At 51.4% G+C, this 57,671-nt stretch carries 36 protein-coding genes and 1 pseudogene (2 of these 37 cut by a window edge); 6 read left to right on the top strand and 31 right to left on the bottom strand.

The window, feature by feature from the left end:
* The 10 genes and pseudogenes from ftsA to JUF13_RS00380 all read right to left on the bottom strand — a co-directional run.
* Positions 1 to 462, bottom strand: the start of a protein-coding gene (gene ftsA / locus JUF13_RS00425; protein WP_203637258.1) for a cell division protein FtsA. It extends 873 nt beyond the left edge of the window; the window shows 462 of its 1,335 coding nt (coding positions 1-462); its start codon is at positions 460 to 462; the stop codon falls past the left edge of the window.
* 142 nt (positions 463 to 604) lie between these two features.
* On the bottom strand, positions 605 to 1,462 hold the full coding sequence (locus tag JUF13_RS00420) for a cell division protein FtsQ/DivIB (protein ID WP_203637257.1): 858 nt from the start codon (positions 1,460 to 1,462) through the stop codon (positions 605 to 607).
* A 740-nt stretch (positions 1,463 to 2,202) separates the two neighbouring features.
* On the bottom strand, positions 2,203 to 3,297 hold the full coding sequence (gene murG / locus JUF13_RS00415; RefSeq protein ID WP_203637256.1) for an undecaprenyldiphospho-muramoylpentapeptide beta-N-acetylglucosaminyltransferase: 1,095 nt from the start codon (positions 3,295 to 3,297) through the stop codon (positions 2,203 to 2,205).
* A pseudogene (gene murD, locus JUF13_RS00410) lies at positions 3,297 to 4,691 on the bottom strand (UDP-N-acetylmuramoyl-L-alanine--D-glutamate ligase); the annotation flags it as partial. The pseudogene murD and the gene murG, both read right to left, overlap by 1 nt.
* A gap of 1,342 nt (positions 4,692 to 6,033) precedes the next feature.
* Positions 6,034 to 7,005: a phospho-N-acetylmuramoyl-pentapeptide-transferase gene (mraY, locus tag JUF13_RS00405; protein WP_373301389.1), complete on the bottom strand. Its 972-nt coding sequence runs from the start codon at positions 7,003 to 7,005 to the stop codon at positions 6,034 to 6,036.
* A 25-nt stretch (positions 7,006 to 7,030) separates the two neighbouring features.
* The gene (locus JUF13_RS00400; RefSeq protein WP_203637254.1) at positions 7,031 to 9,190 is read right to left on the bottom strand and encodes a penicillin-binding transpeptidase domain-containing protein; all 2,160 of its coding nucleotides are present in this window, start codon (positions 9,188 to 9,190) and stop codon (positions 7,031 to 7,033) included.
* On the bottom strand, positions 9,190 to 9,591 hold the full coding sequence (ftsL, locus tag JUF13_RS00395; protein ID WP_125763096.1) for a cell division protein FtsL: 402 nt from the start codon (positions 9,589 to 9,591) through the stop codon (positions 9,190 to 9,192). Before ftsL ends, JUF13_RS00400 begins: the two co-directional genes overlap by 1 nt.
* A gap of 42 nt (positions 9,592 to 9,633) precedes the next feature.
* The gene (gene rsmH / locus JUF13_RS00390) at positions 9,634 to 10,578 is read right to left on the bottom strand and encodes a 16S rRNA (cytosine(1402)-N(4))-methyltransferase RsmH (protein ID WP_203637253.1); all 945 of its coding nucleotides are present in this window, start codon (positions 10,576 to 10,578) and stop codon (positions 9,634 to 9,636) included.
* 22 nt (positions 10,579 to 10,600) lie between these two features.
* Positions 10,601 to 11,032, bottom strand: coding sequence for a division/cell wall cluster transcriptional repressor MraZ (gene mraZ / locus JUF13_RS00385; RefSeq protein WP_125763100.1), 432 nt, complete (start codon positions 11,030 to 11,032; stop codon positions 10,601 to 10,603).
* A gap of 201 nt (positions 11,033 to 11,233) precedes the next feature.
* Positions 11,234 to 11,587, bottom strand: a complete 354-nt coding sequence (locus JUF13_RS00380) for a DUF3397 family protein (RefSeq protein WP_125763102.1) — start codon at positions 11,585 to 11,587, stop codon at positions 11,234 to 11,236.
* Between the two features lie 814 nt (positions 11,588 to 12,401).
* On the opposite strand from JUF13_RS00380, the gene JUF13_RS00375 reads away from it, so the two are divergent.
* Positions 12,402 to 12,524, top strand: a complete 123-nt coding sequence (locus tag JUF13_RS00375) for a DUF4044 domain-containing protein (protein ID WP_125577081.1) — start codon at positions 12,402 to 12,404, stop codon at positions 12,522 to 12,524.
* A 533-nt stretch (positions 12,525 to 13,057) separates the two neighbouring features.
* On the opposite strand, the gene JUF13_RS00370 is transcribed toward JUF13_RS00375, so the two are convergent.
* The gene (locus JUF13_RS00370) at positions 13,058 to 15,403 is read right to left on the bottom strand and encodes a DNA translocase FtsK (RefSeq protein WP_203637252.1); all 2,346 of its coding nucleotides are present in this window, start codon (positions 15,401 to 15,403) and stop codon (positions 13,058 to 13,060) included.
* An 18-nt stretch (positions 15,404 to 15,421) separates the two neighbouring features.
* On the bottom strand, positions 15,422 to 15,934 hold the full coding sequence (locus tag JUF13_RS00365; protein ID WP_125763106.1) for a tRNA (cytidine(34)-2'-O)-methyltransferase: 513 nt from the start codon (positions 15,932 to 15,934) through the stop codon (positions 15,422 to 15,424).
* Positions 15,935 to 16,687: 753 nt separating this feature from the next.
* Between JUF13_RS00365 and JUF13_RS00360 the strand changes: the two genes are divergently transcribed.
* Complete coding sequence (locus JUF13_RS00360; RefSeq protein WP_203637251.1) at positions 16,688 to 17,926, top strand: Ig-like domain-containing protein; 1,239 nt, start codon at positions 16,688 to 16,690, stop codon at positions 17,924 to 17,926.
* 467 nt (positions 17,927 to 18,393) lie between these two features.
* Positions 18,394 to 19,587 (top strand): Ig-like domain-containing protein, encoded by a 1,194-nt coding sequence (locus JUF13_RS00355; protein ID WP_203637250.1) that lies wholly within the window; start codon positions 18,394 to 18,396, stop codon positions 19,585 to 19,587.
* A gap of 319 nt (positions 19,588 to 19,906) precedes the next feature.
* On the opposite strand, the gene JUF13_RS00350 is transcribed toward JUF13_RS00355, so the two are convergent.
* Both JUF13_RS00350 and JUF13_RS00345 read right to left on the bottom strand, forming a co-directional pair.
* Positions 19,907 to 20,761 carry a methyltransferase domain-containing protein gene (locus JUF13_RS00350; protein ID WP_203637249.1) on the bottom strand — a complete coding sequence of 285 codons (855 nt, stop codon included), beginning with the start codon at positions 20,759 to 20,761 and terminating at the stop codon, positions 19,907 to 19,909.
* The gene (locus JUF13_RS00345; RefSeq protein ID WP_203637248.1) at positions 20,748 to 21,932 is read right to left on the bottom strand and encodes an AI-2E family transporter; all 1,185 of its coding nucleotides are present in this window, start codon (positions 21,930 to 21,932) and stop codon (positions 20,748 to 20,750) included. The genes JUF13_RS00350 and JUF13_RS00345 overlap by 14 nt, the downstream gene beginning before the upstream one ends.
* Positions 21,933 to 22,386: 454 nt before the next feature.
* Between JUF13_RS00345 and JUF13_RS00340 the strand changes: the two genes are divergently transcribed.
* The gene (locus JUF13_RS00340) at positions 22,387 to 23,022 is read left to right on the top strand and encodes a copper homeostasis protein CutC (RefSeq protein WP_236002652.1); all 636 of its coding nucleotides are present in this window, start codon (positions 22,387 to 22,389) and stop codon (positions 23,020 to 23,022) included.
* A 70-nt stretch (positions 23,023 to 23,092) separates the two neighbouring features.
* Here JUF13_RS00340 and JUF13_RS00335 read toward each other — a convergent pair whose 3' ends face one another.
* The 16 genes from JUF13_RS00335 to yjbM form a co-directional block, all read right to left on the bottom strand.
* Positions 23,093 to 24,373 (bottom strand): hypothetical protein, encoded by a 1,281-nt coding sequence (locus tag JUF13_RS00335; RefSeq protein ID WP_203637246.1) that lies wholly within the window; start codon positions 24,371 to 24,373, stop codon positions 23,093 to 23,095.
* A 253-nt stretch (positions 24,374 to 24,626) separates the two neighbouring features.
* Positions 24,627 to 25,499 (bottom strand): zinc metalloprotease, encoded by an 873-nt coding sequence (locus tag JUF13_RS00330; RefSeq protein WP_225893585.1) that lies wholly within the window; start codon positions 25,497 to 25,499, stop codon positions 24,627 to 24,629.
* 30 nt (positions 25,500 to 25,529) lie between these two features.
* Positions 25,530 to 28,718, bottom strand: coding sequence for a CapA family protein (locus JUF13_RS00325; protein ID WP_203637245.1), 3,189 nt, complete (start codon positions 28,716 to 28,718; stop codon positions 25,530 to 25,532).
* Between the two features lie 66 nt (positions 28,719 to 28,784).
* Positions 28,785 to 30,626 (bottom strand): hypothetical protein, encoded by a 1,842-nt coding sequence (locus JUF13_RS00320; RefSeq protein WP_203637244.1) that lies wholly within the window; start codon positions 30,624 to 30,626, stop codon positions 28,785 to 28,787.
* 23 nt (positions 30,627 to 30,649) lie between these two features.
* The gene (locus JUF13_RS00315; RefSeq protein WP_203637243.1) at positions 30,650 to 32,449 is read right to left on the bottom strand and encodes a hypothetical protein; all 1,800 of its coding nucleotides are present in this window, start codon (positions 32,447 to 32,449) and stop codon (positions 30,650 to 30,652) included.
* Entirely contained in the window at positions 32,446 to 33,156 is a 711-nt protein-coding gene (locus JUF13_RS00310) for a glycosyltransferase family 2 protein (protein WP_225893590.1), read from the bottom strand. Before JUF13_RS00310 ends, JUF13_RS00315 begins: the two co-directional genes overlap by 4 nt.
* A gap of 11 nt (positions 33,157 to 33,167) precedes the next feature.
* Entirely contained in the window at positions 33,168 to 34,811 is a 1,644-nt protein-coding gene (locus tag JUF13_RS00305) for a hypothetical protein (protein WP_203637241.1), read from the bottom strand.
* The gene (locus JUF13_RS00300) at positions 34,808 to 35,203 is read right to left on the bottom strand and encodes an HAD family hydrolase (RefSeq protein ID WP_125763131.1); all 396 of its coding nucleotides are present in this window, start codon (positions 35,201 to 35,203) and stop codon (positions 34,808 to 34,810) included. Before JUF13_RS00300 ends, JUF13_RS00305 begins: the two co-directional genes overlap by 4 nt.
* A 21-nt stretch (positions 35,204 to 35,224) precedes the next feature.
* Positions 35,225 to 36,757, bottom strand: coding sequence for a glycosyltransferase family 4 protein (locus JUF13_RS00295; protein WP_203637240.1), 1,533 nt, complete (start codon positions 36,755 to 36,757; stop codon positions 35,225 to 35,227).
* 12 nt (positions 36,758 to 36,769) lie between these two features.
* Positions 36,770 to 38,287, bottom strand: coding sequence for an accessory Sec system glycosyltransferase Asp1 (asp1, locus tag JUF13_RS00290; RefSeq protein ID WP_203637239.1), 1,518 nt, complete (start codon positions 38,285 to 38,287; stop codon positions 36,770 to 36,772).
* 24 nt (positions 38,288 to 38,311) lie between these two features.
* Complete coding sequence (locus JUF13_RS00285) at positions 38,312 to 38,515, bottom strand: hypothetical protein (RefSeq protein ID WP_125763137.1); 204 nt, start codon at positions 38,513 to 38,515, stop codon at positions 38,312 to 38,314.
* 14 nt (positions 38,516 to 38,529) lie between these two features.
* A complete protein-coding gene (locus JUF13_RS00280) occupies positions 38,530 to 40,170 on the bottom strand; it encodes an FHA domain-containing protein (protein ID WP_203637238.1) in 1,641 nt (546 codons plus the stop codon).
* 517 nt (positions 40,171 to 40,687) lie between these two features.
* A complete protein-coding gene (locus JUF13_RS00275) occupies positions 40,688 to 52,060 on the bottom strand; it encodes a KxYKxGKxW signal peptide domain-containing protein (protein WP_308439859.1) in 11,373 nt (3,790 codons plus the stop codon).
* Positions 52,061 to 52,916: 856 nt separating this feature from the next.
* The gene (locus JUF13_RS00270; RefSeq protein ID WP_203637237.1) at positions 52,917 to 53,816 is read right to left on the bottom strand and encodes an RluA family pseudouridine synthase; all 900 of its coding nucleotides are present in this window, start codon (positions 53,814 to 53,816) and stop codon (positions 52,917 to 52,919) included.
* Positions 53,813 to 54,616, bottom strand: coding sequence for an NAD kinase (locus JUF13_RS00265; RefSeq protein ID WP_203637236.1), 804 nt, complete (start codon positions 54,614 to 54,616; stop codon positions 53,813 to 53,815). Before JUF13_RS00265 ends, JUF13_RS00270 begins: the two co-directional genes overlap by 4 nt.
* 2 nt (positions 54,617 to 54,618) lie before the next feature.
* The gene (yjbM, locus tag JUF13_RS00260) at positions 54,619 to 55,275 is read right to left on the bottom strand and encodes a GTP diphosphokinase (protein ID WP_125763147.1); all 657 of its coding nucleotides are present in this window, start codon (positions 55,273 to 55,275) and stop codon (positions 54,619 to 54,621) included.
* 358 nt (positions 55,276 to 55,633) lie between these two features.
* Here yjbM and JUF13_RS00255 point away from each other — a divergent pair, with 358 nt between their 5' ends.
* Together JUF13_RS00255 and JUF13_RS00250 are read left to right on the top strand one after the other, a co-directional pair.
* Positions 55,634 to 56,284, top strand: a complete 651-nt coding sequence (locus JUF13_RS00255) for a DsbA family protein (protein WP_125763149.1) — start codon at positions 55,634 to 55,636, stop codon at positions 56,282 to 56,284.
* 249 nt (positions 56,285 to 56,533) lie between these two features.
* A complete protein-coding gene (locus JUF13_RS00250) occupies positions 56,534 to 57,394 on the top strand; it encodes a DegV family protein (protein ID WP_203637235.1) in 861 nt (286 codons plus the stop codon).
* Positions 57,395 to 57,468: 74 nt separating this feature from the next.
* Here the strand turns inward: JUF13_RS00250 and pepF are convergent, their stop codons facing one another.
* Positions 57,469 to 57,671: the final stretch of an oligoendopeptidase F gene (gene pepF, locus JUF13_RS00245; protein ID WP_203637234.1), read on the bottom strand. Its footprint extends 1,615 nt past the window's final position; only the last 203 of its 1,818 coding nucleotides appear in the window; the start codon falls outside the window, past its right edge; it ends in the stop codon at positions 57,469 to 57,471.

Here is a 57,671-nt window from a genome sequence, read left to right as displayed (position 1 = left end):
AAGTTCGAGGCGCACCCCGACCATCCCACGGGGATCCTTGATACCATCAAACCCGTCGACGACAAATTCATCGGCTAAAATGTCGACGACTTCTCGTTCTGGCGGTAGGCTCTGAATCAGCGCAGCGGCGGAGACACTCCGGACGTCACGACCCGTAATTTCACGTGACTGATCGTCAATGGCGATCATGCCACTACATGGTTCAATTTTTAATAAGTTTGCGGGAATCCCCACAATCACATCATGAATCTCGATGCTGGCCTTCTCTTCGGCTTGTCGAACGGCGCGCTGAATGGCTTCAGCTGCTTTGTCAATATCCACGATGACCCCGCGGCTGACCCCATTCGAACGTTCGTTTCCCACACCAATAACGTTCATTTGCCCTTTAACATTCTCAGCAACAATGACTTTTATTGAGGTGGTTCCTATATCGAGACCAACGTACATCCCTGAATTATCCATAGAAAAAGGAACCTCCTAAGTTAATTATCGATCAACACTGCATGAATTCGCTTTTTCTCCTAATTATTTTTCAGTTTACCACATTTACTAGGGGTTGAAAAAGCCTTATTGACGCTTTTTATACAATGCAATCAAAATGAAATTATTTTTTGAACGGGTACGAGTACGCCCCGACTTCCAAATTGACCACACCCTTTTGTTTCAGCTTGGCCGCAATGCCTGGATAATAGGCCATTTTCTTGGCGAAACTAGGGATGCTAGCATACACCTCGTTGCCGTCGTTCATGAATAAATGAACCCGGTCGGGGTTATCCTTGGTCGGTGATGCTTGAATCTCACTGATGCTGCGTTTAATTTCACTATCGAGCTTGGCATACTGCAAAATCATTTGGTGGAGCGCCTTAGCCTTTTTGAAATGGCCGTAGACCGGCGTGCCACTCTTGGGCTGATCAACCGATTGTTGACTAACAATACCATTTTCCAAGACCTCATAGTAACGATTTTGCTTCATGACGTAGCCCGCCGTGGCAAACTCAGTGACGTGAACCGTGACCCGGTTGGGCTGACGGAAGGTAATGTCAACGGCCTTAAGTCGTGAATTACGCGCCACTGCTTTTTGCTGCAGGCGGTGTTCGTGCCCGACAACCTGAAAGATTGAGTCGCCCGGACGCACCCGGGTCGCTTGCTGAACCTGTTTGGCCGAGAGTGCTGACGCCCCGGTGACCCGCACCGTTTGAAAATGGCTCAAGGGCGACAGCAGGTACACCATCGCCAGGATCACCACGGTAAAGCTCGTCAGTAGGATGCTCAGCCGCCGAATCAGTTTTCGGTTACGTTGATGCTTGAGCCGGGGCAACTTGTCCCCGATACGCTTGGCCTTGTGCACCCACTTGGGGGTCTTGGCCTGTTTGCGCTTGGCCTCCGCCTGGGCTTGGTACTCTTCCCATGGCGTCATGGCCCGCTGTTGTTTTGACTCGTTGCGGTTCAGCCGAAACTTCACGACCGTCCACCTCCCGTCCTTACTTGTGGGTTAAGCCTGTCGTTGTCAACGCCTCCGGGATGGTGAAAACTGAGCCGTGACGCTGTGGGCGAACGCCTGGAGCCAAAGACCGGTCTCCAGGCTTACTTTGAACCGCTAAGAACCGCGTTTCAAAGATATCAGTTGTCTAAGCGGTAAACCGCTAAGACAACTCCCACGGCTGAGCTCATTTTCACCATCCCTGCGGCTGACACGAGTTTAACCCGCAGTTGTTTAATCCGTGTAGCGCTGGACTAAACTCTTGTGTCACTGGTCGCTCTTGTCATTTCCTAACAGTCATTAACTTTTAGCCTGAGAACCGGTCTCAAAGGTCGTCCCATGCTCTAAGCTGAGAAAATCACTCAGCTAAGACCATCGACACAGCTGTGTGTCTTGATCCGCCTCTGGTCACTCAGACTTGTCACTCAGTTTTCACGTGTCATCCCTGCGGCTGACACGGGTTTGACCCACGGTTATTTAGTCCATGTAGCGCTGGACTAAACTCTTGTGTCGCTTGATTGTTCTGGTTATTTTCCTAACAGCCATGAAACTGATGACTGTCGTCGTTGATAACCTGAAGAATTGTATCGGGCTAACACACTGTCAACTTAGAAAATATCGTCAGTCTTAGTGACCGCCCTTTGGCTGGTGCCGTTCCCCCATAGCGGCCTGCTTACACCCACCGGCGGGAACGATACTCAACCGACTATCTTCTAATTTGTTTAGCCCTGCTTCAGAGTTTCCACAACGTCTAAGACCCGGTCAGCGGCGTCTGGGACGCCTAATTGCTTAGACGCTGCGGCCATGTCTTGGCGTAGGCCATCGTCGGTCATTAGCTGGTCGGCCTTTTTAATTAAGGTCTCGCCGGTTAAATTCTCTTCGGTGATGATCTCCGCCGCACCCACGGACGCCAGGGATTGCGCGTTCTTGGTTTGGTGGTTCGCCGTGACGTAAGGACTGGGAATCAGGATTGACGGGATGCCGTCAGCCGTGATTTCTGCCAGGCTGGTTGCGCCGGCCCGGCCGACGATTGCGGCGACCTTGGGCAGAACCTCTGGCATGTTACTGATATACGGTTTGACGACCACGTTAGCGGCCACGTCGACGTTCTTTAGCTGTTCCATGACGCCGTCGTAACGCTTTTGCCCGGTCACGAAGACCACTTGGTACTTGCGCTGGTTAAACGTTGGAATCGCAGCGACCGTGGCGGCGTTGATCTTGAGCGCCCCTTGGGAGCCCCCGAAAATCAGCAGCGTGGGCACGTCGTCTTGCAAGTTGTACTCGGACCAGCTAAAGTGGCTGACCACCTCCGCGGCTTCCTGGGCCCGGGGATTCCCGGTCTTCACCATTTTGCTAGCGGGTAACTGGTCGAGGGCGGCGTCAAAGACGTAGGCGATGCGGTCCACGTAGCGGCTCAGGAACCGGTTGGTAATCCCCACGACACTGTTTTGTTCGTGAATCATCGTGGGTACGTGTAACCGCGCGGCGGCGTAAACCACGGCACCGGAGACGTAGCCCCCCGTGCCGACCACCACGTCCGGTTTGAATTGCCGAATCATTTTCTTAGCGGCGTGCACACTCTTTAAGAATAAGTAGATTGTTTTAAAATTTTCTAGGGACAGGGAACGCTTGAAACCTTGGATGCGCGTTGCCTGAAACGGGATGCCCTTGGCCGGCACAATCGTGCTCTCCAAGCCCCGTTCAGAGCCCACGTACATGACCTCTGAATCTGGTTCGCGTTTCTTTAACGCCTTGATAAGCGCCAGTGCCGGGTAAATGTGGCCCCCGGTACCGCCACCCGATACCATTAATCGCATTATTTTTCCTCCTGTTTGCCAGTTAACTGCTCAACGGCCTTGATAAACCGGTCACCTCTGACCTCAAAGTTCGGGTATTGATCCCAACTGGCATTGGCGGGCGACAAGAGGATGATGTCGCCGGGTTCACTTAAATCGTACGCCACGGGAACCGCGGTTTCAACGTTTTCGGTCATTTTAATGGTGGGAATTCCCGCTTGCTTAGCCGTTTCAGCTAACAAATTAGCCGTCTGGCCAAACAAGACGATTGCCTTGACGTGGGCCTTGAAGGCTGGCAGCATCTTTTCAAAGGTGTAACCGCGGTCCAAGCCCCCTGCCAGTAAGACAACGGGGGCGGTGAAGCCCTTTAAGGCCATCTCAGTGGCTTCCATGTCGGTTGCCTTGGAATCGTTGTAGTATTGACGACCCTCGGCCTCTAACACGTATTGGGTCCGGTGACGCACGCCACCAAAGGTCCGCAGTACGGCCACGATGGCACTGGTGCTGACGCCCTTGATTTTGGCCACGGCAATGGCCGCCAGCGCGTTTTCTACGTTGTGGTCGCCAGGAACCTTGATTTCGCTGGCAGGCATGATGGCTTCTTCCTTAAAGTACAGCACGCCATCCTTTTCGTAAGCGCCATCCTCGGACTGATCAGTTCGGGAGAATGGGACGACTTGCGCCTTCGTGTTGCGGCTCAGGTCACGCCACTCTGCGTTGTCAAAGTTTACGACGAAGTAATCCTTGTCCGTTTGGTTCGCGGTGATCTTCATCTTGGCAGCTACATAGTTGGCTCGCGTCTTGTGATAGTCCAAATGGTTGGAGAAGATATTGGTCAGCACGGCGATGTGGGGATGAAATTCAGTCGTTTCGGCTAACATGAAACTGGAAACTTCCAGCACCAACGTATCGTCCGGCGTAACTTCTTGAACGACCTTGCTGGCAGGAATGCCAATGTTCCCGGCATAAACGGCCTTGCCCGTCTTCCGGTCGCGGTCCAACATCTTTTGGATCATCGTGGTCGTCGTGGTCTTCCCGTTACTCCCGGTCACGGCCACCAACTCAGCGTCGGCAACCTCGCCAACCAATTCCATTTCCCCAATCACGGGAATTTTTTCTGCCAATGCCCGTTGCACAACGGGAACGTCGTAGAAGATTCCGGGATTCTTGACAATGTAATCGTAACCCGGATCTAACAGGTCAGCGGTCTGTTCACCCGTAATTACGGTAAACCCAGCCGCTTGGAGATCCTGCGCATCCTGATTCTCAGCCAACGGTTTGACATCACTGACGGTGACCTGTGCACCCAGCCGCTTCAATAGGTGCGCTGCATTGACCCCACTCTTGGCTAGTCCCAGGACCAACACTTTTTTATTTTGATACGTCGTGATTTGTTTCATAATAACCGTTCGCTCTCCATTCTTATGCTTATGTTTTTAATTTTGTTTAATTGTGTTAAACCAGATTTGTTTCGGACCGGATTTGTTTCGGGCCGGATTTGTTTCGGGCCGGATTGCGGTGAATTTGCCGCCTGCGGCTGCCAGGACTACGCCTGCTGTGGGGCCAGTTCCCGCCTGAGAAGCGGGCTCCCACCTCAACTTTGAGCCGTGAAACTACCACGTCTCAAAGGTTGTCCCAGGCTGTAAGCCGGCAAGAAGCGCCGGCTAACACCCTCGACACAGCCGTCTCCGTCCTGTCCGCCTCCGGCTCTTGATTGTGCGTTGACCAAACTAGTCGTTCAGCCCAATCAATGCCAGCAATTCTCTTCTGTGCAGCAGACTGGTTACCCGCTATAAATGGATTAACCAGCAAATGATACGGCGCACCGAACCAATCCTGATGGCAAAACCATCCGGTCTAGGTTCTATGGGCTAAGCCAATCTAACCAACACCCACCACACCAAACAAGCAGACAGACCATTTTTAGATTCTCCGGCCGCCACTATCTCAGCGGAGCTGGACAGGTGCGAAACCCTGTGTCGAGGCTGTTGGTCGGCGTTTTCCGCCGGCCTTACAGACTGGGACGACTTTGAGACATTGTGATTTTCAATGGCTCAAAGCGAGGGCCAAGACCGCCTTTCGGCTTGGCCCGGTCCCCACAGGGTGAGAGCACCTGTCCAGCGCGGTCAACCTAATCTCAGGGTTAAGCCAATCTAACCAACACCCACCGCACCAAACAAGCAGCCAGCCCAGTTTTTAGTTTCTCTGGCCGTCGCCATTTCAGCGGAGCTGGACAGGTGCGAAACCCTGTGTCGAGGCTGTTGGTCGGCGATTTCTGCCGGCCTTACAGACTGGGACGACTTTGAAACATTGTGGTTTTCAATGGCTCAAAGCGAGGGCCAAGACCGCCCTTCGGCTTGGCCCGGTCCCCATACGGTGAGAGCACCTGTCCAGCGCAGTCAACTTAATCCCAGCCCTAAGCCAATCTAACCAACACCCACCACACCAAACAAGCAGGTAGTCCATTTTTAGATTCTCTGGCACCGCTATTTCAGCGGAGCTGGACAGGTGCGAAACCCTGTGTCGAGGCTGTTGGTCGGCGTTTTCTGCCGGCCTTACAGACTGGGACGACTTTGAGACATTGTGGTTTTCAATGACTCAAAGCGAGGGCCAAGACCGCCCTTCGGCTTGGCCCGGTCCCCATAGGGTGAGAGCACCTGTCCAGCGCAGCGGTAACCTAACACTACACCTCAGCCAGAGGACCTAAAAAGGGGCTAACCTGCGGCGTGCGGGTTAGCCCCCACCACAGTCGCAGCTCTACTTTGGTAAGATGACCCACAAGCCAGTAACCGCGGTAATCAACCCAATTCCCCAGAAAGTCAAATCAATCTTCCATTCACTCCACCCCTTCATTTCGAAGTGATGGTGAATCGGACTCATCAGGAAAATTCGCTTACCCGTTAGCTTAAATGAGGCAACTTGCAAAATAACACTCGCCGTCTCAATCACAAAGATCAGGCCAATCCACAGCAGGGACAATTCATGATGCAACAGAATTGACACGGCCGCTAAGGCACCACCTAAGGCCAATGACCCGGTGTCACCCATGAAGATTTTGGCTGGCTTGTGATTAAAGATGAGAAAACCGAGGAGACTGCCGACTACGGCAAAACAGAAAATAGCGATGTTGAGTTGGTGCTGGTTCCAGGCAACGATTCCGTAAGCCGCAAAGGCAATGCTGGCCAACCCACTCACCAGGCCATCGAGGCCATCTGACAGGTTCACCGCATTACTGAAGCCAACTAACCAAATAATCACGAAGACGGCGTACCAGCCACTCATGTGCCAGTTACCCATCCCCGGAACGTGCAGGGCCATTGGGAGTTGTTCGCGGGTGTAGACCCAGAATAAGATCAACGCCCCAACGATTTGTCCCAGCAGTTTTTGCCAGGCCTTTAAGCCTTCATTTTGCCGGTGGAACAGCTTGATGCTGTCATCCCACGCCCCTAAGGCGCCATATAAGACCAGGATGAACAGTAAGATCCACGTGGTCGACAGCACATGGTGTGGGCCAACAATCCAGCTCGTCGCGAGCGTCATCACTGCAATCGCAACAATGAATAACAGGCCACCCATGGTTGGGGTCCCTGATTTCTTTTCGTGCCACGTGGGCCCTTCTTCACGAATCATTTGGCCTTCATGCCGCGCCCGGAAGTACCGGATCAATGACGGCATAAACGCCGCCGTTATTACAAATCCACCCAACAGGGGTAAAATCACATTCATCATTGTTCGACTCAATCCTCATTCTCTTTTATTTGTTTTGTTTCAACGTGACCGTGAGTCCCGCGCCGGAGCCGACACTAGTGCCAGCCTTCACGCTTTGTTTCGTCACGTACCCGTCACCGGACACGGTCAGTTTCAATCCTTCTATCTGTGCTAATTTTACCACATCACCCTTGGACCAGCCGGTTAAACTTGGCAGGGCGACTGCGCCACCGGTCTTCAGGAAGACCCGTTGCCCATTATAGAGCGTGGTCCCCATCTTGACGGATTGACTCAGCACCTTACTCCCCGTTCCCAGGATGGTCACCGTGGCGCCGGCCTTGGTCAGTGCACTTGAGGCGCTGGTGGTCGACTTCCCTGTCACGGCGGGCATCTTGGCACTGGCTGATTTGGTCGTTTGGGCATCCTCTTGGAGGGCTCGGGCCATGACTGGCTTCATGATCGACGCCAGCAGCTGCGTGGCGGTCTTACTACCCAAGTGCGGCTGCTTCATGGTGATGTACATCACGTACTTGGGATTGCTAGCGGGCACCATGGCGGCGACGGAGTACAGGTAGCTGTCGTCACCCGACAAGTACCCGCTCCCGTTGCTGACCTGAGCGGTACCGGTCTTGACAGCGACCCGTTCGCCACTCATTTTATAGTCGCCCCCAATACCATAACTCTTATAGACGACATCTTCCATGTGTTTCCGAACCGCTTTAGCCGTTTTGGCTGAAATGGGGTTACCCACGGTCTTCGGCGAGTACTTGGCGACGGTCTTGTTGGTGTTCGGGTCGGTGACCTTACTGATGACGTAAGGCTTCATCATCTTCCCGTTGTTACTGATGGCCGTCAGCCCCTGTAACATCTGGAAGAAGGTGACCTGAATCCCTTGGCCAAAGGACGTGTCGGCCTGTTCAATCGGCCGCTGGAAGGCAATGCTCCCGGACAACTCACCCGGCAAGCCGGAATGGGTGCTCTTCAGAAACCGGAAACGGTCAATGTATTTCTTCCAGGTCTTGGCGCCCATCTGTTGTTCCAGGTGCGCCATGGCCACGTTACTAGACAGGGCGAATCCTTTGTCGTAGGTAATGGTTCCCCAACCGGACGTATTCCAGTCGGGCACAATTTGATTACCGATGGCATATTTACCGGATTGATAGGTCGCATTCCCGTTGTAATTGCCACTGTCAATGGAGGCCGCCATGGTGAAGACCTTCATCGTCGAACCGGGTTCGTAGGCATCCTGAACCAGGGTATCCCGCCAAATTTGACTGAGTCCCGCCTTGGTAGACGCATTAAAGGTTGGTCGCTGCGTGGCGGCGAGAATCGCGCCCGTCTTGGCGTTCATCAGGACCGCGTTCATCGAGTTGGCCTTGACCTGATCTTGCACGCTGCTCATTTCCGTTTCCAACAGCGTCTGAAGCCGGGTATCGAGCGTCGTGTAGACGTTATCACCGTTCTTGGCCTTCTTGGATTTCTGCTTGGTTCCCGGTAATTGGTAGCCGTACATATCCTTCTTGATTTTTTGCGAGCCATTGGTCCCGGTCAATTGCTTGTTAAACGCCTGCTCGAGCCCCATAGTTCCGGTCAGCGTGGTCTCCCCCGCCTTGTTGGTCTTCGACTCGGCCAGTCCCACTAAATGGGAAGCGAAAATCCCATTGGGATACAGCCGGGCTTCCTGTTGAATAAAATTGACCCCGCTAAGATGGGCCTGTTGAATCTTCTGTTTGGTGGTCAACGAAATGTTTTGCCCCGCCGTCCCAAATTCAACTTGGAACGTGTTGCGATTGCTGGGGTTCAACGCCTTTAGGGCCTTCTTCTCGCTGATGGGTAAGTACTTTGCCAAAACGCGCGCAATCTTGGGCTTGTTCGTGGCGTAAAGCTTCTGCCCGTCCACGCCCTTTTGCCGTTTGTCCAGCACCACGTAGAGTGAGTAGACGCTGGTGTCCTCGGCGATGGCCTGGCCGTTGGCATCATAAATCGTGCCCCGCTTGGCCTTCAGCGTTTCATTGGCGGTGTAGAGTTTTTGCGCCTGAGAACTCAGATTGACGTTCTGAACGTTCTTACCGATCGCGATATACGAAAAGCGGCAAACAACAAAAATAAACAACACGCAGATAGCGTAAAACAGAAACTGCCCAAAATGCTTGCGGTTTCTGCCGGGTTGCTGATTTGTCGTTTGACGCTCGTGGGAATCTTTCATTATTTGTTTACATTCCTTATTCTGGCATTTTCTAAAATCAAGCCTTGCTTCTTAGCAATTTTATCAAGCCGACTACGACTCTGCAACTCATTGATCTGTTGTTGTGCGTTCGTGTTGTGGTTCTGCACGGTCGTGATGCGGTTGTTGATGCTTTGCAGGTTATGTTGCGCGTTGGTCATGGTAATTTTGGATGACACAACACAAACCATCATGACGGCTAAAACCAGGCCGCAGGCGGTTAACAAGCATTTTTCGAATTTAGAAATCGGCAACTTTTGGCTGCTCGGATTGCCTTGAGGGGCAACTCGGGGCTGGGCCTGACGTTGCGGCTGTTCTATGTTTGGGCGTTGTTGGGGTTCCGGCGAAAGGGGAACCGCTTCAGCTAAATTGTTCTGCGCCATAAATAATCATCTTCCTATGTCGAATTAATAGATTTGGTAAGACTACTTAATTTTTTCTAAAATTCTGAGCTTTGCGCTATGTGCGCGGTGGTTCGCCGCTAGTTCTTCTTCAGACGGCAAAATAGGTTTGCGATTGACTAGTTTGAAATCAGGTTGTAGGTTGTCCGGAATCACGGGTAAGCCTTGCGGTAAATCAGGCAACGAGGATTTTTCCCGGAACATGGTCTTGACCAGCCGGTCTTCCAAGGATTGGAAGGTAATGACGCTGATACGGCCGTTCAGATCCATGAGTGAAACAGCTTGTTCCAAGGAGTCTTCCAAGGCCCCTAGTTCGTCGTTAACGGCGATGCGGATGGCCTGGAACACCTTCTTGGCAGGATGGCCCCCGTGACGACGAGCCGCGGCGGGAATCCCTTCCTTGATGATTTCAACCAGCTGACCAGTCGTATCGATTGGGGCGGTTGCCCGGTGCCGTTCAATGGCTCTGGCGATTGGCTTGGCAAATTTTTCTTCGCCATACCGGTGGAAAATCCGCATGAGATCGTTAAATGCCCATTCGTTGACCACAATCCAGGCCGTGAGTTTCTGGCTCTGATCCATCCGCATATCTAACGGTGCGTCGTGTTGGTAACTAAAGCCACGGTCCGCCTCGTCAAATTGGGGAGAAGAGACTCCCAGGTCATACAAGATGCCGTCAACCGCGGTGATTCCCCGCTGATTGAGTTGGGCTTGGATATCCCGGAAATTGCTCTTGATAAAGGTTAATTTTCCCTCATCGATATATTTTTTTAAGTGTTCTTCGTTGTAGGTAATCGCCGTCTGATCTTGGTCAAATGCGTACAGATGACCGGTCGTCAACTGCTCAAGGATGCGCTGGCTATGGCCGCCGCCACCGAGAGTGCAGTCAACGTAGATGCCAGTTGGCTTAATGGCTAACCCAGCCACCGCTTCTTTGAGTAATACCGTTACGTGATGAAAGTCTTCCATAAACACTCTCCTTTCCTAAACGTTACATGCCAAAATCAATGAGATTTTCAGCAATATCGTCGAAGTCTTCTTCTGCCGTGGTGGAAAAGTCCTGCCACCGGTCGGCGCTCCAAATTTCAAAGCGATTCGCTACCCCGACAATCACACACTGTTTGGTTAACGCTGCGTGGTCGCGGAGTGATTTGGGAAGGTTGATGCGGCCCTGCTTATCGAGCTCGCATTCCGTTGCTGCAGAGTAGAAAAACCGGACAAAGGCCCGGGCATCCTTGCGATTAACTGGCAAGGCTTTCAATTTCTCTTGCAGGGCTCCCCACTCTGGCATGGGATAACCGAATAAACAGCCATCCATACCTCGGGTGACAACAAATTGGTCGCCCAATTGTTCCCGAAACTTGGCGGGAATGATCAGCCGGCCTTTGGTGTCGATAGAATGTTCAAACTCCCCCATAAACATAGCCAATCACTCCCATTTGTAACTATCACCAAGTTTACCACACCCCCCCACTTTCTACCACAACGTTTCCGAATTTTTATAAATTTCCCCACAAATCTTAAAAAGGCCACGGCGAACAAGTGTTCACCGTGGCCTAGCGCGTTTTACAACGCTTACTAAAAATGAGTCGATAACCAAAAAAATTAATATTTATGCATTAATTTAGCCAATAACCACTAAAAAACAAGCGGCAAATCCAACGACCCAATACAGGTCCGTCAGCCGCCAGAATGTTCGGAAAAAGGTCGAGTAAAGTAACTCTTTGTTGTGAATTGCTTGTAAAAGTGTCACAACGATACCAATGGCCATCCACCCGATGATCAGCCACGGTAAAATCTGCCCCGCTCCCGCTGGAATCAAAAGGAGTGACGTGCCGATAAAAATCGGCGCCATCAGGTCCCACGTGTTCAATTGTGCTGGCCAGTGTTTCTTCAACAGGCGCTTAACGCCTCGAATCAACAGCCAGCCGATGACTAGGATGCCCAGCGTCCCCGCCGGCGAGGTCCAAAACGTCATGCGACTTCCCCCTTTTTTTGGTTTACTTGTTTTAACTTGTCTTAGCCCGCGCCTCCAGGACGGTGAAAATAGGCCGGAACGCTGTGGGCGGACGGTGGGAGCCAAAGGGCGGTCTCCCACCTTGCTTTAAGCCGCAAAGGTCGCGTCTTAAAGTCACCTAATTTTAGCAGCAGTGACCCTGCTGCTAAAATTCCCACGGCTAAGCCTATTTTCACCGACCTTCCGGCTGACACGTGTTTAACCCATCGCAACCCGTGTCCACGACAGTTTCATTATGTACGTTGCAGTATTTTCTGGTACCCTTCCGACAATGGCTCACGGTCACGTTCCAACTCATTTCACTAGTATCATTCTGAAAGGTGGAACACCCACCATGAAAAATGATTCGCAAGTCTGAGCGGCCAGCGGCGTCTTGAATCTGCCGCCGGGAACGGCAATCACTCGCCGGTTTCATTTCACCATAACGGAAACGTCCCAACACGAAACCGGTCGTGTCGTGCTTGAATACTTCCGTTTAATTATAAGGATTTCTAGCGAACGTTGCAATCACTGGACAGAACGTTAAAGCTTCTTAAACTTTGCTTGCTGGACCCCCGTCCGCCGTTCACGAGCAAGTGGCTTGGGTACGCAACCGCACTCCGCAAAAAAAATGGCCTGTCATCCGCAACAAGTTGTCGTGAAAACGGGCCGTCCTCCCCGTCGTGACGGTCCAGCTTTACGTTTTCGCGACAACTTTTGCGTGGCGGTTGCAATTCTGACGTTGCCACGGTAAACTAATTGAGTAATCTAGACGCAAAGAGGTGGCTACTTCCGCATGGAAAAAAAGAAAAAATCAACATTTCAAAAAATCACGAACGTTTTCGTTTGGATCATGATCATCGCAACCATTGGATCTCTGGTCTTTGGTGCCATTTCTTCATTAGGATTAATGGGCTAGCCCGGGTCGTCGTCACATTCTGTCGAATGTTGGCGGCTTTTTTCTGCGCTTGGTGACCAATTTCAAGTCTAAACATCGACACCCGCAACGAATATTAATTAATTTTTTAATCGTTCTGTGTATCCCTTGACACCGGGACTTTCCTGGCCTAAGTTGGGTCAGAAACTTAACTTATTCCTTTGTTCACAAGCTAAAAAGGAGGCGTCCACACAACCACTCTGGTGTGCGGGTGTCTCCTTTTGATTTTCCATCATTGAACCGATAACAATTAACTACAAAAAGCTCCCTACCCGATCAACCAGGAATCCTGGTAAATCACCGTAGGGAGCAACATTCAATTTACTAGATTGCTTAAAATTTATCATAACTGCGACAACCACCTGACCAACACTGGCCAATTGGGTTAAACCAGCGTCAGCCGATAGGACGGTCAAAAATAGGCTCAGCCGTGGGATTTAGGCCCTGGCCGGTCCTGCCCACCGCGTTCCGGTCTATTTTTGACCGCCCGGCAAGGCGAAACCAAAGGCGAAAACCTATTGGTCGTTGGATTGGTCCGGATTGTCCGGTTGCTTGTAGACCTGGCGGGGCTTGCTCCCCTCCTGTGGCCCAATGTAACCACGCTGTTCCAAGTCATCCATGATGCGGGCGGCTCGGTTGTAACCAATCCGGAAGCGCCGTTGTAACAGTGAGGTGCTAGCCTTTTGTTGGTCGACCACGAAACTCAGCGCCTCATCAAACAGCTCATCATCGCTGTCGCCAGCTTCTTCCTGTTTCATTTCCTCATCGCTGACCATCATGTCTTCATCGTAGTCCGCAGACTGTTGTTGCTTGATGAATTCAACCACGCTAGACACGTCTTCATCCGGGATAAAGGCCCCCTGGACTCGGACCGGCGAGTTGGCGTCGACGGGTTGATACAGCATATCCCCGCGGCCCAACAGCTTTTCGGCCCCGTTCGTGTCCAAAATCGTCCGGGAATCAATCCCACTGGACACGGCAAAGGCAATCCGTGATGGCACGTTGGCCTTGATCAGACCGGTAATGACGTCCACGGATGGCCGTTGCGTGGCCAAAATCATGTGGACCCCGGCGGCCCGTCCCATTTGGGCTAACCGGATGATGGCATCTTCAACTTCGCTGGAGACCGTCATCATCAAGTCGGCCAATTCATCGACGACGACCACGATGTACGGCAGCATTGGCCGGGCTTGGTCGTCCTCGGCGTTGGCCTTCTGCACGAAGGCGTTGTAGCCGGAAATTTTCCGTTGCCCAAACTGTGAGAACAGTTCGTAGCGGCGTTCCATTTCGGCCACGACCTTGTGCAGGGCCCGCGCAGCCTTCTTCGGTTCGGAAACCACGGGTGTTAACAAATGGGGAATCCCATTGTACACGCTGAGTTCCACTTTCTTCGGGTCGATCAGCATCAATTTCAGCTGGTCGGGCCGGGCATTCATCAACATGCTGGTAATAATGCCGTTGATGGCCACGGACTTCCCACTCCCGGTCGCCCCCGCAATCAGCAGGTGCGGCATCTTGGTGAGGTCCATGGTCACGACTTCCCCGGTCACGTTACGACCCAGTGGCACCTCCAACGGCTTGTTGGGGTGCGGTGGCTGGGCCTCGACCACGTCACGAAAGGCCACGGTGGAGACTTCCTTGTTGGGCACTTCAATCCCAATCAAGGACTTCCCAGGGATTGGTGCTTGAATCCGAATCCCCTTAGCGGCCAGGGCTAGGGCCAGGTCGTCGGCCAAATTCACGATTCGCGAAACCTTGACCCCGATGGCCGGGTGCAGTTCGTACTCGGTCACGGACGGCCCCAGGCTGACGTTTTTCACTTCGGCATCGACGCCAAAACTGTCGAGCGTTTGCTTCAAAATCTTGGTATTGGCATCAATAGCATTAACTTCTTCGGTCTGATCAGTCGGTGGCACCTGCTTCAACAAGTCCGCCGTTGGTAACTGATAATTCGGGTCGACCGGCGTGCTGCTAGCCAAAGCATCGGCCACGGCCGTATCCTCTGGCGCGTCGGTTGTCGATTTGTCAGGCTTCTTGCTTGAGGCATCCGCAGCCACCGTGATGTGATAGCTGGGTTCCGGTTGTGGCTTAGGCGTTGGCTTCGGCTTCGGTTCGGGCAAATCCTTCTTGTCCGGATCCATAGGTGTTGTGACGGTAACCGTCGGCTTTTGCTCACTGCGTTTGGCCTGCCGCTCCTTGACGCGTTCGCCCCCATTTTTCAGGGCCGTGCCGCTGGCTTGTAGGCCGTGCCGCAGCGTGGACCAGACCGTCTGGAGCCAGTGTTCGATGCTGGCCAGGGGAATCTGGAAGAAGACGATGACCCCGCCCAACATGATCAGCCAGGCCGCAATCTGCGACCCGACCAACGCAATCAGCCAGGCAATCACACTCAGGAGTAACGTGCCAACTAGGCCACCGCCCAGCTGTGACGTCAGACCACCCGTGACCAGGTCCGCCAGGCCGGCGTGCCAAATCGTAGGTAAAAACTGGCTGTGAATGTCGACGGCAATAAAATGGTTGGCGCTCATCCAGAGCAGCCAGCCGCCATAGATCAATCCCCCACCGATTAAATAGTGACGGGCAATCCGGGGCAACGTGCCGGTGATGGTCAGTGCGACTCCCACCGCGGCCACCAGAATCAGGCCAAATTCGTAGGTATCCCCCACGACCAGCCGCACCAGATTGGCGGCCAGCGTGCCGAGGAGCCCGAGGTTAAAGAGACCCAGTCCCGCTAAAGCAATCAGGACCAGGCCAATAACGTTTGCGGTATAGGGAAACGGTTGTTGCTTTGTTGATTTGCGGCGAGCCGGCTTGCGCTTAGTGGTTGGGCGACGCCGGGTCGTTTTTCGTTTGGTAGCCAACCGACTGCCTCCTTTCGCTTACTTTAATTTGTCGTGCGGATACGTGTGGACCCGTTCCAGGTTAGGAAAAGCCTGTTGACGCAGGACTTCGTAGATCACAATGGCCGCACTGTTGGAGAGGTTCAGGGCCCGAATATGGGTGTCGTCTTGGGGAATCCGGATGCATTTTTCGGCGTGCTTGCGCATGAAGGGTTCAGGCAAGCCCGTCGTTTCCTTACCAAATAAGAAGTAGTGATCATTCTCGTTGACGCTGTAATCGGGTTCCGTGTAGTCTTGGTCCGCAAACTTGGAAACCAGGTACAGTTGCGTGGGGTCTGGAATCGTTTCTAAAAACGCTGGCAGATTCTCATGGTAGCGGACGTCGACCTTGTCCCAGTAGTCCAGGCCAGCCCGTTTTAAGTGGGCGTCGTCAACGGAAAAACCGAGGGGCTTGATCAAATCTAAGACGGTGTCGGTCCCGGCACAGGTCCGGGCGATGTTCCCGGTATTGGCGGGAAACAGGGGTTCAAATAACGCGATGTGATTACTCATAAATTCTCTTCTCCGTTCTGTTGTCAAACATTCGTTCTGTCCCATTATTATAGCCATTCCCCCGGGTCTTTGACAAGGGCTGAACGCTTGGTAACCGTAAAAATTGCGCGATTGCTTTTCCGTTCCCGGCGGCGGATTCAAGGTGCCCTGCTGTGGGGAACGCTTCCAGCCTGAGGGGCGGTCTTCCAGCTCAACTTTGAGCCAAAGAGCGGTCTCAAAGGTTGTCCCATGGTCTAACCTGAGAAAATCACTCAGCTAAGACCATCGACACAGCTGGTCACCTTGATCCGCCTCTGGTCACTCACATTGATCTTGAATTTTACGGTTACCAGATTCATTCCTTGTCAGACTTATTCTCTACCTCACCGCCAAATGAACAAATTAATATTACCCAGGTATTGTCTAAATTCAGTACGCAAATTTCAAGTGGCTAACTTGATTATAAAATTCGCCGTCTAAATTCAGTATATTATCGGCTAAACTACTTCGCCTGTCTTACATGTCGTTTAGCGTTTAAATCAAGCCGCTCGCAGCTGTTCAAGCATACACATAATAATTTTCTCCCAGAAACATATTTGTCAACCAAAACATAACGGCCCTTCTCCATCATTCTACGCAATCCCTATCAAATCAACAATTACACAACCGAGGGTCACTTAACGAACAAACCAAAATACTAATGTTTAGCGTATAAACGTGTTAACTTATGGGTGTCGGAGGGGGCAATATTTCAGCCTGTTAGGAGGAAAAAACATGCGAAGAATAACAAAATTTGCGCTACTGGTTACCTCCAGCCTGGCACTCATCTTTCTATTTGAATCACCTACCAAAGCCTATGCTCGTGTTGTTCCGTCTAAGGGAACCAGTGAACCTGAGGCTACTATCCTCACCGACCCTGGTCAAGAAGAGATGTCGCATACCGCGGTCTTACCTGAGGACGGCGTCTATGACGTTAAATATTTTTGGTCTATCGCGGACAACGTCAAGGTCAACGCTGGCGACACCATGAATTTCTACATTCCTAAGAACGTCAACGTTACCCGAACCCGTTCCTTTAACATGGCCAGTTACGACGGCAGGGCCAGCGTTGGTAAAACAACCGTCACTATCGGTAGTCACGTCGGCGTCTGCACCTTCAACAATTTCTTTGCGACGCACAAGTACCTTAAGGAAGGTTACATTTCCTTTGAAGTCCGTGGTGCCGGTGAGCCCGAAGAAGTGACACCACCAGTGACCACCCCAGAAGAGCCTGGGACCGAAGAACCTGAACCAGAAGTTCCTGGGGTTGAGGAGCCCGGGGTTGAGGAGCCTGGCGAAGAACCTTACCCTGAAGAGCCTGGAACCGAAGAACCTGGAACTGAGGAACCTGGGGTTGAAGAACCCGGGGTCGAGGAACCTGGCGTTGAAGAACCTGGGACTGAAGAGCCCGGCGAACCAGAAGCACCTGGGGTCGAAGAACCTGGGGTTGAGGAACCTAACCCAGAAGACCCAGCTCCAGAGGAACCTGCCGGCGAAAAGCCCGGGCCTTCCACACCTGGCGTCACCTACCCACCCGTTAAGCCTGGACCAGTCGTTCCAGAACCCGAAACGCCCGTCATTACGCCTGAAGATCCCGGCTATCCTAGCGTGACCGTTCCCGGCAAACCAACCAAGCCGACGCTCAACAAACCCGGCAAGCCGGTTCACAAACCAACCGGGTCTAAACCCACTGGGTCGACCCAAACCGGTGGTCAAACCGCTGCCATCACCCCTAGCGGCCAAGGCAGCGGCACCGCTAGTCAGCCCGCAACCAGCGCGGCCATCAACAACCACGCAACGGGACAATCGCCAACCACGACTCCCGCTACTGGTCACGCCACAGCGACCTATCCATCTTCGACCCTACCACAGACTGGTGATCACCAATCCACTGGCATCATCGTTGCCGGACTCGCCCTCCTGTTAGCTAGCCTGACCGGTGGTTTCCTCAGCTTACGGGATCGTAAGCATTAATGACCCCCACTCCCCCCTAAGATTCAGGCCAATCCGCCGACCATTAGCTCGCTCCGCTGATCGGCCTGGATCTTACCAAACCCATGTCACCACACAAAAGCCCCGAAGGCATCCGTCTTCGGGGCTTTTGTCAGACTTATTCACCATTTCGACAGTCTCAGCCGACTAACTCGGCCAATATATTATCGGCCAAACTGTTTCACCTGTTTTGTACGTCGTTGGCGTCTAGAAACAGGCCACTTACACCCCTTTCACCAGATGCCTAATCGTTTTATTGCAGAAACATATTTGTCAACCAAAACATACTGACGCTTCTCCATTGTTCTACATAATCCCCGTTAAATCAACAATTTGACAACTAAGAGTCACTTAACGAACCAATCAAGATACTAATGTTCAGCGTATAAACGTGTTAACTTATGGGTATCGGAGAGGAGCAATATTTCAGTCTGATAGGAGGAGAAAACATGCGACGAAGAACAAAATTTGCGCTACTGGTTACCTCCAGCCTAGCACTCATCTTTTTATTTGGATCACCTACCCAAGCCTATGCGCGGGTCATTCCAGCTAAGGGAACCAGCGAGCCTGACGCTAAAATTGTCAGCGTCCCCGGTGGGAAAGTCATGTCACACACCGCGATCTTACCCGCAGACAAGGTTTACAACGTTAAGTACAGTTGGTCCATCAGCCAAGCCGAAAAGGTCAATGCCGGTGACACCATGGATTTCTATATTCCTAAGAACGTCAACATTACTCGGACCCGCTCCTTTGACATGAGCAGTTACGACGGCAAGGCCATCATTGGCAAATGGGACGTTACCATTGGCAGTCACGTCGGCGTCTGTACCTTCACCAATTTCTTTGCGACGCACGATTACCTGAAGAGTGGGTACATTTCCGTTGAAGTCTATGGTGCTGGCCAGCCCGAAGAAGTTGTCCCACCGACCACCCCCGAAGAACCCGGAACCGGTGAACCAGGCCCTGAGGAACCCGGCCCCGAAGTGCCTGGCATTGAAGAACCCGGTGGACCTGAAGCACCTGGTGTTGAGGAACCTGGGACCGAAGAACCTGGTGGCGAAAAACCTGGGACTGAAGAACCTGGCAGCGAAAAGCCTGGACCCGAAGAACCTGGTGGGCCTGAAGCACCCGGCGTTGAAGAACCGGGGACTGAAAAGCCTGGCGGCGAAAACCCGGCTGGCGAAATCCCCGGGACTTCCACGCCTGGCGTCACCTACCCACCCGTTAAGCCTGAGCCAATCGTGCCAGAACCCGAAAGTCCAGCCGTTACGCCTGATGATCCCGGCTACCCTGGTGTGACTGTCCCCGGCAAGCCGACGAAGCCAACGTTCAACAAGCCTGGGAAGCCAATTCTCAAACCAACCGGTGGAACGCAAACCGGTGGTCAAACCGCAACCATCACTCCTGGCGATGGCAGTAGCAACGCTAACCCTCCCGTAACCAGCGCAGCCATCAACCAACACGCGACGGGCCAATCGCCAACCACTTCCCCCGCTGCCGGTCACGCCCCAGCGACCTATCCGTCCACGACCTTACCACAAACGGGTGATCGCCAATCCGCTGGCATCCTCGTCGCCGGACTCGCCCTCTTGTTAGCTAGCTTGACCGGTAGTTTCCTCAGCTTACGAGATTGTAAGCACTAGTGACCCCCGCTCCCCCCTAACCTCAAGGCTAGTCAGTCGACCATTAGCGCGCCCTGCCGACTAGCCTTACCCTTACCAAACCCATGTCACGACACAAATACCCCGAAGGCAACTATCTTCGGGGTATTTGCTAGTTATTTTAGGGCAAGAAAAAAAGCAGCTCCTCGGTGTGGGCACGGCGAGGGACTACTTTAGTGAAGTGCTACTTGTCAGCCACCAACAGCTTTCACTGATGTTAACTGCCAAACGATTTCTCATCGATAAATATAACACTGTCCTGTCAGGTTCACAAGCATTTTTTATCGGTTTTTTAAACGTTTTACTTCACGCCCTCAGCGGTTAACAGGGTCACGTCAACCGTGATAGCTGGGAACGGATTGGCCTTGACCTCAGCCAAGCGAGCCTCATCGGCACCCCAGTGCATCGGCGTCATCAGCATCAAATCCGCAAAGAGTTCGGCGGGAACGGGGACCTGGTACCGAATCCGTTCCACGGTGGCATTAGGATAATGCTTCTGGAACAGGTCCAGCACGTTGCTGTTGTCATAGCTGGCGTGCGCACTGCCGGCCGGGAAGATGGCCTGACGCAGTTCAATCAGGTAATCCGGATTAGGAATGACCTTCAGCAATTTGCCACCAGGCGCTAGTACCCGGTTGAACTCGTTGTAAGCCGATGGCGAAAACAGGTCCAAGATCGCCGTAAACTGGTGATCTGCGAATGGCATCTGGGCCAGGTCGGCCACACAGAAGAACGCGTCGTTGTCCAGTTGGGTGGCAAGGTTGATACCGGGCTTGGATAAATCAAAGCCGACCGCGGCATCCTGGCCGTTCCGGTGTTTCAACACGTCATCGAGCGGCGTTCCCTCACCACAGCCGACATCCAGAATCGTCTGGGGACCGGCGGGTAATTTGGCCGCGAAGGCGTCCGTGATGCCCGCAAAGAGGCCGGCCTGGAGCATGCGACGGCGAGCTGCTAACATGTCATTGTCATATTCGCTGGCCACGGCGCGCTGCATAAAGTACAGCGTCCCCTTCTTGGACAGGTCAACGTTGTGGCCGTTTGGGCAAATTAAACTGTGGCCTTCAACGGTCGCGTAGGGTGCTAAACACACTGGACAGCGAAAGAGCTGGGTGTGCGCGGCTAAAAATGTCGCCGCTTGATCAATCTTCTTCATGTGGCTTCTCTCCTGTTTCTGTCACGACGGGCTGCGGTTCCTCGTAGCCGCCGACAAATGTCTGGTACCAATGGAAAAATTCGGTTGCCACGACCCGGATGACGGCGTACCCCGGAATTCCCAGGACCACACCGACCACGCCAAAGGCCTTACCGGCAATCAATAAGATAAAAATAATCGTTAACGGATGAATTTTCAGCGAGCTGCCAAGGACTAGTGGCGAAATGATTCGGCCTTCCAACGTTTGCTCAATGATAAAGACAATCAGGACCTTCACCAACATCCATGGGGACACAAACGCCGCGACCACCACCGCTGGAATCATGGCGAGAAACGACCCCAGGTAAGGAATCAGGTTCAGCACCCCAGCGACGATGCCCAATAGTAGCGCAAATTTTAGCCCCACGATCAGGAAACCAATGTAGAACAGCACGGCCACGATGAATGCCACGACCAGCTGGCCCCGCACGTAATTACTAACTTGGCGGTTCATTTCCCGCAGTAACGTGACCACGGACTTGCGCCGGCTCACCGGTAACAGGCGGGCTAAATAGTCGGGCAACTGGTGCCCGTCGCGCAAGAGATAAAATAAAATGAACGGCGCCGTCACGATGGCGACCACAATCGATACCACGCGGCTAACGATACCGCCGACCGAACTGACCGTATTTTTGGCCAGACTGGACAAGGCGGACGACGAACTGTCCGACAGTTGTTGGTTAAACTGATCCAACTGCTTGCGTACCCCGTCGAGCCGGTCATCCTGGAGCCACTGCATACTAGTCCGCGTGAGCTGATTCCAGTAATGTGGCCACTCGGTGATCAGCGTCGTGGTCTGCCGTTGGACCATGGGAATCAGACTAACGACGCCCCACGCCAGCAGAAGCTCTACGATAATGAAGAGGCCAATGATCGACCAGCTTCGGTGAACCCCCCGCTTTTCCAGCCGATCCACCACCGGATTCATCAGATAATACCCGATGCCGGCCAGGATGATGGGCAGTCCCAGAATCTGCCCCACTAAAATAAACGGCGTCGCGAGCCATGGGACTTTACTTAGGACCAATAAAATGAGTAAAATAAGGAGCGTGATTGTTAGAATGGAAACCAGCCGATTGTTTACGACCCAGCTCCAAAACCACGACCGGTGTTGTTTGGATTCCGATTTCAAATGCGTCACTCCTTGAATGATTAAATGAGCTTTGAGATTAAGCTGTAATTCATTGGTTAGCTGTGATGATTAGGTCAGCCCCTGTTGGTTAAACCCATTAAGGGTCACCACTAGTCAGCTGGCTAACGTTTTCAGGTTACTGACCGTTCCCAGACAGCTGTTAAACAGCTCCAAGGACAGAAAAATGAGTGGCCAGTCTGAGTGACCAGAGGCGGGGCAAAATGCCCAGCTGTGTCGGTGGTCTTGGTCGGAGTTTTTGTGCGACCTAGCCCACGGGACGACCTTTGTGACCGCTTCTCAGGCACAAAGTCGAGGCGGAAGCCCGCTTTCCAGGCTGGAACCGGCCCCATAGCAGGGCGTTTTGGCCCCGCCGTCGGGAACGAATGCACGCTTAACCAGAGTGGATATATTGTACCATACTGTTAGCCGCTTGCGCAGAGCAAGCAGAGAAAGGATGACGATTTTGCTCTTAGTTGAACCGTTACTAGAAAATTATACTGACCTCCCCGCTGCCATTCGTGCCGGCGCCAAACACGTGGCACTGGCCGACAACTTGGCGGTGGGTGGCACCACCGTTAGCAAGGGCGTCATGGCCGAGGCCGTGCGTTACGCCCATGAACACCAGGTATCCTTAGACCTGATCATCGCCCCTCGTGGTGGCAACATCCCCTACAACGGCGTGGAAATCAAGATGATGGAGGCTGACCTGTTGGAAGCCCAACAATTGGGGGTGGACGGCGCCATCTTTGGGGCCCTCACCGACCAACACCAACTGGACGTCGAGGTGCTCAGCACGTTGATTGCCGCCGCTGGTGGGATGACGCTGACATTTGGCCAAGCCTTTGACGAAATTCGTCCCCAAGACCGGGGCACGGCACTAGACTGGTTAGCCAGTCAGGGTGTCGACCGCGTCCTGAGTGCTGGCACGGCCAGTGATGACCGCCAAGCCGACTGGGTTGCCAGCAAGCGTTTGGCTGACGCAGACGGCGTGACGTTGGTTCCGGCCAACGTCACCGCTGCGGATGCCCAACAGGTTGCGGATGACTTACACGTGAACTTGGTTTATGGCCAACGGGTTTTAAAATTTTAGCTTGTGACATTCAAAGAGACAGTAGTCGTGGACCTAGTGTTCACCGCTACCGTCTCTTTTTCTCGTTAACTTACTCTTTGACCATAAAGTTGCCATTCTTATCAATCCCATTTACTGCCATGGCCCGAACCAATTTACCCTTGATAGTCTTATCGACGGATTTATCCGCGTAGGCCGCCAAGTATTGATAGAACTCCTTGAAAGTCGTCGCCCGACTATTCACTAGCGTGGCATACATTAGCCCCTCGTTGATCAGTTCTTTGTTGGCTAAGCTATCATCCCCATGCACAAACAACTGATAAACATCAAACGGATCATCCTCGAGCGCCGCGTACTGGCCATAATTGATATCAAATAAATCGTTTAGTGCTCCCCAAACTGTATTGTTGGTCGATTTGCCATACAGTGCGGGGTTCTTTTGAACGATAGTATCGTACGGAAAGCCGCGGGTTAGCCCAAACATGTACCGGTAGCGCTGGAAAATTGCCCAGCCTTCTTTGTAACTGACGCCTGGGTCGGTATTATAAGCAGAATGACTGGCATAGCTCCCCGCCGCCAACATCTTGTTGACTCGCCACATGTTCCAGTGTGCCCACTCATGGCTGACCGCCGAATTCATGGTTTCCTGCGTCTGATTGCTGGTATTGATGCAGATGACCGACCGCCGAATCACCCCACCATCGTTATCTTGTTTGCCACGACTGTGGAAAGAGCTTTGACTATCGGTCAAGGTTGGGTCATAAATTAAATCAATTGGCTTAAGGGTTGCCCGATGCGTATCAATATAGGGTGACGCCGCCTTAATAGCAGCCGCTTGATTCCGATAGACATCCGCGTAGGTTTTATTTAGCCGAGCAAGCCGATAATACATGGCCGCAGAAATGGCCGGCGTCTGATACACCGCAATCCGTTGAGAGCTGAGCGTCCGTGTCTTACCGACTGTGAGCGTGTGACTCACCTGATACCGGACATCCTTTAAGGTAATGGCGTAGCCGCGAGTCTTGTTACCAAAGAAGTACGTCAGCCTGACCTGATCAAATCGGCGATTAGCTTTTAATTTCAAGTGATTAATCGCCCCAGTAGCATTCGTTGTCGTGGCTTTTAAAAATACCTGCTTACCGGTCGTCCGGTTAATGCCATAAATATTAACTTGGGCGTTTGCCAAAGGAATCGCTGTTTCGTAGCCAGCCCCACTGTCCTTGATTGAAAAGCGATAGTGCTTAATAGTTAGCGTATTACCGGCTGATGATTGTTGCGTCGTCGCGCGTTTGGGTTGTGACTGTATGACTAGTAGCGCTGCTATCCCACAAATAATCCCCAATCCAATCAAAACTTTTTTCATCGTCTTCATATCAGGCTCCCTCCTCGCTAAGAACCACCCTGTCGATTGACGCAGAACTCACAGTCACTTTACTAACCCCGTACCTAACAAAAACGACTCTACTGTCGAAATTTTTCAAACAGTAAAGCCGTTTTTACTTGCACGAACGCCCTTCGACCATGAGTTGCCGCATGCATTTATCTCAACCGAGAAACCGCATTTTCTCGGGAGTTTATCTTCATGGTCGCTGCTCGACCCGCTTCGTCCGCTTTCCCAAACTATCTTACTTAAACGTGGAACTGATCTTGCCATCATGGTACAGCACGGATGGCGTTTGATCCGTGTACACCCATTGGGCTAGTCGTTGGGGCCGCTTCCAGCTCAATCCGGCTAACGCCAAGGCCGCACCATCCATGGCCGTGCTCTTGATCCCCTGCTTGTTGATGGCGGGAGCTGCACTGCCCACGGACCAATAGCTCATGACCTCTGAGCCAATCTTTCCGTGGACAAAAGCATTATTCCCCAACTTGCCGCCACCCAAACTCGGCAGCCCCAATGCGTGTCCGATTTCACGGATCAAAACGGCTTCGCGCCAATCTTGTTCTTCGGCGCTGGACAGGCCCGCTGATTTCCAATTGGCCGGGTGGAAGACCATCCCCTGACGGTCATAGGTTTGGCCTCCCAGTGATTTGTCATCGGTCTTCGTGTCGTGAATGACCTCGTCACTCTGCTTGGCACTAGTCACCACCGTCACAACTTTTTGACCCGCTAAGGTATTCCAAAAGGTCGCCGCATCCTGCACCATTGACTTGGTCATGAGCTTGGACTCCGTGTAAAGCTGAAGAGTCGCATCCGTTCCCATAAAGTTACTAATTTTCTCCTTGCCTATCTGGTAACGATAGGTCTTCGCCGCTTGGTCCAGGCTCGTGTTGCCGGTGTACTGCGTACCGTGCGTTAAGTTGGTCAGCTGCACCATCTTGGGTCGCGAGACCATTTTCTGATTCAACAGACTGTCCTGCGTCGTGTACGCGCGTGACCGCTGGTAATAGTGATTGTTGCCGAACATGGCCCGGTACATCCTGGTCATCCCCCACATGGCGGTACCGACAACGGCCACTAGGAGGACGAGTAACGTCACCCGTTTAACTATTTTCAACAGATGTTCCCCCCTCTCTCATGAATTATTTTAAAACGGCACAACCACCGCATTAATCCCATCATCTAATCTTGTCGTCTTAAACTTCGGACCATTAAACGCCCGAACCGTTTCAAAGTCTTCGTCTGACACAAAGTCTGGTTGCCAGAAGGTTTCACGATTATCCGCATAGATTGGGCACCAATACAGTTCTTGCTTCGCAATATTCAGGCGCACAATGGCTGCGTAAGGTGGTACATCTCGTTTCTTGAACTCGCCATTATTATTAAACGCCCCATTACCAATACTGTAGAGAACCGGTGCTGTTCCAACATAGGTAATCGGTTGTAGCCGATGGGGCCCGTGGCCAATAATCAGGTCTGCCCCCGCCAAGACCAGTCGGTGAGCCGTCTCCTGTTGAGCCGCCTTAATCTCACCATAGTCAGTTCCCCAATGAGCACTAACAATCACCTTGGCGTCGGGATTAGCCTGCTTATACCGTTGGATATCGTTAATCATCAGTGTATCCAGGCAGTTCACCCCAGCCTGCTGATCTTTAGCATAAAAATCAAACAGATTGTAAGCCGGGTTCCGATACCAATAACCATTGAAGAGGGCAACCTCGTGGCCATCATAGTTGAACGCAATAAATTTGCGACTATCCAACCGATTATTTCCGGCCCCAACCGTGGACATACCGGCTTCATTAAAGGCAGCCAACGTCCGGGTCAACGCTTGGGGACCATAATCATTAGCGTGATTGTTCCCTAGCATGGCTAAGTTAAAGTGTCGCTGTTTAAACTCTGCCAGCGTCGGTTCAGCCTTTGCATCCAAGACAAAGGGCTTCACGTTGTCTAGTGGACTCGCGCCCTCAGCAAAGACGGCTTCAAAGTTCAAAACGTTATAGGCATCCGGGCTAAAGAATTTACCAATCTTAGCTAGAGAATGACTATACCCATATTTCTGCAAGGCATCCTCTTGCCCGTGATTTTCTCGCCGCCGCGTATAGTCTTCACCAAAGTAAGTGTCCGCCAAAACATTCACCACGGGTGATGTCAGATTAATCGGTTCAGTCACGGGAAGCTCAGCGCGACTATCCGTTTGTGAATCGACCCAATCTTCCACGACCGCGTCAACGTAGCTCTGGTGTGGACTATTGACAAAGGCAATTGCCTGCTTTCCCCGCGCATCCTGCGTGAAGTAAAGTCCCGACCGTTCGCGCCAATCATTAAAAACAGATCCTGCAATCTTCCCCGTCTTAAAGAGTTGTGAACGTTTGTGGTAGAATTTGCCATTAAACATCACCTGTTGGGTGCTCAGCAAGCTAAAGACACCGTTAGGGAGTTCCGTAAAGGCGGCCCCAATTTTTTCCAAATCACTTAGGGTCGTCCGTTGCGGTTGTTTCCCTGGCCGACCTGTAATGTTGGTAACTGTTTGGTCGGACAATCCTAGGTCCGTGGCCTGCTGCTTTAATTTCTGTACAATCACCTTGGAGCTGCCACCGTAGAGGTACTCAGCTAAATTCGTGACAACATCCGGTGCGGAGGCAACTATGGCTAAGCTTAACAAGTCTAAAACAGAAATACCTTGGCCTTTAGTCAAGCCAATTTTTAGCCGGCTGTGATCTTTTGGCATCTCATTCGTAATTTTTATGGAATCAGTTAATCGTAGTTTTCCCTTAGCTATCCGCCATAAAATATCCCGAATAATTAGTAAGCGACCAACACCATTACGAATGTAGGCTTCTGGCTGGGATTGATTAATGCTCGTCACAAAAGACCCCGCCCCACTCGCATAATAATCTAAATTATCAACTAAACTGGTTGCAATCTGATCAATGGAACTATTCCGACTGGATCCCTTGATAAATACCACTAAATTTTGATTAGCCTTTTTCGCGATTGCCCGCGTAATTTCTCGTGGCGACGTGTAGTAACCTGCAAATTTTGAAGAATCAGCTTCCTGTACCACCCAATCTAGCTCAGGCCCATAAGTATAGAAGCTGTCAAAGTCAGTTTGATTTAACACGTGCATGATATCTGAATGTACTTTAACCGAAAGCCCTCTTAAGTTAATCACACGACCTTCAATAAAGATTTTTTTAGTGTGCTCAGAAACACGATACTGCTGAGCATATTTGACGAAATTCTGAACAGAAAGCAATTCGGCGTTGTGCGTGTCATCAATGACTGTGACCTTGTACCCATTCGCTTTAAAGTGACTGACAATTCGCGTACTTGTCTTTGCACATTTTTCACCGAAATCCTGCAGAATAGCTGGCGTCATTTGTCCACCTAAAATGTGATAAGCAGCCAAGGCACCAATCATATCGGATACCATTCCGTCATCTAAACCTTGTGCATCCACTTGGGCTAACTTTTTCCCTTGCTTATACACTGTTAATTGCCCATCAGTTGCCAGGATACCTTGATAATCACTCTCTTCACTAAATCCGTAAGTGATTAAATTATTCGTATACTGATGAATAAATTCTGCCGTCTCGGCAAAATTTTTAATTGCTGAGTTCACCAGAAAGGCACCGCCCGGCTTCAAACCGGCTCCCATTCGTGTCTTAACTTTAGCAGTTTTGCGAGCATCCCAACCCTTTTGACCGGCATTTATCTGTGTTAACACGGCCAAATCAAATGGAATGACTGCTGCCACGCCAATTCTAGGGGAATCAGGCTCATTATATTCAAACGCCATGGCTGCCAGTTCGAGGACATTGTAATCTCCTTGCTCATGATTAAGTGCCTGAATCTTAGCACTCGTTCGCGAGTTATTGTTGCCAACTGAGCTTGCTGTTGGTCCCATATTCTTTAACAAATAGGCGAGTAATGTCTTGGTAGTGCTCTTACCTACCGACCCGGTAACACCAACTATCTTCCCTGAATATTCAGGGACAATCACGTGTAGGAGCTTCTCCATCGCCTGATAAGAATCTTCAACCTGAAGCTGAGGCACATCACTGTCAGTAACCGGACGTTCAACAATTGCCATGGCTAAATAATCTGCCAACTTTTTCACTCTAAAATGATTGTCCTGAAAAGTATGCGCATAAATCCCGGTATTAATGGTCCCCTTCTGCCAATTCTCAAGTGAGACAGCAAAAAATAAATTTTTCTTACCGATATCGCGACGAATTTCAGAGGCATAAAGCCCATAATGCTGAATCGTCTCAGACGTATCCTCGGGGGCAACAATCCACTTACCACCTACAATCTCACTAATTCTTTGCATACTAAGCGCTTTCACAAAAATCCCTCCAACTAATTCGCACCTTACCCTGAAAGAGTCCTTATCTTTCTAAATCAACTGCCATTCAATGCCATAACGGTAGGCGTATTCATACCCCTCATACCGACCATTAAATTGCTTTTCCAATAATGTCCAATAGTTTTTTTGATGCGTCACCTCTAAAGCCATCTCGGTAATCCGCTGCCGAGCGGCCCCATGGTGTTCCGCAATTGCCCGATCGAAAAAGGCTACTAACTTATCAGGCTGTTTGACAATTCCCTTAAATTCTTCAAATTTATCTGGCAGGAACCGTTTAAATGCATACTGAACCTGTTCGTTTGCCATATCCGGAATTCGAAGATTACTTTCGACCAAGTACATATACCGTGCTAATACGTAACAAGCAATTTCGGCATTCATCTGCCCATGTCTCACGTGAAAGCTCCCAAAGAAATTATTGATTCGTAATATTTCTGCACGGATATCTGCATTTACTAATCCCTGACGCAACAATCGTGTTACGGTCAAAATGCTAAACCGATTATCAGTTCGAGCCGTACTCATCAAGTAGGCCGGTGAATCCTTTGGTTGAATGTCGTGATGTAACCAGTACCGGTAAAGCACCTGGTTCGCACTCGTGCTTTCCTCGCACTCACGCCACAGACTATCCTGCTCCGCTTCACTAATGCCTGGCAGATTATACCGAATCGAGGACTTGTATGCCATTGGTTGTTCAACAAGTATTGGCCGCTGAATTCGTAGCCAACGGTGAGGTGAGAATTCCTTATTATCCGCAAATCCTTTAAGATCTAGTAATTCTTCATTGGTCACACGGTCAAGCATCGCAGGTGATAGTTGCTGGATATTAGTCAAAACTTGTTTTGTGGCTGTCTGTTGTACTAATGGCTGTTCATTCGGGGCTGACTTCTTTTTTTGCCACCAATGTTGACCGGCTGTTCTCTCCGGCTTAGCCGCCATTGACTGTCCCATGAAGTCATCCAAAACTGCTTGTGAATTGAAGGTTACGCCCAGACTATCATGATAGAGGTGCTTCCCCTGTCCCGAATGAAATAAATCAGAAAATTCAATTGGCAACTTGATTTCGCCAAGCTCTTCAATACTCTTAAAACTTCCAATTCGGAAATGAATGGCTAACAGACCAAAGTACACAGCATAAAAGCGTTCCAAGAACTTAGGAAATTTGGTTCCACCTTGTTCTGTGTAAGTAGCTAAGTCTTTCAACAACGGGTAGAAATTAATAACCCGATAGTAATCCCGAATAATGGGATATTCACGAATGAATGGGTAAATAAAGAATTGGATGTTGGCCACAAGTCCCCGTGTGAAAGTAAAGTCAGCAATATCAAAATTGGTGAGTTTACGAATATCTTTGCTATAACCCATAAAGGCAAAATCGGAGAATTGTAGGATTCTTCCCGTTCTTGCTCTAAAAATAGCAATTTGATGATCAAACACCCGTGGAATCTTAGTGAGGTGCTTGGCCTCAGCCTGCTCAGCAACTAATGGCAATGGGTCAGCTTCATCCAACATGGCAATGAGTCTTTTCGTTGAGGGTAAGGCTCGGTCTGTCCTCGTCTTAATGACAATGGCATCCGTTGGAATTAAATCCAACGCCGCTTGCATCTGCTTTGCTTGACGCCAATAATTTACCGAATTGGCATGCATATCAGCGACCATCGCATCATTAGTTGGTGACATCACAATTGCGACATTATTCAAGGCCAGCTTCAGCTGTAAATCACCTAACTGTTCAAACTCATTTTCCCATGTGCTCACAACAATTCCTTGAATAATTCCTTGCTCTCGACAACGTAGTAGATAATCCATCATCAAACTAAAGTCAACTTGATCGCGAATCGTTCCGCAAACCATTGCCCATACAGACCGCATGTTCTTCACTCCCCAAAATAATTTTATGGCTCTTGAATCAATAACCCGTGTGCAACTGCGTATTCATAAACCCCTTTTACGTCATCCTCCTTATCCGTAAATAACGGTTTCAGTAAGCTCCAATACTTTCGCTTTCCCGTCAATTCTAAAGCCAATTCAATCAGCCGCCGATGAACAATCGGCTTGTTCAGCTCAATTGAACGTGCAATTTGGGTGTCAAATATTTGTGGCAACTGGTCAGGGTGCTGATATAACGCCAGTTTAACCTCATCTGCAGTTTCACCTGTCATGTAACGTCGGAGATAATAATCAACTTGTAAATCCAATTCTCGTGAAATTGGTTCCTTAATTTGCTGATGATACAGTACCCGATTTAACACGTAGCAGGTAATTTGAATATTCCCGCCACGGTGCTGTCGATTAAGTTTCCCCTGTGTATTATTGACTCGCAAGGTTTCAGCCACATCATTCTCATCCAAATAATTAGCCCGAAGCAATCGCATCATCATCAAAATGCTTAATACCGCCCCATTCTTGGCACCACTGGAAAGAAAGGCTGCTGAATCCTCTGGAGCAATATTGTGGGCTAACCAAAATTCCAAAAGAATTCGATCAGTCGTACCGACGCTTGCACACGCCGCCCATAATTCAGCTTGCTCTTGATCAGAAATCCCTGGAAAATGGTAGGCCATTGAAGTCGCATATTGACTGATCTGCTGTTTCTGAACAGACTTTGTATTCAAGAGCCAAGCTTGCTTAGAAAAGTCCGTGTTCTGTGCATAAGTCTTCAGCTCCGCAATCTCGGTTGGTGTTGCCCGTTCAAACGTTGCGGCAGTTGCTCCATGCATTGCTTGCAAGACATCCTGTGTTGTCGCTGACACGTTCAAACTCGACTGTGCGATAAACTCGTTGACAATCTCAGCACTATTAATCAAAGTGCCTAAGTTAGAATGCTTTAAGTGTCGATTGTGTGTGCCGTGGAAAAAGTCTGTAAACTCAACCGGTAGGTCAACAGGACCCAACCCCTCCGGCCACAAACTTCCTAACCGGAAATGGGTGGCCAAGATTCCTAGATAAACGGCATAAAAGCGCTTTAGAAACTCAGGAAACTGGTCACCACCCGCGGCTGTGTACCGGTCCAATTCAGGAATCAGTGCTTCGTATTTGATTCGCCGCTCGTAGTCCTTAACGATAGGATAGTCCCGGACAAACGTGACAATAAAAAATAACATGTTGGCGTTTAAATACCGTGAGAAATAAAATTCTGGGACCTCGAAGTGCAACATTTTCCGTAGGTCCTGACTGTACCCCATGAAGGCAAAATCAGTGAATTGAAACGCACGATTAGTCCGTGGTCGAAACGCAGCAACTTGATGCGTGAACACCGCCGGAAATGCCGGCAAATTCAGCCGTTGCTTGCTTTCTTCCACCAAGGGCAAAGGATCTTCGTTCGCCAGCATCTCAATCAGCTTCCGTGTAACGGGCATGGCTCGATCCGTCCGCGTCTTCAAAACAATGGCATCAGCTGGTATCACATCCAAAGCACGCTGTAACTGGGTGGCCTGTCGCCAATAATTTACGGCATTTGTCTTAATGTCCCCCACTACACGGTCGATTGGCCGGGTCTTGACCACGGTCACGCCATTATCGGCTAGCAACTGCGCAACTCCGGGCTCCTTCTCTAGTTCACCCTCCCAGGTGGAGAAGACGATACCCTGAATTGTTCCCGCTTGCCGACAACGAAGTAAGTAATCCAAAATCAACCGCACATCTAACTCATCTCTGACTGCGCCACAAACGGCAGCCCACACAGCTGGTCTCATTCTGTTGCTGCCTCCTTAAACACCGCCAGTTCCTCTGGCGTCCCCAGGACATGCACCGTGTTAAACGGGATGTCCGTATAGGTGATCTTCGCCTGTTGCTTGAGCAGGTAGTGATACATTGGTGCCACGTAAACCTCGCCGTACTCCGCCTGAATGGCATCCCCGTAGTGTCGATAAATCTCTACGAAATCGCCAAAGGTATTGAAGTAGTAGAAGCCCACCGACGCGTGCTCTGAGACGCGTCGCTTTTCCACCACGTCCGTGACCTTGCCCGCGTCGTCCAGTTCTACGAAGGACCAGTGGTCACCGGGGGCCGTAAAGGTCGTTAGGTTGCCGTCGCAGTCCCGTAAGTCTTCCCGCAGAATGTGGCCGGGCAAGACGTAGGTGTCGATGTTGTAGACCGCCAGACTATCCTTGGGATTCAAGACGGACGCCGCGGCCATCACGGTCGCCGCCTGCCCACGAGTCACTTCGGCGACCGTCACGATTTTGTAACGGTGAATGCCGGCCTTTTGGATCAGCTTACGAAGAGTATCCGGCTGATACTGGCCTTCCCGCACAACGAAGACAAATTTTTCATTCACGAAGTCCTTTAAGGAGAGCATAGCCCATTCGAAGAGGCTCTTGCCCCGGACCTCGATTTCATGTTTGGGAACGGTGTAACCCACCTTTCTAAAGCGTGAGCCCTGTCCCGCCATCGTAATCACAACCTGCAACTTCATCCCTCCATTACTTTTGCCATAAATGGGGCAAACTTGGTGACCCCCACCGCCAACATAGCCTTTTGCCGTTCCGGCTTGTCCTTGTGCAACGGAATCATGCTCAGAAATAGCAAGGACTCAATCAACTGAATCTGCTGGTAGGCGTGGGCATCCCCGAGATGCTCTTGCAATTTTTCCTCAAATAAGTGCCCAATCGCCTCTTCGTTCCCGGTGACGTTCAGACCATAGTCCAGCCGCCCAGTCTCATCGGCATCCACGTTGAACATATCCGAGATGATGCAGTCGTACTTGCCGGAGAAGCTGTGCATCAGCTTGGCGTAGTCGTACTTGGCATCCCCATAGATGTCGAACTTGCCAAACTTGCCTCGCGGATCGATCAACCGCATCACGTGCTTGGTGTTGTCGTACAAAATGTTGGTCATGCAGAAGTCCCCATGAATCACCGCAAACGTATTGCCCTTTAACACGCCACTCTGGTCGAGAACCGTTGGTAACGCCGCAATGATCTCATTGATGCTGGGATAGGTCTCACCATTGATGACCAACGGCTTGTCCGCAATCGTGGCGTAGAAGTCATCCTCATCGATCAGACGATGCAGCCGGTTGACCGTCTTGTCCAGGTACATATCACTGACCGTGGCCCGGTACTCGTCCTGGTTGACCTCGACCTGGTAGTCGTTCATTTCTGACCGCAGGAAGAAGAGTTCGTCGATGATTTCCCGCCAGAACCCCAGCTCAAAGTTCCCATAGAGAAAGAGGTTGTGCAGGCTTTCATAGGAGAAGTATTCCATCTCCACGAACGGTGCGTTGTAGTTCAACGAGTAGTCGAAGATTCGCGGCGCAATGTAGGAGAGCCGCTTCGGCAACTTTAGGTACCACTTGACCTCGCCCAAGAACTTATCCACGTCGGTACTTTCCTTGCGAATGATTCCCCGTTTGAAGTCAATGTTGGTCTTGTTAAAGAACCGTGCCTCAACCTGCTTGGCCTCGACATACTTATCACTGTGGCCAAAGTCCAACCACTGGTCGGTCTCGGCCACCGTTAACGGGTGTTGCTCATCATAGATCCGTAAGTTTTCGTAGAAGGACTTGGCACCCTGCCACTGGTCAACCAGTTCTTGGCCGGCACTGAAGTTGAACACCCCAACGGCCGCGTCAAAGTTCGCCTGAGTTGAATCCTGAACCACCTTGTCCGCGAAGACCACGTGCTGCTGGTCATCATAGGTCACCGTCGTCCACCGACCGGCATCACTGACCGGATGCGTGAAGATTGTATCTGGCCGCGAACGGTTCTGGGTCTTGACCACCGTGTCACCGAAGATGATGGTCAACTCAGCCACCGTCGTTTGGGTTTGTAAGCTGTGAAAGGCTTGGGCAACGGCTTCACTCAGGTTCAATCCACTGGCCACCTTGATGGGGGTAACTGGCAAGCTCTTTTGCTTAATATAGGCGGCGACCGAATCATCACTGGCACTGACCGCCACGTACAAGTCATAGTCCGCCTGATACTGGACCACGGTCCGGTCAATGATCCGTTGACCATCCGTCACCGGAATCATGGCTGGATAAATCGTCCCGAACGTCGTCTGCATATCATCCGCGATTTCAGCTGCGGAAAGCATTAACAAAGTTTTAGTCAATGGATGTCACGCTCCTTTTCAACCAAATCTGCCAGTTCTTCTGGTGAATGCTTTAACAATTCGCTTGGACGAAAGGCCCGGTCGTCAATGTAGTAGCCACCACGACCCGCCCACGGCTTACCGAAAATAATCTCGTCGTAAGGCACGTCGTACTTGGCGAGCCACTCTTGGGTCATGGGTGCCGTGTACTTGTTGATCTTACCGAGATTTCCCGCGTACGTCCGCATTTGTCGCGAGGTGAACAAGATGATGTGATAGCCAGCTGCTTGATACTCCCGCATTTTCTCAATCATGCTGGCCTTGGGTGTCACGTCTAAATAGGTCTGTTCCGCCGTCTTCAAATCACACAAGGTGCCATCGATATCAACGACTAAACTCGTTGTTTTATCCATCACAATCTCCCCCTAAAAAAGTTAAACGGTTACTTGCGCCTGAGTCTTTTCCTTAAAGTAAGTCAACAAGGCTTGCCACTGCTTAAACACCGCCTCCTCAGAGTAACGCTTGGCATTTTCATAGGCGGCCTCACTGTAAGCCGCCAATTCATCCTGGTTGCCCAACAGATCCAGCATGGCGTCTGCCAGGCCCTGCACGTCGCCATCGGTCGTTAAGCGGCCACTAACGTTGTTGTCGATGATGTCGCTAGGCCCGTACTTCACGTCGTTGGCCACCATTGGTAACCCGTGTGACTGGGCTTCCAGCAGCATCAAGGAGAACCCTTCCGCCCGACTTGGCAGTAACCCTAACTGCGCCCGGTCATAAACGGCCGCAATATCGTGCGTGTAGCCCTTGAAGCTCACCACGTTGGTCAAGCCAAGGTCCGCCGCCTCCTGCTTGAAGGTCTTCCCAATGTCACCGTTGGCATACCCCCAGAGCTCCAATCGCGCGTCTGGAAACTTCTGGTGAACCTGGGCAAAGGCCTGAATCGAATGGTTTTGCTGCTTTTCGGGAGCCAGCCGGGCCACGTGAACAACTAAATGCTTCTGGCGCTGATCAAAGGCCTGATGGGTCTCCGCCAACTGCTCGTCGGTCACGAAGCCCACGGGAATCGTAAAGGCCGGAATCGCCTTGCCGAACCGGTCCTCGATGTCCTGTGATTGTTCCGGCGTCGAGGAAATCACGGCGTCCCACTTGTCCCAGTTCATCAGGGCATTTTGGTAGTTGTTGTTCAGTGGTGAATGCAGCATGTCGCTAGGATCTGCCACGTGGTCGTTGTGCAGGTGCAGGACCCGGAACGCCGGCGTCTGCATGTTGAAGAGCGCCCAGTCACATTCCACCGTCCGGTCACAGATGTACACGTTCTGCTCGTCGTTGTCGTTCAACTCGTCGTAGAAGAAACGGGTCAAGGCGTTCATCCCGTTGAAGACCCAGTCGCGGTTCCGGTAGTTCAGGACGCGCCAGCTGAGGTGTTCCTTGCCAGCCCGGTTCAACAGGTGACATTTTTCGATGTGTACCAGGCCATCCGGCCCGTAGTACTGTTCCTGAACAATTTTGCCGTCCCAGTCAAAGAGCTGTTCAAGACACTTGAAGCCCCGGACATCCCACCAGACCATCTTGAGCGTCCGCCCATTCACGTCGAAGTACTGGATGTTACTGATGTCATCGGACCCCTGCCGCAGGTAAATGATCATTAACATTTTCCCTTGAGCGAACACCTGAATCTGATTGTCCTTGCGCGTCTGGGTCGTGTTGCTTGGTAGTGAAAATTCATTCAAGGAAAACCGCTGCATCGGCACGTCTGAACTGCCACAGAAGTATTGGAAGAGATTCACAAATCTGGCTGGATCAATGCCGGCTTGGTCGATGATCTTGGAGAGTTCCATGGAGAAGACCCGTGTCACGATTTTGGCGGGCACCCCATTCTTCTCAAAGAGGTGGAGCCGGTTGATCTCAGCGTGTTCGATCCCTGATTTTGAGTACTGCATATTGTCGTTTAAAAAGTAATACATAACTGCTCCCTCCTACGCCTGTAATAAGCGTTGCCAGCGGTTCCAAGCTTTCCGTTGCGTCCAGTTCTGATGAGCATCGTCATAGGCTGCTTGGCTCAAGCCCGCTAGCTTGGTGTCGTCCGTGAAGAGTTCCCGAATCTTGTCGGCCATGGCCAATGAGTTGCCGCGGTCAATCAGACAACCATTGACGCCGTCCTTGATGAACGCGCTTGGCCCATAGTTGAATGGGTAGCTGATAACGGGAATCGCGTGATCCATAGCTTCTTGCATCGCCATTGGGGCCCCATCAGCATAGGACATGTTGACCAGCAGTTGATACTGGTCATAGTGGTCCGCCATCCGCGGGTCATAATCCTTAAAGGACACGCTGTCGTTGAGTTTCAGCTCAGCGACGACTCCGGCCATCTGTTGCATGAACTCAGGTGCACCGTAGCCGTACAGGTCAAAGGTCGCATCCTTGATTTGGTTCTTAACCAGCGCAAACATCCGCAAGAGTTGTTCGATCTGTTTGTCCGGGGCAATTCGTCCGACGTAGAGCAGGCTGTGTGGCCGCCGTTGAATCTGGGCCACGGCTGCCTCGCGCTCCTTGGAAAGCGGCACCGTGGTTACGGCTGGAATTGCCGTGACCTGCGCCTGGGCATAACGTTGCCGCAGGTGCTCAGCCTGTTGTTCCGTTGGGGTAATGAACCCATCGAAGTGGCTGAAATGCTCAAAGGCTGGTTCCAGGAAGCCATCCAGCTTGCCGTGAATCGGATCATTCGGGTCAACGGCGTGGTTGATGGGAATGTAGACGTACTTGTGGGAACTGTCGTTGAGTGCCAGTAAGGGTTGTACCCCAGTCCCAGGCCGGTCACTGATAAAGGTGGTCGTCTCGCTGTCTTGGTTGCTGAGCTCGGCCAGGAAAAAGACGAAGAGGTCATCGATGTTCTGGAAGAACAGGTCGCCACGACCCCGGTAATCTTTCAGAATCATCCGGGAGGTCAACGGATTCCCGTTGGTGTCGGGCACAAAGAATTGTTCCAACGTCGTCTTGCCGGTGGGCGTGTAGTAGCGTTGGAGAATCAATTTGCCATTCTGCCCGAAATACTGGGTCGCCGACTTGAAGCCCCGCCAGTCCCAGAGGTTGGTTTCAATGACGTTTCCCTGGCCATCGAAGAACTCTTGGTAGAAGACCCGGCCCACGGTGCCGGGAATGAAGCCGACGTTGCTGGTGGGCGTGTCGCCTTCCAACACCTGACTGAAGTTCGCCCCAACAATCACTTCGGACGCCAGTGGCAGGTTCAAATCATCGGTGTGCAAGACCTTTTCGGTAGTTAAATCCGTGGCTTTCTGGAAGAAATCAAACATGTTAACGATTTCATTATCAGCCACATCAAACGTCTTGATGGTTTGGTGGATCAACCGGTCGTAGGTCTTGGTCACAATCTTAGCGGGCCGTTTGTAATGGTTAAACAGCTTCACACGGTTCATTGCCGTGTGCTCCACGCTCGAATTCTTTTGTAAGATGTATTCATTAATAAAATAGAACATCGTTCCACTCCAATCTGTTTTTGCTTACTCTTCCCAGGGGTACTTACCGTCAGCGTTTTTCTTGGTGTGCTTCATCATATGCTCAGTTCGCTCATCCATGCGTTTGCGCGTTTTCTTGCGGTTCCGCCACCGGAACACCAGCACGAGTACGCCCACCACCACGTAGATCATCATCCGGATTGCAAATTGGACTTTCTTATACGCAAAGACTGTGGTTAATACTGCCATCGTGTCAGCTCCTCTCAGTAAGTGTTGTTGTAATAGTTAATTAGACCCGATAAGAAATGCTCGCAGTCATCGATTCGGGTACGGAAATGGTCGTGTCGGGCGAAAAAGCCCCCCACAAATTTAGCCGGTGCGTAGAAGTACATCGCCAGTTCCGGCTGAAACGCGCCAGTTGCCAATTCATGTTCCGCACGCATTTTCCAGGCCCGCCGTAGTCGAATCAGGTCATAGGGTTCTAGTAGATCGGCATTTCCCGTCTTCTTGATAATGTCGGTCATTTTAACGGCCGCGTTCAGTAGCTCTAACAACGTTGGGTAAGCGGTGTCTCGTGCCTCGATAAAGGCCAAGTGACTGTACACGTTCTTCAATCCCAGCTGCATGTAGTCCCGGTTGTCGGGCAAAATCTGCAGCGCCTCGTTCACCGCGTATGAGATCCAGTGATCATGGTACCTGCCATAGTCGTTAGCCACCATAAAGTCTAAGGATTGTTTTACGGCGTCCAGCACCTGTTCATCATGGGTCAGCTCGTACAATCGCGCCAGGGCGAAGGTGATCTCCCCTTCATAATAGATGATACGAAAGGCATCTTTAACGGTTAGATCCGTGTTCAAGACGTGGTTGAACTGACCGGATGCTTGGCGAAAGGCCACGACCCCGTTAAACGCCTGATGGGCTTGGCGGAAGAAGGTCTCATCATGGGCCACCTCTTGGTATTTACAAAGGGCCAGGATCAGCATGGCTTGTGCGCCCAGCTTGATTTCATCTGATTCCTGCTTCCGGTGTTCCACCGCGAACAAGGCATCGTCCTTCGTTAACGTTAATTCTTGCAGCCCCCACTGTAAAGCATCCTTCACTTTGGCCAAATCGGCAACGTTGCCGGTAAACTCAACCGCTTCCAATAGTGCGTAAATCGATGAGAAATGCCGCACGCTGTTGTAACTACTTAGGATTCGCTGGAGCCCGGGATAGTAACCGTAAATGAACTGACCACTATCTTTGATTTGCCGAGCCAGGAAGGTTTCTCCTTGAACCAAATAATCACGTAACTCTTGTCGCGGATTAACTAATTGGCGAATTCCTTTTTCACCAGTTTCGCTGTCATTCAAGTGCCAGATACGTTGGCCATCGCTGAAGATGCCAGACGTGGTAAATACCCAGACTTGCTGGGCCTGCGCGATGTCGATCTCCAGCGAACCATTTCGCCGTTTCAAATACTTGCTGATATGGGGGTAGTCGATCCAAGTGGCTGAGGGGGTCTTCCCAATCTTGTGATCCTTCCCGGGCTTAAAAAACTCATGACCGTTGATTTCCATCTCCAGCAGTGCCGTGTGAAAATTCTCATCGAAGCTAATGCCCCGGCGCCAGTAATTCATGCGCGACATCTCGACCAGCTCTTGTTGGACGGTCGCCAGTGGTAACCGCTGGATGGCATGCACCACTTCAATCCGGATCCAACCATCTTGCGGTGCCCCCGCTAGTAGTTTCTCCGCGTCGGCCCAAGCACGATTAAAGCTGGATGCCCGAATGAATTGAACGTCGGCACGATGCCGTCGATCTGAAATTGACACGGCTAATGTCGTCAACCCTGTAGCGTGGTCCTGCAAATTCCCTAAATCCTGCACGGCCTCTTTGAAGTCTTTGATCACTGCTTTTTTCATTGGCAAGGAAGCCCCCTTCTTTATTACTTACTTTGGGTCTAAATGGGTTAATCGATCAAGGCGATAACCATTACCTAGTTAGATAATTATCATTGAATTATAGCTTGTTTGGTTTATTCTCTGTACAAGTTCATGTTAACACAATTTCACCATACGCACTATTGTTTTTTTACATTTTTCATTCAAATTACATTATCTTATCATTATTTATTAATCAACTGATAGTCCGGCAAGTGGAGTGCCGATATATCAGTGTTTCTATGGATTTAGAACAGTATTTTCAGCGGCATTGATTGCTCACTTTACGAACAAACTGCGATGATAAGTTTTATTATACCGCAGCATTTATCGCGAAGCTTAATTTACGCTTAACTATCCATATTTTGATTTGTGTGAGAACTATTTTATTGGCGAATCCAATTTTTTTAGACAGCAAAAGAGCACGCCCAATTTTCTAGGCGTACTCTTTGTTGATCAGCAGTGCGACAGATTTTTTAATCAGTCACACTACTTTTTGTTAATTGTCGTGCTTACCACGTTTGCCGAAGTACCACCATGAGCCACCAGTTACTGCGGCGATGGCAGCGGCAATTGCTCCCCAGAGCGTGGTGTGGTTGCTATCCGCTGATTTAACTGCGGAATCCCCATCAGTCGCTGAGTCTGCGGCGCTACCATTCGCAGTGCCAGACTTGTCACTCGTCTTGTCGCTAGCTGATTTATCAGTAGCAGACTTGTCACTGGCAGACTTGTCGCTGTTGTCCGCTGGACTTGCTGCTGTATCAGCTACCGTAGCTGGTGAGCTAGCAGTCAGCTCAGCCATCGGTGCAGTGCCCGCAGCCGTGTTTGCAGCGCCACCGTAATTTAAGGTCGTTGCTGCAACCGGCGTCGTGCCTGAACCCGTGTTGGTCGTTGTGCCAGTTGCGCCATTGCCAGTGCCGGATCCAGAAGCTGAGCCAGTGCCAGAACCGCTACCTGAACCAGAGCCTGAGCCACTTCCGGAACCCGAGCCAGAACCATTGCCAGAATTGGAACCGTTACCGGAGTCGGAACCATTTCCAGCATCGCCCTCGTTACCAGTTTCTTCAGAATCAGAGTCGCCGTCGCTGTCAGAGTCGGAACCGCTATCGGAGTCTGAGTCGCCACCGTTGTTGGATCCATCACCACCGCCAGAACCTGAGTCGCTATCGGAGTCGCTGTCGCTGTCAGAGTCACTGTCGCTGTCAGAGTCACTGTCAGAGTCACTGTCGGAATCAGAATCGCTATCGGAGTCTGAGTCACTGTCGGAATCAGAATCACTGTCGGAATCTGAGTCGCTGTCGGAGTCCGAATCGCTATCGGAGTCCGAGTCACTATCGGAGTCCGAATCACTATCGCTGTCAGAGTCACTGTCGGAATCTGAGTCACTATCGGAGTCCGAATCACTGTCGCTATCTGAGTCGCTGTCGCTATCGGAGTCGCTGTCAGAGTCTGAGTCACTATCGGAATCGGAGTCGCTGTCGGAGTCTGAATCACTGTCGGAATCGGAGTCGCTGTCGGAGTCTGAGTCACTGTCGCTATCTGAGTCACTGTCGGAGTCCGAATCGCTATCGGAGTCTGAGTCACTGTCGGAATCGGAATCACTGTCGCTGTCAGAGTCACTATCGGAGTCTGAATCGCTGTCGCTATCTGAGTCACTGTCGCTGTCAGAGTCGCTATCGCTATCGGAATCGCTGTCGGAATCTGAATCGCTATCGGAGTCCGAATCACTGTCGCTGTCGCTACCGGAATCACTGTCGGAATCCGAATCGCTGTCGCTGTCTGAGTCACTGTCGCTGTCAGAATCACTGTCGGAGTCTGAGTCACTGTCAGAGTCTGAGTCACTGTCGGAGTCTGAATCACTGTCGGAATCTGAGTCACTGTCAGAGTCTGAGTCACTGTCAGAGTCTGAGTCACTGTCGGAATCGGAATCACTGTCGGAATCGGAATCACTATCGGAATCGGAATCACTGTCGCTATCTGAGTCACTGTCGCTGTCAGAGTCACTGTCAGAATCAGAATCGCTGTCGGAGTCTGAGTCACTGTCGGAATCCGAATCACTGTCGCTATCTGAGTCACTGTCTGAGTCTGAGTCGCTATCGCTATCGGAATCACTGTCGCTGTCAGAATCACTGTCGGAATCTGAATCGCTATCGGAGTCTGAGTCGCTATCTGAATCGGAATCGCTGTCGGAGTCTGAATCGCTGTCGGAGTCTGAGTCGCTGTCGCTATCGGAATCACTGTCGGAGTCTGAGTCACTATCGGAATCAGAATCACTGTCGGAATCAGAATCACTATCGGAATCGGAGTCGCTGTCGGAATCGCTGTCGCTATCTGAGTCACTATCGGAATCCGAATCGCTGTCGGAATCCGAATCACTGTCGCTGTCAGAGTCACTGTCGCTGTCAGAGTCACTGTCGGAGTCTGAATCACTGTCGGAATCGGAGTCACTGTCGCTATCTGAGTCACTGTCGGAGTCTGAATCACTGTCGGAGTCTGAGTCGCTGTCGGAATCTGAGTCACTGTCGGAATCTGAATCAGAATCGCTATCGGAGTCGGAGTCACTGTCGGAATCTGAGTCACTGTCAGAGTCTGAGTCGCTATCGGAGTCGGAGTCACTGTCGCTGTCTGAGTCACTGTCGGAGTCCGAATCGCTGTCGGAATCGGAATCACTGTCGCTGTCAGAGTCACTGTCGCTGTCAGAATCACTGTCGGAGTCTGAGTCACTATCGGAGTCGGAATCGCTGTCGCTGTCAGAGTCACTGTCGCTGTCAGAGTCACTGTCGGAGTCTGAGTCGCTGTCGGAATCAGAATCACTATCGGAATCGGAGTCGCTGTCGGAATCGGAGTCGCTATCGGAATCGGAATCGCTGTCGGAGTCTGAGTCACTATCGGAGTCGGAATCGCTGTCGGAGTCACTGTCGGAGTCGGAATCACTATCGGAATCAGAATCACTGTCGGAGTCGGAATCACTGTCGGAGTCTGAGTCGCTGTCGGAGTCTGAGTCGCTGTCGGAGTCTGAGTCGCTGTCGCTATCTGAGTCACTATCGGAGTCGGAATCACTGTCAGAGTCTGAGTCGCTGTCGGAGTCGGAATCACTATCGCTGTCAGAATCGCTATCTGAGTCGGAGTCACTGTCGGAATCGGAATCACTGTCGCTGTCAGAATCACTGTCGGAGTCTGAATCAGAATCGCTGTCAGAATCACTGTCGGAGTCTGAATCAGAATCGCTATCAGAATCACTATCGGAGTCCGAGTCACTGTCAGAATCGGAATCACTGTCGCTATCTGAGTCACTGTCTGAGTCGGAATCACTGTCGCTATCTGAATCGCTGTCACTGTCAGAGTCCGAATCACTATCGCTATCTGAGTCACTATCGCTGTCGGAGTCCGAATCACTATCGCTATCTGAGTCACTATCGCTGTCGGAGTCACTGTCGGAGTCTGAGTCGCTGTCGCTGTCAGAATCGCTATCTGAATCGCTGTCACTGTCGGAATCCGAATCGCTGTCGGAGTCTGAGTCGCTGTCGCTATCTGAGTCACTGTCGGAATCGGAGTCACTATCGGAGTCGGAATCACTGTCGCTGTCAGAGTCACTATCGGAATCTGAGTCACTGTCGCTATCCGAATCGCTGTCGGAATCGGAGTCGCTGTCGGAGTCTGAGTCGCTGTCAGAATCACTGTCGGAGTCCGAGTCACTGTCGCTGTCAGAATCGCTGTCGGAATCGGAATCACTGTCGGAATCCGAGTCACTATCGGAGTCAGAATCGCTGTCGGAGTCTGAGTCGCTATCGCTATCTGAGTCACTGTCGGAATCTGAGTCACTGTCGCTATCTGAGTCGCTATCGCTATCTGAGTCACTATCAGAGTCCGAGTCGCTGTCGCTATCGGAGTCACTGTCGGAGTCTGAGTCACTATCGGAATCGGAGTCGCTGTCGCTATCTGAGTCGCTGTCGGAATCTGAATCACTATCGGAATCGGAGTCACTGTCGGAATCCGAATCACTGTCGGAGTCGGAGTCGCTGTCGGAATCTGAGTCGCTGTCAGAATCAGAATCGCTGTCGGAGTCTGAATCACTGTCGCTGTCAGAATCGCTGTCGGAATCGGAATCACTGTCGGAATCCGAGTCACTATCGGAGTCAGAATCGCTGTCGGAGTCTGAGTCGCTATCGCTATCTGAGTCACTGTCGGAATCTGAGTCACTGTCGCTATCTGAGTCGCTATCGCTATCTGAGTCACTATCAGAGTCCGAGTCGCTGTCGCTATCGGAGTCACTGTCGGAGTCTGAGTCACTATCGGAATCGGAGTCGCTGTCGCTATCTGAGTCGCTGTCGGAATCTGAATCACTATCGGAATCGGAGTCACTGTCGGAATCCGAATCACTGTCGGAGTCGGAGTCGCTGTCGGAATCTGAGTCGCTGTCAGAATCAGAATCGCTGTCGGAGTCTGAATCACTGTCGCTGTCAGAATCACTGTCGGAGTCTGAGTCACTGTCAGAGTCGGAATCACTGTCGGAATCTGAATCACTATCGGAATCGGAGTCGCTGTCGGAATCGCTGTCGCTATCTGAGTCACTATCGGAGTCGGAATCGCTGTCGCTGTCAGAATCACTATCGGAGTCGGAATCACTGTCGCTATCGGAGTCACTGTCGGAATCTGAATCACTATCGGAATCGCTGTCAGAGTCACTGTCAGAATCAGAATCGCTATCGGAGTCAGAGTCACTGTCGGAGTCAGAGTCACTGTCGGAGTCCGAATCACTGTCGCTATCTGAGTCACTATCGGAGTCCGAATCGCTGTCGCTGTCTGAGTCGCTGTCGGAATCTGAGTCGCTGTCGCTATCGGAGTCACTGTCAGAATCAGAATCGCTGTCGGAGTCTGAATCACTGTCGCTGTCAGAATCACTGTCGGAGTCCGAGTCACTGTCAGAGTCGGAGTCACTGTCGGAATCTGAATCGCTGTCGGAGTCTGAGTCGCTGTCGCTATCTGAGTCACTGTCGGAATCGGAGTCACTATCGGAGTCGGAATCACTGTCGCTGTCAGAGTCACTGTCGGAATCCGAATCGCTGTCGGAATCGGAATCACTGTCGGAGTCCGAGTCACTGTCGCTGTCTGAGTCTGAGTCGCTATCGCTATCTGAGTCACTGTCGGAATCCGAATCACTGTCGGAGTCAGAGTCACTATCGGAATCGGAGTCGCTGTCAGAGTCGGAATCACTATCGGAATCGGAGTCGCTGTCGCTGTCAGAATCTGAATCGCTATCGGAGTCGGAGTCGCTGTCGGAGTCTGAATCGCTATCGGAATCGGAGTCACTGTCGCTATCAGAATCACTGTCGGAGTCTGAGTCGCTATCGGAGTCTGAGTCACTGTCGCTGTCAGAATCACTATCGGAATCTGAATCGCTATCGGAGTCTGAGTCACTGTCGGAGTCCGAATCGCTGTCGGAGTCTGAGTCGCTATCAGAGTCCGAATCGCTGTCGCTATCTGAATCGCTGTCGGAGTCCGAATCGCTGTCGGAATCTGAGTCGCTGTCGGAGTCCGAATCGCTGTCGCTATCTGAATCACTATCGGAGTCTGAATCACTATCGGAATCTGAGTCGCTGTCGGAATCTGAGTCACTGTCGCTATCTGAATCGCTGTCGGAGTCAGAATCACTGTCGCTATCTGAATCGCTGTCGGAATCGGAATCAGAGTCACTGTCGCTATCTGAGTCACTGTCGGAATCGGAGTCACTGTCGGAGTCCGAATCACTGTCGCTATCTGAGTCGCTGTCGGAGTCTGAGTCACTGTCGGAGTCTGAGTCGCTGTCAGAGTCTGAGTCACTATCGGAGTCAGAATCACTGTCGCTATCTGAATCGCTGTCGCTGTCCGAGTCACTATCGGAGTCCGAATCGCTGTCGGAATCGGAGTCACTGTCAGAGTCAGAATCACTGTCGCTGTCAGAGTCACTATCGGAGTCCGAATCGCTGTCGCTGTCGGAATCACTGTCGCTGTCTGAGTCACTGTCGGAATCAGAATCGCTATCGGAGTCTGAATCGCTGTCGCTATCTGAGTCACTGTCAGAGTCTGAGTCGCTATCGGAGTCGGAGTCGCTGTCGCTATCTGAATCACTGTCAGAGTCTGAGTCACTATCGGAATCGGAGTCGCTGTCGGAGTCCGAATCACTGTCGGAATCAGAATCGCTATCGGAGTCTGAGTCACTGTCGCTGTCGGAATCGGAGTCGCTGTCGGAGTCTGAGTCACTGTCGCTATCGGAGTCACTGTCGGAATCGGAATCACTGTCGCTATCTGAATCACTGTCAGAATCAGAATCACTATCGGAATCGGAGTCGCTGTCGCTATCGGAGTCACTATCGGAGTCCGAATCGCTGTCAGAGTCGGAGTCGCTGTCGGAGTCTGAGTCGCTGTCGGAGTCTGAGTCGCTGTCGCTATCGGAGTCACTGTCAGAATCAGAATCGCTGTCAGAATCAGAATCGCTGTCGGAGTCCGAATCACTGTCGCTGTCAGAATCACTGTCAGAGTCGGAATCACTGTCGGAATCAGAATCACTATCGGAATCGGAGTCGCTGTCGGAATCGCTGTCGCTATCTGAGTCACTATCGGAGTCCGAATCGCTGTCGCTGTCAGAATCACTATCGGAGTCGGAATCACTGTCGGAGTCTGAGTCACTATCAGAATCGGAATCACTGTCGGAGTCGGAGTCACTGTCGCTATCTGAATCGCTGTCGGAGTCCGAATCGCTGTCGCTATCTGAATCACTGTCGCTGTCAGAGTCACTGTCGGAGTCGGAGTCACTATCGGAGTCCGAATCGCTGTCGCTATCTGAGTCACTGTCGGAGTCCGAATCACTGTCGCTATCTGAATCGCTGTCGGAGTCCGAATCGCTATCGGAGTCGGAATCACTGTCGCTGTCAGAATCACTATCGGAATCGGAGTCGCTGTCGCTATCTGAGTCGCTGTCGGAGTCCGAATCGCTGTCGCTATCTGAGTCGCTGTCGGAGTCCGAATCGCTGTCGCTATCTGAATCACTGTCGCTGTCCGAATCGCTGTCGCTATCTGAATCACTGTCGCTGTCAGAGTCACTGTCGGAGTCGGAGTCACTATCCGAATCCGAATCACTGTCGGAGTCTGAGTCGCTGTCGGAGTCTGAGTCACTATCCGAATCCGAATCACTTTCGCTATCGGAATCACTATCTGAATCCGTATCCACTGCAATAGCCATGTTTGCGTATGACTGTGCGTCAGAAGCAGCACTTGAAGCGTGATCCTTGGCAGTCTGAGCAGCAGCGGCGGCTGATGAAGCTTCGGCTGCATAACTTGATGCCGCAGCGTTATCACTAGCTGCTTCAGCTGATGAAGCATTTGCGTGAGCCGTTGAAGCAGCGGCGGCGGCCGATGAAGCCTCGGTTGCAGCAGAAGCTGCCGTTGAAGCGGCTGTTGCAGCTTCAGCAGCGTAACTAGAAGCCGTTGACCCCTTCACTGCATAATCCGTGGACAGATCTGCATAGGAGTTAGCCACACTTGCGTATTGACCAGCTTCGTTTGCAGCATCAGCGGCTAAGCTAGCTGATGATGAAGCCGCATCAGTTTGCGTCGTGTTAACTGTCAGGTACGCCTGACCCAGAGACATGGTTGTGCTACCACTGGTCACAACCAGCGTGTAGTATCCTTGGTTACCAGCCGTCGCACCCGTTAAGTTCAGGGTTTCGCTAGTTTGTCCATCCAGCTTCTGACCTTGGCTACCGGCTGTTGCGGAGTAGTACCACTGGTATGAAACCTTTGTGCCATCACTTGTTGTATCCATTTCTGGTGACCAGGTCAAATCGTCGCCGGCGTTAACCGCATGATCAGCTAAACCATTACCGACGGTCACATCTTTGCTGGATGAGAATGAAGTCCCATCAGCATTAGTGATTGTCGCTGTAATCGTAATCTTCCCAGCGGAAGTTGCGGACGTTGGCGTTACCGTCCCATCAGCACTGACTGTGGCAATGGATTCGTCACTGCTAGTCCAAGTGATGTCCCCAGTGGCATTGCCAGGATTAGTCGTTGCCGTGAAGACTCCTTCAGTTTGCGTATCTGAGCCGTTCAGAATGTAATCATCCCCGGCAATCGTGATACCCGTAGCGGCAATTTCACTGTCGTAAACGTCGACCTGGGCTAAGTTACTGTAAAAGTCCCCAGTTACCGTATTAGTTCCCAAGAACCCAACGGCTGACTGGAACAGCAATGAACCGGTAAAGTCTTCATTGGTGGTTACCGTCAGCGTACTGGAAGCGGTTGCCAACCCAGCGTACCACGGCGTGTTGTCTTTAGTCGTATAAGTGGCAATTTCTTTTCCGCTGGCATCGTTGATACTACCTGATGATCCACTCAGTTTTACCCATTTACCGTTGATCTGCGTGTACCAAGTCGTCGAGTGGCTGATGTTAATGGCACCCAGACCCGTTTTAGCAGTCGAAGTTAAGCTAATCGTCTTACCAGAAGTGGTTGAGGTAACGGCGGTTGGCTGTTGCGTAAATCCACCGGAGACAACCATCCCTAACAGGACAAAGGCGTCCCCTGATGGCTTACCCTTATACTTACCCAGGTTATTGGAGTAAAGCACCGCGTAGCTAGCGGCCTCAGTCGCAGCAGCGGCGGCTACCGTGGCTTCAGACGCTAATTGGCTGGCAGAAACCAGTTCTGCATCAGCGGCAGTGGAGTATTCACTGGCTGCGGCGAAGCTCCCTGCGGCAACCGCGGATGAGGCCGCTGCCATGTAACTGTTGGCGTCATTGGTGGCTGCATCGGCAGCAGCGGCGGCGTACTGTGCGTCCTGTGCGTACGCAGCAGCAGCAGCCGTGTAAGAACCACCCAGACTAGTATTTTGTGTCATCGTAGCGGCTAAGGAAGCAGCGATGGATCCTGCTGCTTGCGCACTGGTAGCAGCGGCAGCATCAATGACAGCCGTTGAAGCCGCATTAACACTGACTGCTGAGGATTGGCCATCCACGATGATCTTGGTTGCTTCAGCAGCGGCAGAGGCACCGGAACTAGCAGCTTCGGTCGTCCACTTGAGATACGTTTTAGCGTTGGCTGCGGCAGTCGAGGCCTCGGCCAAGCTACCGGTTGCCGCATAGGAAGCCGCCTCGTTTGCCTTGACAGCAGCCATCGACGCGTTGCTTGCCGCATCCGTGTTGGCAGCGATAGCAGCCGCATTAGCTGCAGAAGCTGCTTCTTGGTACAGCGGTGCTGAAGCAAATGCGTTAGCTGCATCGGCGGCATTGGAGTTTGCAATGTTGGCCTGATCAAGTGCCTGACTGGCTGCACCTGCAGCAGCGGCAGCATAACTGGAGGCCAAATACTTACCAGCTGCTTCTTGCTTTTGAGCGGCCGTGTAGGTATCAGCAACTGCCAGTGTCGCATCAGCAGCGGCGGAAGTCGTCAAGATGCCGTAAGAATCAGCATCCGCCTGTGCAGCGATTGCATCGAGTGCTGCGGATTGCGCAGCGGAGTAATTATTTTCTGCTTCATAAGACGTTGCCAAACTACTTGCACTACTTGCGGCAGTGGCGGCCTTCACGGCTAACGCTGCATAACTAGCCGTGTCCTTTGTATAAGCGGCAGCACTTCTAGCGTGATCTTGGACCGTAACGTCAGAAACAAGATCCGTCGTGCTGGCCAACAGGTCGTAAGCCGCATTGGCTGAACTAGCCATTGAAGAAGCTAACGCAGCGGTCGCATCTGCAGCAGCGGCGGCACTCGAAGCTTGATCTGTGTAATTACCGTTGACGTCAGAAACGACAACCGTGATAACGTTGGAAGATGTTGAGAAGCTGGCTGTATGATTATTTACAGCAAGGTAAGTTGCCTTTTTGGTCCCACTAACCTTCAAGTAGTAGTAGTAGGTCCCTGCTGAAGTATAAGTTGGTGTAAAACTCTGTGAGGTCGACGTGGACGAACTAGTCGAAGCGACTGTCCAGTTTTTACCATCAGTGGATTCATACCAAGTATAAGTGCCCGAAGAAATTTTGTAGGATGATGACCCAATTTGAACTGGGAAGGCATATGAACCTAATGTCATAGCATTAGTCAACGTAACGCTCTGGCCCACGCCCACCGCTGTTGATGAACTCGTCAGCGTGTTGGTCGTTCCACCAATGGCACTCGTATCTTCTTCTTCATTTTCATCAATACCTTGTGCATCCGTTTCATAAGCTGCGGCCAAGGAAGCGGCACTAGAAGCGCCTTCCAGGTTCAAAGCCGCGTCGGAAGCAGCCGAACTAGCCACCCGCGCTAATGAGGCAGCATCGGCGGCGCTAGTTGCGGCAGCCGCCGTTGAAGCAGCCGAACTGGCCAGGTTAGCGGAAGAGGTGACGGCAGCGGCGAATGAAGCAGCGCTTTCCGCGTATTGTGCGGATTGGTCCCCTTTGTAACCCCCAGCTTCTGACGCAAACGAATTGGCTGAACTGGCGTAACCAGCGGCTAAGACGGCACTTGAAGACGCCTTCACTGCTGAATCACTAACTGCCAGAGACGTTGCCGTCAGTGCAGCGGATTGGGCGGTCGAGTTGGCCGTGCTGGCTGCATTGTAGGCATCCAGGGCTTGACTAGAAATGTCATTGGCTGAAATCAACGCGTCGCTTGCTGATGCATAGTCCCCACTCAGAGCAGCACTATTATCCACACTGTATTGTGCTTGGGCGTCACCGGCCAAGGACGTTGCTAAGGATGACGCGTTGGCTGCATCGGAAGCGGCGCTGTTAGCCGTTGCGTAGGCAGCAACCGCCGCCGCGTTACTGGTATCGTATTGCGTGGCGTTGTAAGCACTACTTGCGGCCGTGGCAGCGGCAATGGCTGCTTCGCTAGCTGCGGCAGCGGCTGAGAACGTTGGCAAATTAGCACTGCTAACCATGTCTTTCAGACCGACAGCGGCGGCTGATTTGGCAATCGCTGCGGTACTGGAAGCCAGGTTAGCGTATGACGTTGCGTTACTTGCGGCTGATTTAGCTGCGGTCAAGGCGGACACATAATTGTTCATTAAGCTGTCTGAATCGCCCATGCCGTCAGCAACCGCTTGTTTGTAACCAGAAGCTAAACTGCTGTAGTAATGGGTTAACTCAGAAGCCGTATCCGTCTTTGCTGCGTAGCTACTGGTTGCCGTGTAGGCGTTATTCACGTCACTCGTTGGCACCAGCGCTGCATAACTACTAGCGGTCGTGGCACTGGCCTTGGCAGCAGCGGCTGCACTGGCAGCGGCACTCGCATCGTTGTCAGCATCCGTGGCGACCTTTGTCTCATCAGACGTCCCTACCGTCACGGTATCGTTTTCAGTTACAGGCGTGACAACGGACTTCTTAGTCGTCGCAACCTTCGCAACCGTCTTGGTCACGTTGGCACTCAGCGTGACATCCGTCTTAACGTTGGCAGCGGCACTGGACGCGATGCTCGCAGCGTCTGATGTTGACGTCGCTGTGCTAGTCGTGTCAGCACTAATGGCGGTTGCCGTCGTGGCACTACTACTGTTGCTTGAAGATGAAGCGGCTGAACTGCTGGCGTCGGAAACCGGTGCAGATTCAACTACCACTTTAGATGAAGCACTTGAGGCTGATGAACTGGCAGCGCTAGTCTCGCTGCTCGTACCAGCGCTACTGGCTGTTGATTCGCTCTTCTGTTCCTGCTGATCCGCCGCCGAACTCGTTAAGCTGGCAGCTGATGTGGCGACTTTAGTACTATTGGTTGCGTCATCCGTGCTCGTTGCATCCGCACTGGCTGACAGCGTTCCTGCACCTAATAACGAAAAGGATGCCAATGCAGCGAAGACCCAGGTCTTCCCTACCTTGTACATCTTGTACCGCAATTTAGGGTCGCCGTTAAAAGCTTTATTCCGCATGAATTTCACTTTTAATGTCCTCCTTAAAAGTTGACTTGCAATAGATGAGTGACAATCGCTACTCCTAGTGATTGAGTTTCCCAAAAATTAGTGAACTTACATTGAATGGTCTATACACATTCCCCTAATAAAGGGTCTCCCCTATAAACCATCCCCTAACAATTGCTATTCTAGCATAGATTTACTCTACGCACTGTTTTAAAAGTAAATTTATTGACAATATTTCTAAGATTTCGCTAAATCTAAGTAAAGTGTTAAAACAATCACATCAAACTTTTTGTCAACATTTTACCTGTAAACACTGAGCTAATATCTGATTAATCAGACTTTTTCCTGATTAGTTCAGTTTATAAATCGCGTTAAACAAGCATTTTGCGTGTGTTAACTAATTGTTATCATTCTATCGTGCGATAAATACAGGGGTTATACCATTAACTGTTCTAAAATCGTAAAAACATATTCATAGTTTTGAAAAATTATATTTTGATGAAAATACTGTCCATATGACGATTTATGCGCAAACGATTATTGGCCATTTTTACGATCAAAAATCAAGCATTTAGTTTAGAAATCCTTAACTTTTCACGTAAATCAGTTTACCATGCACACACTTTTTCAAATGTGTAACAGTAATATTCTTCGTGATTTTAACTATTTTATTCACTGGCCTATTAATCCATTTATATTTCAGCTCGGCCGACACTGCCTCAGGTCATCAGCTTTCAGAAACCGTTTTCATTGCTAACTAGTTGAATTACGACCAGTCACCCCCGTATAAACCACCAATAATTGGATATTTATCGACACAAAAATCCCGCCAACAGACTGCGTTGACGGGACCTTTTACCTAGATTGTTCAGTTTATAAGCTCGTTAGTGATAACCGCTGCCATGTCATCCGGCAGTGGTGCGTAGCAGGTGATCCATTTTCCCAGGAACGGCTGATAGAAGCGCAAACGCGCGCAGTGTAAGGCTTGCCGGTGAATCCAGGGATTGGTTTGTTTACCGTACAACCAATCCCCCACTAGTGGATGCCCAATCGACTGGCAATGGACCCGAATTTGATGGGTCCGCCCAGTATGGAGCTTGAGGGCTAGTAAGGTGGCCGAACGAGAGCGACCCCGCACCCAGAACTCCGTCTGAGCCGACCGCCCATCTGGCCGCACGGTTCGTTTGATAAAGGAATCCGCTGCTCGCCCAATCGGCTGGTCGATTAGCTGGTGATCCACGGGGATTCGGCCAGTCGCCAACGCAATGTAGCGTTTGTCCAGTGCGTGGTCCTTCAATTGCTTATCCAGGATAGAATGGGCAAAGTGATGCTTGGCAAAGAGCACCGCCCCGCTGGTCTCGCGGTCCAAGCGCGTCACAATGTGGGTCACCGTGCTGGGCGCGTGAATGGCCGTTAGGTGCCCTTTGACCCGATTAGCTAACGTATCATCTGGATACAGGTGTGACGGCACAGAGGCCATCTCAGCCGGTTTATTGACGACCAAGAAGTGCGGGTCCTCATAGAGGATGTCCAACGGTTTAAATGAGGTCGCCACGTGGTCGTTGGCCTGTTCCGGCGGCAGCTGCAGCCCCACCATTTGCCCCGGCTGGGCCATCGCAATCACCCGGACCTCGACCCCATCCAGGGTGATGATGCCGCCGTGAAATTTCACGCGTTTCAAAAAGGTGCGGGTGACCCCGTGGGCCATCAGCACCGTGCGTACGTGGACCGGACTCTCACCGGTCACTGTCCATTTAAAATTGATCATGCGTTCTCCCTTCCAATGAAGGAAGCCTCGACCCGTTGCCAGAAATGGGTATGGCGGTACTCAGCGAAGGCGATCCGTTGCCGCGCGATACGGTACGAAATGGCCTTGATGGGCCGACCTTCGATGCCGAGCTGATCACACATTAAGACGTTGTCGGTCGGATCCGTGGGTTCGATGCGAATCCATTCGTCCGCCGGGATAATCAGGGGCGACCCCAATGTCCGGAAGACTAAATTGTTAATGGACGCAATCTCTGCCATTTGAATCGCGTTGAATCGGGGGTTGATGACCGCCCCACCCACGGATTTATTGTAGGCCGTAGATCCGGTCGGCGTCGAGATACACAGGCCATCCCCCCGAAAGCTTTCGAAGAGTTCGTCCTTGATATACACGTCAGCGACCATGGTTCCAGACACCTTTTTAATAGTGGATTCGTTTAAAGCCAGCGCTTGGTCCGAGTGCGTGCCATCCGCGTAGTCGACCTGAATCGACAGCAGTGGATAGCTCACACTTTGGCCGTTGTCGTCGGCCAAGCTATCGACCAGCTCCTGGACCTCGTAGTCCCGCCAGTCGGTGTAGAAACCCAGGTGACCGGTATGAATCCCGACAAAGCGGACCTTGTCGAGCCGGTCATTGTAATGGTGAAACGCGGATAGCAACGTGCCATCCCCGCCGACCGTGACCACGATATCTGGATTCAAACTATCGATGGTCACCCCCGCAGTCTCTAAGCCACGGTGCAGCGCCGTCGCCACCTTCTGTGAGGACGGGCCGTTATTACTAAAAATGGAAACCTTCATAACTAATCTTCCTTATTCTGGTGAGGCGTTCCATCCACATCGCTCTCATGCTTCGGCGTATATTGCTGGGCCTCTTGAATTTCTTCACGAATCTCGGACATTTCCGTGTCCAACTTAAAGGCGGCCTCGGCTGCCCGTTGTAAGCGGTCGCTGAGTTCCTCAGGAAAGGCGCCCTGGTATTTGTAATTTAATGAATGCTCGATGGTGGCCCAAAAGTTCATGGCCAGCGTCCGCACCTGAATCTCGGCCAGAATTTTCTTCTCGCCGGAAACCAGCTGAACCGGATATTCCACCACAATATGGTAAGACCGATAACCACTCGGCTTCTCGTTATGGATGTAATCCCGTTCCTCCAGAATCGTCAGGTCGGTCCGCCGCCGTAACAGGTCGACGACTTGATAAATATCTTCCACAAACTGACACATGATCCGCAAGCCCGCAATGTCTTGCATATCCTGTTCCAGTCGTTCTTCGGCCACGTGACGCCGAGACATCTTTTCCTTGATGCTGGGGACTGGCTTGACCCGACCCGTCACGAACTCAATCGGCGGCCGTTCATTTTTATTTTCAAATTGCTTGCGGATACCGCGGAGCTTCACCTTGAGCTCACTCACGGCCTGTTGATAGGGCAATAAAAATTGATCCCAGTTCGTTACCATAATGACTATCCCCCAACCTTAATTCCACGCCTGCGTCGGGAATAATTCCGGCGCAGAACATGACTCATCTCTCGATTTTACCATATTTTCTCAGCAACTGAGAGTAATTACCTCTTTAATTTGTTAAGCATTTCACTTATCGTTCGATGAATGGACTGACTCCCTTTTACGAGGCGTTTAGCTTTACGTCCGCTTAAAAATGTTGCATGATAGGGTTGCGTTTTAAACGAACGGTCTTCACCTCAAACAAACGTTCCAATTGCTATTTTTTGAAATTTTGGTAATGTAGTGGTATTGTTACTTTTTGTTTGGCGACCCTTGCTGATTGCCAACTAGGACAGGTATAGGAGGAAGCAATGTGTTAGAAGTCTATTTGTTCGTCAACCCGCTCGGTGCGCGTTGTATGCGTTCTGAACGAAATATCATGCGGTTGGCCGATCATCTTAATAGCAAGGTGTCGTTCCAGTTTGTTCCGTTGCTTAACCAACAGATCATCGCGCAATCTCTCTCTTCGCGACCAACGCTCGCCGAGAGAAATGCGCGCTTCAACGTCACCTACCAAGCAATTTTGGCTTATAAGGCCGCCCTTTTTCAAGGAAAACGTAAGGGGCGCAAATTCCTGCTCAACATGCAGGATGCCGTTGTCAGTCAGCACCAAAGTTTTACGGAAGAACTGACTTTAGAAATGGCCAAGAAGTGCCACCTGGACCTCGACATGTTCACGGAAGACTGTCAATCCGATCTGGCGAAACAAGCCTTCAAGACGGATCAAAAGTTAGCGGCTGAAATGAAGATTGAACAATCCTCATCCGCTGTGATTTTTAACTGTGATGTTTCCGACTGTGGGTTACTCTTAAACGACGTGACTTATGATGCCCTCTGCGACGTCTGTGAAAGCCAAGGCGTTGCCACGAAAGAAATGTTAATGGCTGAACCTAATTATCAAACTAATGAACAGGCGACTTCATTAATGCTGGGCAGCAATCAACCCAATCTGCGGGTGTTGTAGTCTCGCTGCTTGTTCACCTTAAAAACTGGCTTCGTAAAATCTGCGTGATTTTACGGGGCCAGTTTTTTCGTGGGGGCAATTCTAGATAACAGGTTGCGACGGGTCACCTAAACCTTACCTGGCTCGCAGTGTCTCCAGCTCACGAATCATCCAATTAATTGTAAATGTTAGTGATACCTGCCACTACCGAATTAGAATCCAATATGGTATGATTGAGCCAACTATTTTGTGGAACTGAAGGGAAAATTTATGCGAACAGCTATCGTTACGGACACCGCCTCCTACCTCACCCCCGAACAGATCAAGCAATTTCATATCGTGGTCCTGCCCATCACCGTGATTTTGGGTGGCCAGCAATACGCCGAATCCAAATTAAGTCTGAAGACGTTCTACGACTATCTGAAGACGGATCAGGAGCTTCCCACCACGGCACAGGTCTCCCTGGGTCAGATTGAAGAAGCCTACGACCGACTGGCTGACGAGGGCTATGACGAGATTATTTCGATTCACCTGTCCAGCGGAATCACCTCGTTCATGAGCAATCTCAAGATGTTCTGCCGGACCTACACCAAGGCCCACATCTACCCGGTCGATTCCCTGGTCGCCAGTGCCGGCGAGGCCAACCTGTGTCTGTTAGCGGGCCAGCTGGTCGCTAACGGCAACACGGCCGCCGACATCGTTCCCCAGCTCGAAGACTTGCGCGATACCATGAACGTGTACTTTGCCGTGGACAACCTGAGTCATTTGGCCCGGACCGGTCGTCTCAGTAACCGGTCGGCCATCATCGGTAACCTGCTCAACATCAAACCCCTCCTGACGTTCAACGACGAGGGCAAGATCATCGCCATCGGCAAGGAACGGACCATGAAGAAGGCCTTCCACTACATGACTGACAAGCTCCAGGAGACGTTGACCCAGGTCGATTATCCCCTGTTGATCACGGTCATCAACGCCAACAATGCCGACCTGGCCGACGACTGGGATGCCGCGCTCACCGACCAATTCCCAGAGGTCCGCGTGGTCCAGAGCCAACTTGGCCCCGCCATCAGTGTCCACACCGGTGAAAAAACCATGGGCCTGATTTGGCAACGCGACTGGCAATCCTACTAAATTTAAATGTATGCAAATGAAATAGACTGATCATCGCCCGATTACAGGTGGGTGATCAGTCTATTTTTAATGCGCTATTTCTTTAATTCATGGGCCAGTTGGCTGAATTCAGCTAAGCGGTCATCAAACGTCTTAAATGCCGTCTGCAGGTAATCTGGCTGCGTCATGTCGACACCGGCCTTCTTCATCACGTTCAGTGGCAAGTCGGAGCTCCCGGACTTCAGGTAGTTCAGGTAAGCCTCGCGCTTGGCATCATCCCCGCTCAACACGCGTTGGG

Origin of the sequence: Levilactobacillus wangkuiensis (genome assembly GCF_016861605.1) — a bacterium.
Classification (GTDB): Bacteria; Bacillota; Bacilli; order Lactobacillales; family Lactobacillaceae; genus Levilactobacillus; species Levilactobacillus wangkuiensis.
Note: the sequence above shows the minus strand (reverse complement) of the source record. Positions and strands in the feature narration are given on the sequence as shown.

Excerpts from the sequence above, each read along its gene's own strand:
- JUF13_RS00295 (WP_203637240.1), bottom strand. The coding sequence starts at position 36,757 with ATGTATTACTTTTTAAACGACAATATGCAGTACTCAAAATCAGGGATC.
- yjbM (WP_125763147.1), bottom strand. The coding sequence starts at position 55,275 with ATGGTAACGAACTGGGATCAATTTTTATTGCCCTATCAACAGGCCGTG.
- JUF13_RS00335 (WP_203637246.1), bottom strand. The coding sequence starts at position 24,373 with ATGAAGACGATGAAAAAAGTTTTGATTGGATTGGGGATTATTTGTGGG.
- JUF13_RS00380 (WP_125763102.1), bottom strand. The coding sequence starts at position 11,587 with ATGACGTTTTGGACCTCGCCGGCGGGGACGCTGGGCATCCTAGTCATC.
- JUF13_RS00375 (WP_125577081.1), top strand. The coding sequence starts at position 12,402 with ATGGAAAAAAAGAAAAAATCAACATTTCAAAAAATCACGAACGTTTTC.
- mraZ (WP_125763100.1), bottom strand. The coding sequence starts at position 11,032 with ATGTTTATGGGGGAGTTTGAACATTCTATCGACACCAAAGGCCGGCTG.
- JUF13_RS00275 (WP_308439859.1), bottom strand. The coding sequence starts at position 52,060 with ATGCGGAATAAAGCTTTTAACGGCGACCCTAAATTGCGGTACAAGATG.
- JUF13_RS00265 (WP_203637236.1), bottom strand. The coding sequence starts at position 54,616 with ATGAAGGTTTCCATTTTTAGTAATAACGGCCCGTCCTCACAGAAGGTG.
- murG (WP_203637256.1), bottom strand. The coding sequence starts at position 3,297 with ATGCGATTAATGGTATCGGGTGGCGGTACCGGGGGCCACATTTACCCG.
- JUF13_RS00350 (WP_203637249.1), bottom strand. The coding sequence starts at position 20,761 with ATGAAGAAGATTGATCAAGCGGCGACATTTTTAGCCGCGCACACCCAG.
- JUF13_RS00270 (WP_203637237.1), bottom strand. The coding sequence starts at position 53,816 with ATGATCAATTTTAAATGGACAGTGACCGGTGAGAGTCCGGTCCACGTA.
- JUF13_RS00355 (WP_203637250.1), top strand. The coding sequence starts at position 18,394 with ATGCGACGAAGAACAAAATTTGCGCTACTGGTTACCTCCAGCCTAGCA.
- JUF13_RS00315 (WP_203637243.1), bottom strand. The coding sequence starts at position 32,449 with ATGAGACCAGCTGTGTGGGCTGCCGTTTGTGGCGCAGTCAGAGATGAG.
- asp1 (WP_203637239.1), bottom strand. The coding sequence starts at position 38,287 with ATGTTCTATTTTATTAATGAATACATCTTACAAAAGAATTCGAGCGTG.
- rsmH (WP_203637253.1), bottom strand. The coding sequence starts at position 10,578 with ATGGAAGACTTTCATCACGTAACGGTATTACTCAAAGAAGCGGTGGCT.
- JUF13_RS00300 (WP_125763131.1), bottom strand. The coding sequence starts at position 35,203 with ATGGATAAAACAACGAGTTTAGTCGTTGATATCGATGGCACCTTGTGT.
- JUF13_RS00320 (WP_203637244.1), bottom strand. The coding sequence starts at position 30,626 with ATGCGGTCTGTATGGGCAATGGTTTGCGGAACGATTCGCGATCAAGTT.
- JUF13_RS00360 (WP_203637251.1), top strand. The coding sequence starts at position 16,688 with ATGCGAAGAATAACAAAATTTGCGCTACTGGTTACCTCCAGCCTGGCA.
- JUF13_RS00400 (WP_203637254.1), bottom strand. The coding sequence starts at position 9,190 with ATGAAAGATTCCCACGAGCGTCAAACGACAAATCAGCAACCCGGCAGA.
- JUF13_RS00285 (WP_125763137.1), bottom strand. The coding sequence starts at position 38,515 with ATGGCAGTATTAACCACAGTCTTTGCGTATAAGAAAGTCCAATTTGCA.
- JUF13_RS00340 (WP_236002652.1), top strand. The coding sequence starts at position 22,387 with ATGACGATTTTGCTCTTAGTTGAACCGTTACTAGAAAATTATACTGAC.
- JUF13_RS00325 (WP_203637245.1), bottom strand. The coding sequence starts at position 28,718 with ATGCAAAGAATTAGTGAGATTGTAGGTGGTAAGTGGATTGTTGCCCCC.
- mraY (WP_373301389.1), bottom strand. The coding sequence starts at position 7,005 with ATGATGAATGTGATTTTACCCCTGTTGGGTGGATTTGTAATAACGGCG.
- JUF13_RS00280 (WP_203637238.1), bottom strand. The coding sequence starts at position 40,170 with ATGAAAAAAGCAGTGATCAAAGACTTCAAAGAGGCCGTGCAGGATTTA.
- JUF13_RS00365 (WP_125763106.1), bottom strand. The coding sequence starts at position 15,934 with ATGAGTAATCACATCGCGTTATTTGAACCCCTGTTTCCCGCCAATACC.
- ftsL (WP_125763096.1), bottom strand. The coding sequence starts at position 9,591 with ATGGCGCAGAACAATTTAGCTGAAGCGGTTCCCCTTTCGCCGGAACCC.
- JUF13_RS00250 (WP_203637235.1), top strand. The coding sequence starts at position 56,534 with ATGCGAACAGCTATCGTTACGGACACCGCCTCCTACCTCACCCCCGAA.